We start from the raw sequence: 57671 nt of genomic DNA, 5'->3' as shown, positions 1-57671 counted from the left end.
ACTAAAAAATCTACCCCGAGGGCGGCTATTAATTTTTCCTTGCGAGCCTTTGTGGTTAAAAGTCCCGGCGGTTCTTCTTCGAGAATCTGCGCCGGATGGGGAAAAAAGGTAATAACAACTGCCGGACGTCCAGCCTCCCTGGCTCTGCTTACAACGCTGCCGATAAGTTGCCGGTGGCCGCGGTGGACGCCGTCGAAGTTTCCCAGGGCGAGGTAGCCGTCTCGGAGTCCATCCACTTCAGGGAATCCTTCGATTACCCGCATCCTTTTACTCCTTTTCTTTAAAGACCTTATCAGGTTTTAGGTATAGCCCTCCTTTTCCGGCCGTTACCCTGGCTACAGCTAAGAGATGGCCGTCTTCCCCTTCAAGACGGACCAATTGGCCTTGCTGAAGGGGAGTGTTGAGATTCCAGTCGTCGTCTTTTAGAGGGGTACCGTTTAACACCTGCTTTACGGCCCGTTCCTTAACGACGACTGCCGGGAGGTGGGTAAGGGCGGCAACCGGCGGCAGGAGGAAAGAAAAGTCCCCTGCCGCCGCCCGTTCCTGTATTTCTTCCAATGTCCACGCCTCGTCCAACTTAAAACCGCCAGCGCGGGTGCGGATAAGAAACGCCAGGGCCGCCCCGCACCCAAGGTAATCGCCCCAATCCGCTCCCAGGGTGCGGATATAGGTACCTTTGGAACAGGAGATGTCGGCCATTGCCCGGTAAAAAGCTCCGTCCGGCCAGGCTTTCAATATCCTAAAGGCATAGATTTTAACGAGGCGCTGGGGTCTTTTTACTTCTTGCCCTTCCCGGGCCAGTTCATAAAGACGCCTGCCCTTGTAATGGACGGCCGAAACCATGGGCGGCATCTGGGTGATGGTACCTGTAAAACGGAGGGCGGCTTTCTGAAGTTCCTCCAGGCTAAAACCCGAACAGCCGGGACGGGCCAGGATCTGGCCTGCGAGATCCTGGGTGTCGGTTTTTAGCCCCAGGATAAACTCCGCCCGGTAGGTCTTGCCGCCGGCCTGTATATATTCTAGCAGGCGGGTGGCCCGCCCTACGGCTATGGGAAGCACCCCAGCGGCCATGGGATCCAAGGTGCCGCCATGGCCGATTCGTTGCTCCTTTAGAATACTCCGCAAAGTCTGCACCACATCGTGGGAGGTAGGCCCGGGGGGTTTTAAGACGTTGATAAAACCGTTGATCATTTTATAACGCTTCCCCCGCCGCGGCAACAACCATGGCCGTTACGGTTTCAAGATCGCCTTTAACGGTGCATCCGGCGGCGCGGCGGTGACCCCCGCCGCCGAAGCGTGCCGCCACCGTGTTGACGTCTACAGTTTTTTTCGAGCGCAGGCTGACCTTGACCTGACCGTCAGGCAGTTCACGGAAGAGCAGACCTACCTCGACGCCGGCAATGCAGCGCGGGTAATTGACCAACCCCTCGGCATGTTCCGGTAAAGCGCCGGAGGCTTTAAGGGCGGCCGTGGACACTTTCATCCAGGCCACCCTGCCGCCGTAGCCTAAAGTAAGGGTGGGCAATACCTCCGCCAACAGGCGGATGGCGGCCAGGGGCTTCCTTTCCCACAGAAATTCTCTTATCAAAGGTAAGTCCGCCCCGAGCTCCATAAGATCTGCCGCCAGGCGCATAGTCGCGGCCGTACAGTTTTCGTACTGGAAAGAGCCGGTGTCGGTAGCCAGGGCGGTATAAAGGCAGGTGGCGATGGCCGGACTAATGGCAACCGGTATTTTTTTCAATACGGCGTAAATCAGTTCGGCCGTCGCCGCCGCCCCGCCGTCTACCAAATTCAGGTGTCCGAACCGGGTGTTGCTGACGTGATGATCGATGTTTATAATCATTTCGGCCTTTTCGCGCCAGCCGCTAAAAACCTCACCGCCCCGCTCCATGTCCGTGCTGTCAACCATTACCAAAAGGGAAGGTATTTCATCTACTTTTTCCGGCGAAACTATAGTTTCCCAGCCTGGTAAAAATCGGAAGGTTTCCGGGACCGGGTCGGCATTGATGGCTGTCACCTTTGCCCCGCGCTGGCGCAAAGCCAGGGCCAGCGCTAAAGTAGAACCCAAACAGTCGCCGTCCGGTATGACATGGGATACGACGGCGACATCGTTAGCCGTGGCCAGAACTGCCGCTATAGTTTCAATTTCCGTCATGTCCCTGCTCCTCTGCCTTAACACGCATAAGCAGCCTATTGATAAGGTCGCCGTGCTCAATGGAAGTGTCAAATTTAAAGGCGATCTCCGGTGTATAGCGCAGCTTCAAACGCTGCCCTATTTCCCGCCGCACGTAGCCCGTCGCCCTGGCCAACCCCTCCATCACTTCTTTTTTCTGGTTTTCATCGCCGTAAATGCTTACATAAACTTTGGCGTAACGGAGGTCGCTGGAAAGTTCCACTCCCGTAACCGTGACCAGACCGGCTTCCAGGCGCGGATCCTTTAATTCATCACGTAAAATCTGGGCGATTTCTTTTTTCATTTGTTCAGCAACCCGCTCAACCCGCAGCGCCACGGCCTTCGCCTCCCTACAGCTCCCGTTTTACTTCTTCTATTGCATAGGCTTCGATAATATCGCCGACCTTAATATCGTTAAATTTTTCCAGACCGACGCCGCACTCATATCCCTGGGCCACTTCCCTCACGTCGTCTTTAAAGCGTTTCAAGGATTCGATGCGTCCTTCAAAGACCACCACTCCATCCCGGATAACGCGGGCCAAGGCGCGGTTCTGAATCTTACCTTCGGTGACAAAGCAACCGGCTACCGTGCCCACCTTCGGCACCTTAAAGGTGGCTCGCACTTCTGCCCGGCCCAGGATTACTTCCCGTTTCTCCGGTTCTAGAAGACCAGTCATGGCGGCCTTTACTTCGTCGATTACTTCATAAATCACCCGGTAGAGACGGATCTCCACTCCGGCTTCTTCCGCCGCCCTGCGGGCGTTGGCATCGGGACGTACGTTAAATCCGATGATGATGGCCTTGGAAGCCGCAGCCAGCATGACATCGCTTTCGGTTATTGCCCCTACGCCACCGTGAATGATGCTTACCTTGACTTCATTGGTAGAGAGCTGCTCCAGGGCCGCCCGCAGGGCCTCCACCGAACCCTGGACGTCGCCTTTGACCACCAGGTTGAGCTCTTTAACCTCGCCGGCTTCCATCTGCTTGAAAAGGTCGTCGAGGGAAGTTTTAGCGGCCGCCTTAAATTCTTCCTGGCGGTGTTCTTCCTGGCGCAGGGCGGCTATCTGGCGGGCCAGTTTTTCATCTTCAACCACCTGGAAAATATCGCCGGCCTGGGGCAAATCGGAAAGACCCAGGACTTCCACGGGCATTGAAGGTTCGGCGCTCTTCACCCGCTCGCCCTTGTCGTCAAAGAGGGCCCGCACCCGTCCGTATACTGCACCGGCCACCAGGTTGTCACCCACTTTAAGGGTCCCCTTCTGGACCAGTACGGTGGCCACCGGCCCGCGGCCTTTATCCAGCTTGGCTTCGATGACTACCCCCCGTGCCGGGCGATCGGGGTTGGCTTTTAGCTCCATCATATCAGCCGTCAGCAGGGTCATTTCCAGCAGCTCATTGATACCTTCTTTTTTAACGGCGGAAACGGGGACCATAATGGTGTCGCCCCCCCATTCCTCCGGAATCAGGCCGTATTCGGAAAGCTGCTGCTTGACACGCTCGGGATTGGCATCGGGGCGATCTATTTTGTTGATGGCCACGACGATGGGTACGCCGGCAGCCTTGGCGTGGTTGATGGCTTCCACGGTCTGGGGCATGACGCCGTCGTCGGCCGCCACCACGAGTATCGCTATATCCGTTACCTGGGCTCCCCTGGCGCGCATGGCGGTAAAGGCCTCATGGCCCGGGGTGTCCAGGAAGGTTATCTTGCGGTCTTTAATTTTAACCTGATAGGCGCCGATATGCTGGGTGATACCGCCGGCTTCGGTAGCAGTTACATTGGTGCGCCTAATGGCGTCCAAGAGGGAGGTCTTACCATGGTCGACATGGCCCATGACGGTAACCACCGGCGGACGCTCCCGCAAGGTTTCCGGGTCATCGGGCTGATCTTCCAGAAGGGTGATGGGCTTTTCTTCTTTTACTTCAACAATCGCACCCATCTCCTGGGCCACAATGGCGGCCGTATCTATATCCAGCTCCTGGTTGATGGTGGCCATTATGCCCTGACCCATTAAAAATTTAATAACTTCGGCGGCCGTTTTGCCTAGCCTCTTGGCCAGCTCCTGGACGGTAATACTGCCAGTTAAGGTTAAGCGGCGGACGACCTTGGGTGCCTCCTGCTGAGCGGCCTTGGCCTTGCTCTTTTCTTTATCCCGGCGCAGCAGGCGCTCTTCCAGCTGCTGCTCGAGTTCCACCTTTTTACGGCTGCGGCCGTTTTCTTCCTGTCTGGCAGTCGGCTTGCCGGGACGTTCCCGACGTTTTTCCGGCGCTTCCTTTGTAACCGTCTCCGGGGGTTTCGGTATACGCAGTTGTTTACCCCGCGGCGGTCTACCGGCTCCTTTACCCGCCGGGCGCGGCGCGACCGTCTGGGGTGCCTGCTGATCAATCTTTTGAGGCCGCTCGGCCCTCTCCTGACTACGCCGTCCTTCCTGCTCTTGAACCTTGTTTTCCCGGCGGCGGTGCTGTTTTTGCTCGGGCCGCGCTTTGGTCTTGCCCGCCTGCTTTCCTGTTTGACGATCGTCCACCCGGTGCTGTTCCCCCTGAGCCGCGGCGGCCGGGGCGGTATCTTCTCCAGCCGGTTGCCGTCCTTTTTCCGTAAGAGCTTTGTTCGCAGCTTCGTTACCCTGAGGGGAACGCCCGGTATCGGTGGCGGTACTTGCGGGCGGGGTAACCATTGCTGCCGACCCTGCCGCCTCGCCGGCTACAGCCGCTGTTATCTCCTCGTGCCGTTCTGCAGGTTGTTCCTTCGCGGCTTCCGTTACGGCTCTTTCCTCCTTTGGTGCGGCCGCCTCCTGCTGCTTTAATTTGGCGGCCCGGGCCGCCCGCCATATCTGGCGGTAATGGTTGCGTATTTTTATAACTTCTCCGTTTTCCAGGACACTCATATGGGAACGGGTGTATATGCCCAGTTGGGCCATGGTGTCCATTAGATCTTTATTTGATACCTTTAATTCTTTGGCTAATTCGTAAACACGAGTTTTGGCCATTAAACCACCCCCATATTCTCATGCATCAACCTCCCGTACATGTTGCCGGATTAATCTCGCCAGTTCTAAATCAGTAATGCCGACGACGGCACATGGAGGTTTACCTAAAGCTGCTCCCATATTCTTTTTGTCACCTAAAACACAAACTTCGATGTCGGCCTCCCTGCAGGCCGCCAATATTTTACTGTGTAACCGCGGGCTGCCGTCCTCGGCCAATATTACCAGGGAAACCCTTCGTCTTGCCACATTCGACAGCACCGCCCGGTAACCCCACGCGACCTTTCCTGCCCGGTTGGCCAGACCAAGGAGGTTATAGACTTTGTTCATCGTCACCATCCCGGGCAAGGCTTGCTTCCAGGCCGGCCACGACTTCCGGAGTGAGGCTCACACCCAAGGCGCGTTCCAGGGCCCGGCTTTTAAGGGCCTTGCGCAGGCATTCCACCCTGGGACAGATATAGGCACCCCTCCCCGCCTTTTTGCCGGTAGGATCGAGGATCACCTCTTGCGCCGGTGTACGGACAACACGCAGCAAACTGCGCTTGTCGGCACGCGTCCGGCAGCCGACACACATGCGCATGGGCACTTTCCTGGGTTTAGGCAAGTTTATTCCTCCTCTACACCGCCTTCAAGTTCCAGATCGGTATCCCAGGCATCCCAATCTCCGGCTTCTGATTCGCTTTTTATGTCGATTTTCCAACCCGTTATCCTGGCCGCCAGGCGGGCGTTCTGACCCTCTTTGCCAATGGCCAAGGAAAGCTGATTGTCGGGAACAATTACCTGGCTGACCTTGTTTTCTTCATCCACAGTCACGTCCAGTACCCGGGCCGGACTTAATGAATTGGCCACAAATACTGCCGGATCGTCGCTCCATTTAATAATATCGATTTTTTCACCCCTGAGTTCCTGGACAACTGCCTGCACCCTGGAGCCTTTGGGCCCCACGCAGGCGCCGACCGGGTCCACCTTCTCGTCCCTGGAATGGACGGCGATTTTCGAACGGGCGCCGGCCTCCCGGGCTACCCCTTTAATTTCCACAATGCCGTCGTGAATCTCCGGCACTTCCAGTTCAAAGAGCCTTTTTAGCAGACCGGGATGGGTGCGGGATACTAGAATCTGGGGCCCTTTGTTGGTCTTACGCACTTCCAGTATATAAGCCTTAAAACGTTCCCCCTGGCGGTAAACCTCTCCAGGGCTCTGCTCGCTTGGAAGAAGTATAGCCTCAGCACGTCCTAAATCCAGGATAACGTTTTTGCCTTCGTGACGCTGGACAACTCCGGTGACGATGTCGTTCTCCCGGCCGATAAATTCGTCGTAGATCAAGTTTCGTTCGGCCTCACGTATCCTCTGAACGACGACCTGCTTGGCCGTCTGGGCGGCGATGCGTCCAAAATCCCGCGGCGTCACTTCCTTTTCTACAATATCCCCTATTTCATAATTGCTGTTAATGGCCCTGGCTTCGGCCAGGGAAATCTCCGTCCGCGGATCATTTACTTCTTCTACCACCTGCCGCTGGGCCAGGACCTTTATTTCCCCTGTATCGCGCTGGATTTCTACCCGGACATTATGTCCTGACCCGAAATTTTTCTTATAGGCCGATATTAAAGCCGCCTCGATGGCTTCCAAAAGGATGTCAACTTTAATTCCCTTCTCCTTTTCCAGATCATGCAGTGCCTGGATAAATTCAATATTCATCCTTAAGCCTCCTCATTTTCTGCCAGTTCAAACACCAGCCTGGCAGTCGCCACCTGTTCCATTGGGAGGGTCAGCCGACGGCCGTTTTCCAGCTGTAAGTGCACCTCTCCATCCAGGTAGCCTAGAAGCCGCCCCTGAAAATGCCGCTGGCCTTCTACGGGGGCAAAGGTCCGTAATTTGATTTTTCGACCGGCAAAACGCTGAAAATCGACTTCTTTCTTTAAAGGACGTTCCAGACCCGGCGACGAGACTTCCAGGTAGTAACTGTGGGGAATAGGATCTTCCCTGTCCAGGATGTCGCCGACGGCCCGGCTTACCCTTTCGCAGTCATCAAGGCCGATGCCTTCCGGCCGGTCGATAAACAGCCGCAGGATGTAACGCCCCCCTTCCCGGCCGTACTGTAAGTCGACCAACTCATAACCCAGTTCGATAAGCACCGGTTCCACCAGGCCCTGGATTGATTCCGTTAGTTTGCTCAAAATAGTAGCCTCCCAGGTTTTCAACATAAAAGAGTGGGCATTGACCCACTCTTTTCCAGCAAAACAACAATCGTAAATGGTTCTTGAAACAACCTGAAATAAGTATAGCACAGGTTGCTGGAAGCTGCAAGGATAAAACTTAAAATCCGCCGAAAAACGTTAATTGGTCGGAGGAAGGCAGGCCGGCTAAGGCGCCGTGCTTCACCAGGGCTTCGATGACCGTTTTGCTCACCCGGCTGCGGCGCTGGAGGTCCTCAATGGAAGTAAAGGGCCGTTCCCGGCGAGCGCGGACGATGGCCTCAGCCGCCGCCTGCCCTACTCCGGGCAGGGATGCCAGGGGCGGAAGCAGCCTCCCCTTGCCCACCTGAAAACGGCTGGCATCCGATCTCTTAAGATCGATACGCTCCATGGTAATGCCCCGGCAATACATTTCCCGGGCCACTTCGAGGATGGTGAGCATATTCTTCTCCCGGGCCGTAGCCTCATTCCCCTTTTTCTCTAATAAAGCGATTTCTTCCTGGATGCGGGGCAGCCCGGCGGCGACAATGTCGGCATCGAACTCATCGGCACGGATGCTGAAAAAGGAAGCGTAGAAGGCCTCCGGATAATAAACTTTGAAATAGGCGATGCGGAAGGCCATGGTTACGTAGGCCACGGCGTGGGCCTTGGGAAAGAGATAGCTGATTTTTTTGCAGGACTGGATGAACCATTCGGGTACCCCGGCGGCCCGTATGGCTTCTTCATACTCCTTTTTCACGCCTTTACCTTTACGCACGTCCTCCATGGTTTTAAAGGCGATGTCAGCGACCACGCCGTGCTGGATGAGGTAGTTCATGATGTCATCGCGAGTGGATATAGCTTCGCTTAGTTTCGCGGTGCCGCTTTTAATCAGGTCCTGGGCGTTGTTTAACCACACATCGGTCCCATGGGAGAAACCGCTGATGCGGACGAGCTCGGCAAAGGTCCGGGGCCGGGTTTCTTCCAGCATCTGGCGAACGAAACGGGTGCCGAATTCGGGAATCCCCAGGGTGCCCACCTGGGTGCCGATATCCTCCGGCCGCACCCCCAGGGCTTCGACGCCGGAAAAAAGGGACATGGTACGGGGTTCGTCCAGGGGAATTTCTCGGGCGTTGACCCCGGTGAGATCCTCCAGCATTTTGATCACCGTGGGATCGTCGTGGCCCAAAAGGTCCAGCTTCACCAGGCGGTGGCTGATGGCTTCATAGTCAAAATGGGTGGTGATGGTGTTGCTGCCGGTATCGTCGGCCGGCCGCTGGAGGGGCGTAAAGAGGTGGATGTCCACCCGCCGGGGAACGACCATCAGCCCCCCGGGGTGCTGGCCGGTGGTCCGCTTGACCCCTGTGATCCCCCTGACCAGGCGGTTGATCTCCGCCTGACGGGCTTTAAGGCCCCGCTCCTCCAGGTATTTATGGACAAAACCGAAGGCCGTCCGCTCGGCTAAGGTGGCGATGGTGCCGGCCCGGAATACATGATCTTTGCCGAAGATCTCTTCGGCGTACTGGTGGGCCCGGGGCTGGTATTCCCCGGAAAAGTTGAGGTCGATGTCCGGCACCTTGTCGCCTTTGAAGCCCAGGAAGACTTCAAAGGGAATGTCGTGGCCGTCTTTTAACAACCTGGTCCCACAGCGGGGGCAATCTTTCGCCGGCAGGTCGGCACCGCAGTTGACGCTGCCGTCGGTTATAAACTCGCTGTAGCGGCAGGACGGGCAGCGGTAGTGGGGCGGCAGGGGATTTACTTCCGTTATCCCGGCCAGGGTGGCCACCAGGGAAGAACCTACCGAGCCCCGGGAGCCTACCAGGTAGCCGTCTTCGTTAGATTTTAACACCAGCTTATGGGCAATAAGATACAGCACGGCAAAGCCGTGACCGATGATGGATTTCATTTCCTTGTCCAGGCGGGCCTGGACAATCTCCGGCAGGGGGTCGCCGTACCATTCATGGGCCCGGGAGATAACGATCTGGGTCAGCTCCTCTTCGGCGCCGGGAATTTCAGGTGGATAAAACTCGTCGGGGATGGGTTTTAACTCTTCCACCTGCTCGGCAATAAGCCGAGGATTGGTGACTACCACCCGGTGGGCCGTGGCGGCATCCAGATAACTGAACTCCGCCAGCATCTCTTCCGTCGTCCGGTAGTAGAGGGGGGCCTGGACCTCGTCGGCGTACCCCTGGCCGGCCTGGAGGATCTGGCGGTAGATGGCGTCCTCCGGGTTTAAAAAGTGCACATCGCCGGTGGCCACCACCGGTTTGTTAAGTTTCTGACCCAGGGCGACGATCTGCCGGTTCATGTCCATTAAGGCCTCACGATCAGCAAGTTTGCCTTCCCGAATCAAAAAATCGTTGTTGGCCAGGGGCTGGATCTCCAGAAAATCATAAAAAGAAGCGATTTCTTCAAGACGTTCGGCGCTTACCCCGGCCAGATAATTGCGGATTAATTCGCCGGCCTCGCAGGCTGTCCCTAAAAGCAGTCCTTCGCGATGTTCCTGGATTAAACGGCGCGGCAGCCGGGGTTTACGGTAAAAATAATCAAGATGGGCCCGGGAAACCAGACGATACAAATTCTCCAATCCCTGCTTGTTTTTTACCAGCAGGATGATGTGATAGGTCTGCTGACGTTCGGGGGGCTGGTCGTCTTCATCGAAGAGATAGCCTTCCAGGCCGTAGATGATTTTTACGCCGTATTTACTCCCGGCCTCGGCGGCGGCAGGGAAGGCCTGAAGGACGCCGTGGTCGGTGATGGCTATGGCGCCATGGCCCCACCGGGCAGCCTGTTTGACCGCCGCCGCAACATCGGTAACCCCGTCCATGGCGCTCATCTTGGTGTGGAGGTGGAGCTCCACCCTTTTTTCCGGCGCCGTATCCCGACGTTCTGGACGTATGCCACGGGCGATGCAATCGGCTATCAGTACTAGCTCCTGGCTGTAGCGATCGAGCTGAACCGGCCCCTGCACCTTAACCCATTCTCCGGCCGCCAGACCATTCTCCACTAGATAACCGTCATCGGCAAAGGCTTTGACGCTGATGGAATCCGTATAATCGGTAAGGTCAAAACTTAAGAGCCAGCGCCCGGATTTCAACTGTCGCGCCGTAACGTCTATAACTTCACCCTGAACGGCTACCTGTTTTTCCTCTTCTTGTATTTCTTTTAACGGGCGTAAGGGGACTGTAATTTTTTTCCCCAAAAGGATATCGCTTTCCCCGTTTTCCTTAAGACTTGCTTTTTTCCCTGTGTCTCCCCTCACGTCGTGGGTTTCCGCAACCGGGGTACATTCTTGCCGCACCTTGATTAAACGTTCTTCCTCAAGGCGGCGGGAAGAAGCCGCCAGCTCTTCCTGGTAATCCTTGTCGGCCACCAGTTCTACCCTTACTTGATAGCCGTACTCCCGCAGAACTTCGGAAAGAATCTTATCTCCCAGTCGTGTTTTTAAGGCTTCCACGGCCAAGGTCACCGGCAGAATGAGCTGTAAAGTTTCCCCGCAAGGTTCCAACCGCGCACCGGCCAGCCAGGCCGCCGCGCCGTTACCCAGACGGCGGGCCACCTCATCCAGGAGCGCCTCCTTCTGTTCCTGGCAAAAGGTGGCTAAGTCTACTGCTGCAGCCGGTTTAACGTCGATTATGAAATCGAAACCGGGAAACTGCTCCTTCAAGAACTGCCGGCAGGACTCTATATCCTCGGGCTCCAGATGAAAGGGCGGGCAGAGGAAAAGGTGGCACCTGGCCTTCTTACGCTCCACAGTAACTTTGCGGACGGCTCCCCGGCGCAGTATATCCTGCCACAACTGTTCCCTGCCTTCCAGGGTCATTAAACCTTACCCCATTCTGTTATCGATATTTTTCCATCTCCCGGCCCAGCATCTCTTTTACCCGGGAGACCAGGTTTTCGCGGGGCAGGGCAATTTCCCGCCCTTCATGACGCCATTTCACGTCTACTGTGCCCTGGGCCACGGTCTTTTTGCCCACGGTCAACCTTAAGGGGTAACCGATAAGGTCGGCCTCGACAAACTTCATGCCGGCCCTTTCATCGCGGTCGTCGTACACAACTTCTACCCCTGCCGCTATAAGCTCTTTATATAAGCTATCGGCAATTTCTCGTTGGGCTTCATCTTTTAAAGATGCGGGTACGATAACCACTTCATAAGGAGCGACGCTCAAGGGCCAGATTATGCCGTGCTCGTCGTGGTGCTGCTCGACGATGGCAGCCATGGTTCGGCTGACGCCGATGCCGTAACAGCCCATGACAATGGGATGCTCCCGGCCCTGCTCGTCGGTGTATGTAGCGCCCAAGGCCTGGCTGTATTTTGTTCCCAACTGGAAAATTTGACCCACTTCTATACCGCGGGCCTGGTTTAATGGGGAGCCGCACTGGGGACAGGGTTCTCCCGCCTCAACCTGGCGGAGATCGGCATAAGTATCAGCCCTAAAGTCACGGCCGGGATTGACGCCTGTAAGGTGATAACCGTCACGGTTGGCTCCGGCCACGGCGTTGACGAGATAAGGAATCTCTGCGTCGGCATAAATCGGCACGCCCTCCAGGCCTACGGGACCTACATATCCTACCGAAGCGCCGGTGGCGGCCGCCACCTTTTCCGGATCGGCGAGGGATAGCCGCCGGCATCCCAGGAAATTCTGGAGTTTTACTTCGTTCAGTTCCCGGTCGCCCCGTACCAAAACGGCGATCAGTTGCCCGTCGGCTTCATAAAAGACGGTTTTAATCAGCCTGTCGGGGGTAATGCCCAAAAAGGCGCTGACTTCGGCAACCGTCTTCTGTCCTGGAGTGGCCACTTCTTTAATGGACTGCGGCGTTTCGGCCACCGGCTTGGGCAGCGCCCTGGCAGCGGCTATTTCTACATTGGCGGCATAGTCGCATTCCCGGCAGTAAACCAGTACCGCCTCCCCCGTAGAGGCCAGGGCCATGAACTCATGGCTGTAGTTGCCACCAATGGCGCCGGTATCAGCCTGAACCGGACGGAAATTCAGGCCGCAACGGCGAAAAACGTTGGTGTAGGCCTGGTACATTTTAGCATAACTCTGGTTTAAACCTTCCTGGTCCCGGTCAAAGGAATAGAGATCCTTCATGATAAATTCCCGCCCCCTGAGGAGCCCGAAGCGGGGCCGCCGCTCGTCGCGGTATTTGTTTTGGATCTGGTAGAGGAGCAGGGGCAGCTGTTTATAAGAGTTGACTTCGCTCCGGACCAGGGCAGTAATAATTTCTTCATGGGTCGGGCCCAGGCAAAACTGGCGCTGATGCCGGTCCCGGAGGCGGAACATTTCTTCTCCGTAAACCTCCCAGCGGCCGCTCTCCTGCCAGAGTTCGGCCGGCTGGATAATGGGCAGGACCAATTCCTGGCCGCCGGCCCGGTCCATTTCTTCCCGGATGATACCTTCCAGTTTGGCCAGCACCCGTCTACCTAGGGGCAGATAGGTATAGATTCCGGCTGCGGCTTTGCGGATGAAGCCGGCCCGCAGCAAGAGCTGGTGGCTTACAATTTCCGCTTCAGCGGGGGTTTCCCTTAATGTCGGTGCCAGTAACTCACTTGTGCGCATCCTTGTCCTCCTCTTCCTCGGCTGCCAGGCGCCTGACTTCTTCTATGAGCACCCGGGCCATATCTCCTTCCTCTATTTTACGAACGGGTCGCCCGTGGCGAAAGAGCAGACCGAAACCGGGCCCGCCGGCAATGCCCACATCGGCCTGGCGGGCTTCACCAGGGCCGTTGACGGCACAGCCCATAACGGCAACTTTGAGGGGTTTTGGTATATCTTGGAGTTCCTGCTGGACTCGCGCGGCCACTCCTTCCACATCGATCTGGCAGCGGCCGCAGGTGGGGCAGGAAATGAGGTCGATGCCGCGGTGGCGCAGGCCCAGGCTGCTTAAAATGGCAAACCCGGCGACCACTTCCTGCACCGGATCGCCGGTCAAAGACACCCGTATGGTATCACCGATGCCTTCGCTAAGCAAAATGCCGATCCCCACGGCCGATTTTACGGCCCCTGCCAATCCCGGACCGGCTTCCGTTACTCCCAGGTGCAGAGGATAATCTACCACCTCGGCAATCCGGCGATAAGCTTCCAGCATCAGGGGTACCTCTGCCGCCTTCAAGGAGATTTTTATATCATAAAAACCCATATCCTCCAGAATGCGGACGTGCTTTAAGGCGCTGGCCACCATGGCCGCAGCCGTAACCCCGCCGTGGGCGGCCATGGCTTCCTTTTCCAGAGAACCAGCGTTGACGCCGATGCGGATGGGCACCTGGCGGGCGGCCGCTTCCTTTACTACAGCCCTGACTTTCTCCGGTCCGCCGATATTTCCCGGATTTAGGCGCAGGCCGTCCACCCCGGCTTCCAGGGCGGCCAAGGCCAGGCGATAGTCAAAGTGTATGTCGGCGACAATGGGTATTTCCACCTGCTTTTTAATAGCTGCCAGGGCCGCTGCCGCCGCCGTATCCGGTACGGCCAGACGGACAATTTCACACCCGGCCCGGGAGAGCCTTTGTATCTGGGCGACTGTGGCGGCGACGTCCCTGGTATCGGTATTGGTCATGGATTGGACGGATATGGGCGCTCCTCCGCCCACGGCCACATGGCCCACATAAACCTGACGCGTTGGCCGGCGCCGGACGGCCATGTTCATATCACCTCAACTAAAAATACGTATCAAATCTTGATAGGTTATTAGAATTAGCAGACCCATAAGGAGGGCAAAACCGATGAGGTGGATCAAATTTTCCTTTTCGGCGCTTATGGGCCGCCCCCGCAGGCCTTCGAGAACTAAAAACACCAGCCGGCTGCCGTCTAAAGCGGGAATGGGCAGCAGGTTGATGAGGCCTAAATCCAGGCTTAAAACCGCCATGAAATTCAATACGTTGGCCAATCCGTAGGCGGCCGCCTGGCCGACCATCTGGATGATGCCTACTGGCCCCACCACTTCAGGCGCCGCCCTGCCGGTGATGATTTCCAGCAGGCTCAAGATGATCAGCCGCGTTACTTCATAGGCCTGCCTGAGGCCCAGGTTTATGGAAGTCCACAGCCCCTGCCGCTGCCAGCTAGGGCCGATACCCACCATACCATAGCCGGTCTGGGGATCTTTTATCGTCGTCAAGGTGATCTGTTGCTGCCTGCCTTCCCTTTCGATGATCATAGTGATTTTTTCATCGGGATGCCGGTAGATAACCTGGACCATTTCCCGCCAGGTGCTGACCGGAGTACCGGCGACTTCCAGGACTTTGTCCCCCGGACGCAGGCCGGCCTGGGCGGCCGGCATCCCCGGTTCGACGCGGCCGATGACGTTAATATCCGCCGGTATGCCAATGACCATAAAGACGAAGACAAAAATAAGGATGGCGAGCAAAAAATTCATACCCGAACCGGCGGCGATCACCGTCATCCGTTTGAAAAGGGGCTGACGATTAAAACCGCGGGGATCGTCGAGGTCCGGGCCTTCCATACCGGCCATGCGGTTATACCCGCCCAGGGGGAAGGCGCGCAGGGAGTACACCGTCTCCCCCTTTTTCTTCTGCCAGATGGCCGGTCCCATGCCGACGGCGAATTCTTCCACCTTGATACCGGCTCTTTTGGCCGCCAGGAAATGTCCGCCTTCGTGAACGATGATTAAAATACTGAAAACGATCAGGGCCAGGATAATGGTCACCGGACCTCAGCTCCTTAAAGAATATGGTTCTGCCAGAAATGGTTCCTTCTGGTGGGGATATGTCCCTGCGCCGCTCAGGAGTTACGCGCCGACAGGACAACGGCTCGGTTCGTACCGCTGCTCGTCGCCTGTGGATTGCCCATGAACAGGCTTTCTGCTCGCCGGCTTAGATCCTTCTATGCGATAGCACTATATTCCTAGCCAGGGTACGCTCAGGCGTCCTCGGCTCCGGCAGCGGTTGCCTCACCTCGCCTGTCCTGTTACCGGCGCTTCACTATTCGCGGCTCCGGGACATATCCCCACCCTAACGACCCGGCAAATTTTTATCTTTCGTATGTGCGGGCGTCAGCCCTTATGAGGGCTTCCCTTGCAAAACCCTTCCGCCACTACTTCCGCCCGTCGCCGCGCCCAAGAATAGGCGGCAAGAATCGCCTCAAGGTCGTCTGCCGCCGCCGGTCTGTGTTCCTCCAGAACCCTGGCTACCACCTGGCTGATAGCCGTCAACGGTATTTTACCAGCCAGGAAAAATTCCACGGCAACCTCGTCGGCAGCGCTCAATACCGCCGGGCAAGTACCCCCGGCCCGTCCGGCGTGGTAGGCCAGCTCCAGACAGGGAAAACGCTTAACATCGGGGTGGCTGAAGTCCAGGTGTCCCAGGTCAGCCAGGTCCAATTTGCGGACATTCAGTTCCCAGCGTTCCGGCCAGGTCAGGGCATACTGAATGGGCAGGCGCATATCGGCAGGGCCCAGGTGGGCGAAAAGGGAGCCATCGCCGTAGCGCACCAAAGCATGAACGACGCTCTGGGGATGGATGAGTACGGTAATCCGGTCATAGTCCAGGTTGAAGAGGTGCTTGGCTTCTATAACTTCCAAGCCTTTATTCATCAAGGTGGCGGAATCGACGGTAACCTTGGGCCCCATGACCCACGTAGGGTGTTGCAACGCTTCTTCCGGAGTGACGGCAGCCATTTCTTCTAAGGTTTTATCACGAAAGGGTCCACCCGAAGCCGTAATTATAACTTCCTCCACCGGGCCGCCCCGGTTCAGGCATTGAAAAATGGCTGAGTGCTCGCTGTCTACCGGAAGCACCCGGCGTTTCAGGGTATGGGCACGTCCCATAATCACATCGCCGGCGGCCACCAGCAGTTCTTTATTGGCTATGGCGATATCTTTGCCGGACTCCAGGGCGGCCAGAACCGCCGGCAGGCTGCGGATACCCACCATGGCGGCCACGACCAGTTCTACGCCTTCCAAGGTGGCGGCGGCCAGGACGCCTTCATCTCCCGTTAAGACCCGCACCCCCGTTCCCCGTAACCGGGAAGCAAGCTCCTGGGCTCCGGCAGGATCCAGGAGAACGGCAAGACGGGGATGAAATCGTTTTGCCTGGGCGGTCATTAATTCGACATTCCGGGCGGCGGCGAGTGCGGCCACTTTAAAGCGGCCGGGGTGTGCGGCCACCACCTCCAAAGTCTGGCGGCCCATGGAACCCGTCGAACCCAGCACGGTTATTTCCCTGGCCATCTATTTAGTCACCCCCTGCCGCGAACGGTAAAATGCCTTCAATACAACGAGTGTCAGGGGGCCAACTACCAGTCCGGCAACTCCCAGGAGTTTTAAACCGGCGTACAGGGCTATTAAGGTCGTCAGGGGGTACAGTCCCAGGCTTACGGCCACCAGCTTTGGCTGCAGGACCTGACGCAGGATAATTATGAAGGCGTAGAGGATTAAAAGGGCAAGCCCCATACCATAATGCCCCAAAATGAATTCCACCACAATCCAGGGAATGAACACCGTCCCCGGGCCGACAATAGGTAATAAGTCGGCAAGGCCTATTAAAAAGGCCAGGGTAAGGGCATAATCTACATTTAAAATTAAAAGGCCGATAATGCTCTGAGTCATCTGCAGGCTGACCAGTAAAATCTCGGCCCGCAGGTAGCCAATAATGGCCTTGCCCAGAGAACTGAATACCGCCCCCATCCTTTCCCGCCAGGCCGGCTGCACCACTGACAACAGGGCATGGAGAATGAATTCTTTGTCTCTGCTGAAAAAATACGTGGCAACTAAAGTTATAATAAAAGAAATAAAGAGCTCGGGCAAAGAGCTAATAAAGGTCAGCAACCATTGGGCCGCAAGGCCCAGGAGGTTTTTCAACCAGTTTACGCCGTTGTCCAGCAGGGACTGGAGGGTGTTTAAAACCTCAACGGGGAGGTTGCCGGTAAAATAAAAGTTCTGCAGACGAAGTAAATAATCCCTTAGAATAAGGCTCAGCTCGCGCGCCTGTGCCGGAAGATTCATGGCCAGGCTTTCCAATTCAACGATCAGGTTGGCCGCCAGGTAAAAAATGGCCACACTGATTACGGCCAGGACGGACAATAGGGTAAAAATGACCGCCCAGCCCCGGCCTATTTTTAGCCGGGTTTCTATAAAATCAACTACTGGATCGATGATTGCTGCCAAAAGGGCCGCCAGGGCAAAAGGAAGTAAGACAGGTACCAGGGCCTTGACGATTGCCCCGGCAGCAGGCAGTATGTAATAAAAAAGCAAAAGGAAAAGTAGAGAGGCCATGAGGGCCAAAAGCAAAGTTTTGAATGTTTGTTTAAAACGATCATTTAGGTCGCTCAAAAGGTTTCACTCCATTTTTGTTAAAAAGAAGGCCAGATAATAGTATACCACCGGAGCCACAAGGAGCAAACTATCAAAACGGTCTAAAATACCGCCATGTCCCGGTAAAATGGTACCGCTGTCCTTAACCCCGGCCTGGCGTTTAAAACCGGACTCTATCAAATCCCCCGCCTGGGCGGCAATGGATGTCAACAGGGCCCACCCTGCCAGCACCCAACCGCTGAAAAAGGGTAAAAGATGTTGGCCGAAAGTCTCGGCTACGGCCAAGGTTGACATTAGCCCCCCTATTGCCCCCGCCCAGGTTTTACCCGGACTTAAACTGGGCCAGGGATGACGGCGGCCGAAAAGCCGGCCGCAGAAATAGGCGCCGGTATCATTGGCCCATGTCATGATTAACGTAAGGATAAGAATTTCGACGCCGCGGGGCAAAAGACGTAGTAGAGGCAAAAAGGCCAGCAACCCTCCAACGTACCAGCTACCCAGGATAGTTACGGCCACATCCGCCGGCGTCATACGGGGGAAAAGGGCGAGAAAAAATACAAGCATACCTACAGTCAGTACCAGTCCGGGCCAGGCCGCAGGCCCATTATTAAAATATGCTGCTATGATAAATAGTAAGCCCCCGACAAGGCCCACCGGTATTAAAGGCTTTACCTTGAGGCGTTCGGCCATACGGTAGAATTCCATTAACCCGATAAAGGCCACCGCCATAACCAACAGAAGGAACCACCAGCCGCCTTTAACGGCCGTTCCCAAAAGAAGTGGGACGCCCAACGCGGCGACTAAAACCCTGGGGCCCAGCACTAACAACACCACCGAGCTTAAATTTTCAAACCGCCGAAGCGCCGTTCCCTTTGTTGGTAATCCAGGAGGGCCTGGCGCAAATTTTCCCTGCGGAAGTCGGGCCAGTAGATATCGGTAAACCAGAGCTCGGTATAAGCAAGCTGCCATAGTAGAAAATTGCTGAGGCGCATTTCTCCTGAAGGACGAATTAGGAGATCAGGATCGGGTAAATCCCCGGTATACAGGGCTTTTTTTAATACGTCGTCGTTTATATCCTCAGGGCGAAGTTCGCCGGCCAGAACTTTGTGGGATATTTCCCGGCAGGCGTCCACCAGTTCCGCCCGGCCGCCGTAATTTAGGGCCAGATTGAGAATCAATCTGCGGTTACCGGCCGTTTCCCTCCAGGCCCTTTCCAGCTCCCGACGGGCCTCAGGCGGGAGGGCTTCCAGGCGGCCAATGGCTCGAACCTGTACCCCTTCTTGCTTTAATTCCGGAAGCTCGCGACGCATGTATTCGACCAAAAGGTTCATTAATCCCTTTACCTCTTCTTGTGGCCTCTTCCAGTTTTCCGTGGAAAAGGCATATACCGTCAAGATGGGTATGCCCCAATCGACACAGGCCCGGACTATATCACGCAGAGCCTCTACCCCCGCACGATGGCCCGCCGCCCGCGGCAGCCCCCTGCTCCTGGCCCAGCGTCCGTTGCCATCCATTATAATGGCGACATGGCGCGGCATTTTTCCTGGATCTAACTCCGCTTCTTTGCCTTTCCTATCCGGTGCAAAACGGAACCATTTTTTGAGAAAACCGGCCACCAGTTTCCCCCCTATAAGCCGGCAACCTATAAAACAAACCCCCTCATGGAGGGGGGTTGTCGCCATCTATTCTTCCACGATGGCTTCATTAGGACAGGCTTCACGACAGGTACCACAATCAGTGCAGAGTTCCGGATCAATAACGTAGGTGTCTTCTCCTTCGGAAATGGCTCCCTGGGGGCACTCATCAGCGCAGACGCCGCAGGACAGGCATTCTTCCGTTATCCGATGGGGCATGGCTTTTTTACACCTCCTTTCGCTGGTGGTGAGTATTAACATAAGCCACAACCAGGTCAACCTGGTCGGCTCCCACCAGGCGTAAACGAACGACACGGGCCGCCTCTTCTTCCCCCGGAAGGGGGCGGAGGGGACCGGTAAAGGAGTATCTCCATATCTGCCAGCCACCGGCCGCCAGTAACCTTTTAGCCTCGGCCAAAGGCAGGCCCAGGCACTCGTCGAGGGACAAGGTTAGACCTCCATAATTTCCGCTTCTTTGTTAGCCAGGATTTTATCAATGGTTTGGATATAGTTATCCGTCAGTTTTTGCACCTTTTCCTGGGCCCGTTTGACCTCATCTTCGGAGGCAGTTTTGTTTTTCTCCTGAGCCTTTAACTTATCATTGGCTTCCCGCCGGACGTTGCGTACGATGACCCGGAATTCTTCCGCTTTTTTGCGCACCATCTTTACCAGTTCGTTTCGCCGTTCTTCCGTCAACTGGGGTATGACAATACGAATGACGGTACCGTCACTGGCGGGTGTCAGGCCGAGGTCCGATTTTAAAATGGCCTTTTCCATTTCTGGCAGAACATTGCGATCCCATGGCTGAATTACTAAAAGCCGTGCTTCCGGGGCAGAAATGGTAGCCAGCTGGTTGATGGGCGTCGGCGTCCCATAATAGTTAACGGTGACCTTTTCTAGAAGTGCCGGGTTGGCCCGTCCCGCCCTGATGGTGGCCATTTCCCGCCGCAAGCCCTCGACTGCCTTTTGCATCCTGCCTTCAGCTTCTTTTAAAATCTCCTCAAGCATCACTCTAACCTCCCGACAAAGGTGCCTATAGGTTCACCCATAACGGCTTTCAGGATGTTGCCCCTTTCTTTTATGCCAAAGACTATTATGGGAATACGGTTGTCCATGCATAAGGAGGTGGCAGTCGCATCCATCACCCCGAGGCCGCCGTTCAAGACCTCAAGGTAGTCGAGATCCGTATATTTTTTGGCATCAGGGTTTTTCTCCGGATCAGAATCATATACCCCGTCGACCCGTTTGGCCATCAGAATGACGTCGGCTTCAATTTCGGCCGCCCGTAAAGCCGCGGTAGTATCCGTGGAAAAATAGGGATTGCCCGTACCAGCGGCGAAAATCACCACCCGTCCTTTTTCTAGATGGCGGATGGCACGCCGGCGGATATATGGCTCGGCGATCTGGCGCATTTCAATGGCCGTCTGCACCCTGGTGTCCACTCCCTGGCTTTCCAGGGCATCCTGCAGGGCCAGGGCGTTGATAACCGTTGCCAGCATCCCCATATAATCAGCCGTGGCTCGGTCCATTCCCCTGGCACTCCCCTTTACTCCGCGCCAGATATTACCGCCACCGACGACTATGGCCACATCCACCCCCAGTTCCCGTACTTCCTTTATCTGTGCAGCAATGGTAGCCAGCACCTCTTGGTCGATACCGAAACCCAGGTTTCCAGCCAGGGCCTCACCGCTGACTTTTAGTACCACCCGTTTAAACTTGGGTTGCCCCATACCCGGAACATACCTCCGTAACTCCTGAATAGTTTCTACACGCTCGCGAAAATTCCTCTTTCCTTCTGGAAAAAAAGAGCACCGCTGTGCTCTTTTTAAATAATTTACTCTTCCGTCTTGAGACCCTCGCCCACTTCGTAGCGGACAAAGCGCCGAACAACGATCTTTTCGCCTAATTTAGCCACTGCTTCATTGATGAGATCCTGAACCTTACGGTCCATATCTTTAATAAAAGGCTGCTCCAGCAGGCAGTTGTCCTGATAAAATTTTTCCAGGCGGCCGGAGACGATTTTGTCGATAACTTTTTCCGGCTTCCCTTCGTTTAGAGCCTGCTCCCTTAAGATCTCTTTTTCTTTGTTCAGGACTTCTTCCGGTACGTCTTCCCGGCCTATATATTCCGGGCGGGAAGCCGCTACCTGCATGGCCAGGTCATGGACCAGTTCTTTAAAGGCGTCGGTCTTGGCAACAAAATCGGTTTCACAGTTGACTTCTATCAAAACGCCTATCCGTCCGCCGCCATGGATGTAGGCATGCACCAGCCCCTCGCTGGCTATTTTGCCGGCCCTTTTAGCAGCGGTGGCCAGACCCTTTTTGCGTAAATACTCGATGGCCTTTTCCATATCGCCGCCGGACTCTTCCAGGGCCTTTTTGCAGTCCATCATACCTGCACCGGTACGATTCCGCAGTTCCTTGACGTCAGCAGCCGATATCATAACCTCTCTCCTCCATCCATTGCTTTAACCGTTAGTTCCCGTGACGAACGCAGACAAACACTATGTAAGCGTAGGTGGCAAACCTACGCTTATAATCCTCCATGGGATAAGACTATTCTCCTACCGCCTCTTCCGGCTGATCCTGACCTTGGAGGCCTTCTAAAACGGCATCGGCGATTTTGCTGGTCAGCAGCCGTACCGCCCGAATGGCGTCGTCGTTACCGGGAATAACATAATCTATTTCATCGGGATCGCAGTTGGTATCAACGATGGCTACAATGGGAATACCCAACCGCCGCCCTTCGGCCACGGCTATACGCTCTTTTCGCGGGTCAATGATAAAAAGGGCGTCGGGCAAATTCCTCATTTCTTTAATGCCGCCCAGGTAGCGTTCCAGCTTTTCCTTTTCATGACGCAGCCGGGCAACTTCTTTTTTGGGCAGGACCTCGAAGGTACCTTCTTCCTCCATGCGTTCCAGTTCTTTTAAACGTTCAATGCGCCGACGAATGGTCTGGAAATTGGTCAGCGTACCTCCCAACCAGCGGACATTGACATAGAACATACCGCAGCGCTCGGCTTCTTCCTTGACGGCTTCCTGAGCCTGCTTCTTGGTGCCTACAAAGAGGATCTTGCCTCCGTTGCGGGCCAGATCCCGGACGAAGTTGTAGGCTTCTTCAATCATTTTAACGGTGCGCTGGAGGTCAATAATGTAAATCCCGTTGCGCTCCGTAAAAATATACGGGGCCATCTTGGGATTCCAGCGCCGCGTCTGGTGGCCGAAATGAACGCCGGCCTCCAGCAGCTGTTTCATTGAAATTATCACAAAACGCACCTCCTTAGTTTTTACCCGCCGCTACCTTCATCAAACGGAAGGACCGCCAGCGCGGCACTTCTCCCGCCTTCCGGTGCGTGTGTAATCAAGGGCCAGAGGTAAGTATAACATAATCCCCCGGCTTTGAGCAAGACATCTTTGGTCTACCGGCGTAGTTTTTCCAGCTCCTCAAGGAGATGGTCGTTCAAGATGCGGATATAGGTCCCCTTCATACCCAGGGACTTGGATTCAATAACCCCGGCGCTTTCGAACTTGCGCAGGGCATTGACGATCACGGAACGGGTAATGCCCGCCCGGTCGGCAATCTTACTGGCTACCAGAATGCCTTCATCGCCGTCCAGTTCGGCAAAAATGTGTTCTACCGCTTCTAGTTCGGAGTAGGAAAGGGTGGCCAGGGCCACATGGACAGCGGCCCGCTTGCGGGCTTCTTCTTCTATCTTATCGGCTTTGGAACGCAGGATCTCCATGCCCACGACTGTGGCCCCGTATTCGGCAAGTACCAGGTCTTCGTCGTCAAAGCGCACGTCGAACTTAGAGAGTATCAGCGTGCCCAGGCGCTGTCCGCCACCGACAATGGGGACAACGGTAGTCAATTTGTTATTGAAAACACATTTTTTGTCCAGGTCGAAAACGCAGGCGTTACCTACCTGGCAAAAATTGGCCTGGGTTTCGTCGATGCGCAGGAGCTGTTCGTTATACTGCTCAGGGAAACGCTCGGACTGGAAAACTATGTCTTCCATTATGTCGCAGGTGAAGCCTTCAATAAAGGCGTAGCCCAAAACACGGGCATGCCGACCTACGATATAAGTGTTGGCTCCCAACACGTCGCGCATGACATTGGCCATTTCTTGAAAGTCTACCGGATTTCCGGCAGCCCGCTGTAGCAGGCGGTTGATTTTTCTAGATCTTTCTAGCAAAGATTCCATTTCCATCTTCCTTTCCTGTTATAAAATGTAACTTTGTAAATCTTTTTGTTGCAGGATGTCTCCCAATTGTTGCCGGACATAAGCGGCGTCGACCATCACTTTACCTCCGGCAACGTCCGGCGCCTGGAATAGCAGTTCCTGCAGTACCTTTTCCAGGATGGTATGGAGTCGGCGGGCGCCGATGTCTTCGCCCTGATTATTTACAGTATAAGCAATATCGGCAATTTCCGCAATAGCATCGTCTGTAAATTGCACCTCGACTCCATCCACCGCCAGCAAGGCTTTATACTGGCGTAAAAGGGAGTTGCGCGGCTCAGTCAAAATGCGTCTAAAGTCTTCCTTCGTCAAACTTTTGAGTTCTACCCTGATGGGAAACCGCCCCTGGAGTTCCGGAATTAAGTCCGAGGGTTTGGCCACGTGAAAGGCTCCGGCGGCAATGAACAGGATATGATCCGTCTTTACCGGGCCGTATTTGGTCTGAACCGTAGTGCCTTCGACAATGGGCAGGATATCGCGCTGCACCCCTTCCCGGGATACGTCGGGGCCCGTCCCTTTTTCCCTTCCGGCTATTTTGTCTATTTCATCCAGGAATATGATGCCGTCCTGTTCCACCCGCTGGACGGCTATGGCCGTAACCTCGTCCATATCGATTAACTTATCGGCTTCCTGCTGGATGAGGATGCGCCGGGCCTCGGCCACGGTTACCAGACGTTTGCGCTTGCGTTTAGGGAGGAAGCTGCCCAGCATATCCTGGAGATTCATTCCGAGTTCTTCCAGGCCAAGGCCGCCCACCACAAAACCCGGAGAGGCGGTGTCCTCTACTTCCACCTCCACCATCATGTCTTCCAGTTCCTGGCGCCGCAACTTTTCCCGGAGGATGGCCCGCTGCTCTGCGGTATTTCCTTCGTCGACCGCCGTGTCCGCCGCGGTCCCCGAGGCCCCGCCAAAAATAACCTCCCATGGGGAACGACCTCCCCTGTCTTTTCCGGAGCGGGGAACCAACAGATCAAGCAAACGTTTTTCCGCCAGTTTAGACGCCTGGGTTTCTACTTCCGCCCGCTTTTCTATTTTAACCATTCTTACGGCATTTTCTACCAATTCTCTAATCATTGATTCTACGTCGCGTCCTACGTAGCCGACCTCTGTGAACCGGGTGGCTTCCACCTTTAGGAAGGGGGCTCCCACCAGGCGAGCCAGTCTCCTGGCGATTTCCGTTTTGCCCACGCCCGTGGGTCCGATCATAATGATGTTTTTGGGCAGGACTTCATCGCGCAGATCTTTATCGAGCTTCTGCCGGCGGTAGCGGTTTCTTAAGGCGATGGCCACGCACTTTTTCGCTTCTTCCTGGCCGACGATGTAGCGATCCAGTTCGGCGACTATCTGGCGGGGTGTAAGGTTCATTATATACCCTCCCCACGGTGTTAAAGTTCTTCTACTATAATATTGCCGTTGGTGTAAATGCATATGGAAGCGGCGATTGCGAGGGCTTCCCTGGCGATGGCGCCGGCCTCGAGATCAGTATGCTTTAATAGCGCCCGGGCGGCCGCCAAGGCATAAGGTCCTCCCGAGCCGATGGCGGCTACGCCGTCATCGGGTTCCACAATCTCACCATTCCCAGATATTACCAAAAGATGCTCGCGATCGGCCACGACCAGGAGGGCTTCGAGGCGCCGCAGGAATCTATCCATCCGCCATTCTTTACCCAGCTCCACGGCGGCCCGCTGGAGATTGCCCCTATATTCTTCCAGCTTGGCCTCAAACTTTTCAAAGAGGGTGAAGGCATCGGCCACACTGCCGGCGAAACCTGCCAGGACTTTATTCTGGTATAAGCGGCGCACTTTGCGGGCCTTATGTTTCATAATGGTATGGCCAAAGGTCACCTGACCATCGCCGGCCATGGCTACCCTGCCTTTATGGCGTACGGCAATCACCGTTGTCCCTTGCACAAGTACTACCCCTCACTTCTTCTAGCCCTGGGATGGGCCTCCTGATATATTTCTCGCAATCTGGCCTGGCTGATATGGGTATAAATCTGGGTGGTGGAAAGGTTAACGTGGCCTAAAAGCTCCTGAACCACCCGGAGATCTGCACCCCTTTCCAGCATATGGGTGGCAAAACAATGGCGCAAGGTATGGGGTGAAATACCGCCGTTCAGGGCAGCCCGGGCGACATAATGTTCCATGCGTTCCCGTACCCCCCGCGCCGTTAAGCGCCCCCCATGATGGTTCAGATACAGGGCCTGAGTTTCCGGCGGTCGGCGGCGGGCGGCAAGGCTCGGCCTTCCCCGAGCCAGATAGTCTTCGAGGGCTTTAACGGCATGGCTTCCCAAGGGAACAATCCTTTCCCTGCGACCCTTGCCCAGGACGCGGGCGTAACCGGCAGTTAAATCAAGGTTTTCTATGTTCAGGCTTACTAGTTCGCTAACCCTGATACCGGAGGCGTAGAGGGTTTCCAGTATGGCCCGATCTCGTAAGCCAAGGGGGGTGTCAACCGGAATAGCCAGCAGTTTTTCTATTTCGGCATAGCTTAAGAACCTGGGCAAGAGCTTCTCCCGGCGCGGCCCTGTCACCAGGGCCGCCGGGCTCTTATCTACCTTCCCTTCTCGTAGTAAAAAACGGTAGAAGGAACGCAGGGCCGCCAATTTGCGGTTCATGCTGCTCTTTGCCTGTCCCTTTTGATTCAGCCAGCCTAAAAAACGGCGTACCCACCAGGTGTCCACGTCGCCGGGTTCGGCTTCCGGGCCGCAACGTTCATATATAAAGGCCGCAAATTGTTCGATATCCTTTCGGTAGGCGGCTACCGTACAGGGCGAGGCGTTTTTTTCGCCTTCAAGGTACAGGACGTATCCCTTCAGACCTTCCTGAAAGGCCCTCCCGATCATACCCTCACCCCCGAACCCTATATATGCTAACACATCCATTTATTCAGTGCAAGTCAATTGCCGGAAAATTCACCGAGACTCGACCAGATAGCTAATGCCCGTTCGGCTAAGGCGCGGTTACGGGCTTCCCGATTTTTCACCCGGCGCTCGAGGGGCGGCAGCAGGCCGAAATTAATATGCATCGGCTGTAAAGGATCATGGGTGGGATCGGTGATGTAATGAAGAAGGGCGCCGTGGGCCGTTTCTGGCGGCAGGACTATTGGGTCTTTACCTTTAATTAAACGGGCGGCGTTGATTCCGGCCACCAACCCGCCGGCTGCAGATTCAACATAACCCTCCACCCCGGTAAGCTGGCCGGCCAGGAAAATTTGCGGATGTTCCTTCAACTGTAAAGTCGGTTTGAGGATCCGGGGCGAGTTTATATAAGTATTGCGGTGCATGACACCAAAACGTACGAATTCTGCTTCTTCCAGCCCGGGTATCAGTCGAAAGACCCTCTCCTGTTCTCCCCATTTCAAACTGGTCTGAAAACCCACCAGGTTATACAGGGTACCGGCTAGGTTGTCCCGGCGCAGTTGCACCACCGCATAAGGTTCTCTACCGGTGGACGGGTCGATAAGCCCGACCGGCCGCATGGGACCGTAGCGCAAAGTGTCTGGTCCCCTGGCGGCCATGACCTCCACCGGCATGCACCCTTCAAAAACTATTTCGGGTTCAAATTCATGGCGGGGATGGCGCTCTGCCGTAATTAAAGCTTTATAAAAGCGCATGTATTCCTCTTCGTTTAATGGACAGTTAAGGTAATCTTCTTCTCCCCGTCCGTAGCGGGAACCCTTAAATATTCGGCTGTAATTCAGGGAATCGGCGGTGACGATCGGCGCCGCCGCATCGTAAAAATACAGGTAATTGGTACCGGTCAAACTTTTTAAGCTCTCCGCCAGGGCCGGAGAAGTTAAAGGACCGGTAGCGATTATCACCGGCGTATGCTCCGGTATGACACGGGATTCCTCCCGGATAATAGTGATGTTAGCTTCAGCCTCAAGGGCGGCCGTAACCCTGGCGGCAAATTCCTCCCTGTCAACGGCTAGGGCCTTGCCGGCGGGCACGCGGCATTCTTCGGCCACATTAATAATAAGGGAACGGGCCAGGCGCATTTCCGCCTTTAACAGACCGGCGGCGTTCTCCACGGTGTCGGCCCGCAGCGAGTTGGAGCAGACCAGCTCGGCGAGGTACCCGGTACGGTGGGCCGGGGTCATTTTGCCCGGCCGCATCTCCCACAACTCCACCTTGATTCCTCGCCTGGCCGCCTGCCAGGCCGCTTCGCTCCCCGCCAGCCCCCCACCGATAACAATCAGTTTTTCCGCCAACTTATTATTCCCTCCGTTAGCAGCAAATTACCTGGCCTCCTGGACCATTTCCTCGTACGCACACTCTTTATTGGGACATATTAGACGTACGCCATGACGGGAGGATTTTTCCACCATACGGGTACCACAATGGGGACAGTCGCGGCCGGCAGGTTTCTCCCACGATACGTAGTCGCACTCCGGGTAGTTTTGACAGCCGTAAAATCTGCGCCCTTTTTTCGTTCTCCTGGCGACTATTTCTCCCCCGCATTTGGGACAGGTAACGCCTATGGTTTCCAGCAGGGGTTTGGTGAAGCGACACTCCGGAAAGCCGGGACAGGCCAAAAACTTACCGAAGCGTCCCGTTTTGACAACCAGGTTACGGCCGCAGAGCTCACATTTTTCTTCGCTGACTTCTTCCGGCAGCTCTATGGCGGCGATTTCCTTTTCAGCCCGTTCCAGAACGCGGCTGAAGGGGCCGTAGAATTCGGCCACCACCTGACGCCATGGGAGTTTACCGGCTTCAATTTCATCAAGCTGCTGCTCCATGTGGGCCGTAAATTCGACGTCAATGATATCGGGAAAATGTTCTTTTAAAAGATCCACCACCACACGCCCCAGTTCTGTGGGAATAAATTGTTTCTGTTCCCTAATTACGTAGCCCCGTTCCAAGATGGTTTCAATGGTGGGAGCATAGGTGCTGGGGCGACCGATCCCCAGTTCTTCCATTGTTTTTACCAGAGTGGCCTCAGTATAGCGCGGCGGCGGCTGGGTAAAGTGCTGTTTCGGCTCAAGAGACTGGAGACGCAAAACTTCTCCTTCGCTCAGTTCGGGAAGCCTTTGTTCCTGTTCCCTGCCCTCCCCATCGCTACCTTCCTGGTAAACCCGCAGGTAGCCAGGGAACTTTATCACCGAACCGCTGGCCCGGAACAGGCAGGGGCCGGCGCTAATATCCACAGTCGTAGTATCCATGACGGCGGCCTGCATCTGGCTGGCCACAAAGCGCTCCCAGATGAGGTTATAGAGGCGAAATTGGTCCCGGGTCAGGACGTTTTTCAAGGATTCGGGTTCCCGCCAAATGGAAGTAGGACGAATGGCTTCATGGGCGTCCTGAATGTCCGAACGTGCTTTAAACTGTCTCAAACCTTCAGGGACATATTCGGGACCGAAACGTTCCATTAAAAAATCCCTGGCCTCCAGCTGGGCCACGGCGGCAATACGGGTAGAATCGGTGCGGATATAGGTTATCAAACCCACTGGACCTTCGCTGCCGCCCAGGTCGATGCCTTCATAGAGCTGCTGGGCGACCTGCATAGTACGCCTGGCGGTGAAGTTAAGCTTGCGCGAAGCCTCTTGCTGCAGCGTGCTGGTGGTAAAGGGAGGTGCCGGATTTTTGCGCCGCTCCCGCCGCTTGATTTGGGTGACGGTATAGGCGGCTCCCTCCAAAGACGCCAAGACGGCCCGCATCTGGTCTTCGTTTTTTATTTCCGGCTCCTCGCCAGCATATTTATAAAGCTTGGCCGGGAAGGCCTCACCGTCGTCACCACTCAAAAGCCATGCCGTCAGGCTCCAGTATTCTTCCGGCTCAAAGGCCTCAATTTCGCGTTCTCTATCGACGATTAAGCGCACTGCCACCGACTGCACCCGGCCGGCGCTTAAACCTTTACGCACTTTACGCCAAAGGAGGGGACTCAGCCGATACCCTACCAATCGATCGAGGACCCTACGGGCCTGCTGGGCATCGACCCGGTTTTGGTCTATCTCCCTGGGTTTTTTTATGGCTTCCTGGACGGCGTTACGGGTAATTTCGTTGAATTCGATCCGTACCGGTCCCTGGGGCAGTTCTAAAAGATGGCTCAGATGCCAGGCGATCGCTTCGCCTTCCCGGTCCGGGTCCGTGGCCAACAGAATCCGCTGGCATTTCTGGGCGGCTTCCCGGAGGTCTTTGACAATGGCTCCTTTACCACGAATGGTGATATAGCGGGGTTCAAAACCGTGCTCTACATCGACGCCGAATTGACTCTTGGGAAGATCGCGGACGTGTCCCATGGAAGATTTGATTAAAAAGTTTCGCCCCAGAAATTTCCCAATGGTCTTGGCCTTGGCGGGTGATTCCACAATAACTAGCGTATGGGCCAAAAAGTCTCCCCCCTAACAGCGCAGGTAGAAACCTCCCGGCAAGCGCCGGATAAGCTTGCGCATTTCCAGCTGAAGCAGGGCGGTATTCACTTCTCCCGGAGGCAAACCGGTTGTAGCCAGAATGGCATCCAGATGAACAGGAACGACGCTGAGACCAGCCATTATTTTTTCCTCTGCGGCCGTTAAGCCGGCCTCCGCCCGGTATTCCTGAGGAGTTAACTGCCACAAACTATCTCTTTCATATTCGGACACATATTCGGCCAGAATATCCCCCGCTCCCGTAACTACCCTGGCCCCCTGTTTTATTAATTCATTGGTGCCCTGGCTGTAACGGCTGGTAACGGGCCCCGGGACGGCAAAAACGTCGCGGTTTTGTTCCAGGGCCAGGTCGGCTGTGATTAATGCCCCGCTTTTGGCCGCGGCCTCGACGACCACCGTACCCTTTGTCAGGCCGCTGATGATGCGATTGCGCGCAGGAAAATGACCGGCCTCCGGGCGCGTTCCCGGTGGATACTCGGAAATAATGGCGCCATGATCCATTACCTTGTGGTAAAGTTCCCGGTGTTCCGGAGGATAAACAACGTCTACCCCGCAGCCGAGAATGCCCCAGGTGGGGCCGTTGCCCTTGATGGCCCCCCGATGGGCAGCCGCATCTATCCCCCGGGCCAGGCCGCTGACAACGCCAACGCCGGCGGCCGCGAGTTCTTCCGCCAGCTGTTCAGCCACTTTAAGGCCGTAGGCCGTAGCCCTGCGGGTACCGACGATGGCGATTCTTAGCTCTTGTCCCGGCAGACGGCTCCCCCGCCAGTAGAGGACCGGGGGTGGGTCGTAAATACGCTTTAATTCCAGGGGATAAGCCTCATCCGCCAGGGTTAGAACTTTTATTCCGGCTGAATCTAGTTTAGCCATAAGTCTCTTCGGCGTTACCTGGCGGCGCCATTGCAGCAAGTTGCTTATAGCTTTACCGAGGCCTTCTATTGTCAAAAGCTCATTATCTGGCGCTTCCCAAACGGCCCGGGGACTGCCGAATATTTGAACCAGCCGTAAAAACCGGCGCGCCCCCAGGCCCGGTACCTGTTGCAGGGCCACCCAGAAAGACCTCTCGTCCATAGTTTCTCCCCTGCTGTAATTCCATTCTGTCGCCTGTCAGTGAAATACTACCGGTTTTTTTAAAGCATATCTATTATTTACCGTACCGTCAAGGGTGAAGGCAAATAGTTTATTGTCCTAAACTTTTTGCCAGAATGCCATATAAGTCGTCTAAAGTTGCGCGGCGGGCCGTAAAGGTCAGGCTCTCGGCATTGACTACCAGGGAGGCCATTCTTTCCAGCTCTGCCTTCGAAAATTGGGTCGCAGGTGGCAATAAATGGCGAATCAACTCCTGGATTTCTGCTACAGAATTCATTCCAAGGGCTTTAAGGAGAGTGTCCACTTTAACTGGTTCCGCAGGTTGAATGAACTCAAGGTATGCCGCCAGTAAATACCCGTTGGCCCGGCCGTGGGGTATGTCGTGGCTGTAGGTTAAAGGATAACCCAGGGTATGAAGAAGAGTAGTTCTGGTATGGGCGATGACCATACCCGCCAACGTTGAAGCGTACATCAATTCGTTTCTGGTAACCGGTGTTAATTCGTCCTCTAGCAATCCGTGTTTATGTCGGGAAAAAATTTTTATTGCCTCCATGGCCAGGGTATCGGTTAAAGGGGTTGAGCGCTTTGATAAATAGCCTTCGACAGCATGGCTCAGGGCGTCGAGGGCGGTATCTATGGTAACGTCCCGGGGCAAGGTATAGGTATAGCGGGGGTCCACCAGGGCCACTCGAGGAAAGCAACGGTCGTCGCTGAAACCTTTTTTAGTTTGCTTATCAGGAAGGGTAAAAACGGCGTTCTGGGTGACCTCGCTGCCGGTGCCGGCGGTTGTTGGGATGGCCACCATAGGCAAGGGCTCCACAGGGAGTTTGGCCTCGTACAATTCGGCCGCCTCCGCCCGGTTTGGTGCCAGAAGGGCTACGGCTTTGGCCGTATCCAGGGGCGAGCCGCCGCCAATGCCGATTACCAGGTCGACCTTCTCGCCACGCGCCAGGTCAATAGCTTTAGCCACCGTCTCCAGAGTCGGGTTGGCCGCTACCTCGTCGTAAATTATCCAACTTAATCCCAGACTTTTCGCCAATTCTTCAAAATCGGCCATGGCACCGCTGACAATGGCGCTTTTACGTCCGGTAACTACAAGGGCTCGTCTTCCTAGCCTACCTAAAAAATCACCATGTTCTTTTAATACCCCTTCACCAAAAAACACCCGGGTAGGCAGGTAAAAACGGAAGGTCAATTTTATCGCCTCACCAAAGTTTTTATAATAAATGGGCGCCCAGGGAAGGCCCTGGGCGTCAGGGGTCTAATAAACAGCTTAACGATCGAAATAAATATTTTTTCCTGTTGCTGCAATGGGAATGCCGGCGATAACGTCGGCATCCATAAGGCCCATCTTCCTGGCCACGACCCCGATACGATACATAATGCGGTTGTCGGCATTAAGCATCCCCGCCATTTTCGCGGCCGAACCCAGGGCTATCCCCAGGTCCATCAACCGCCAGGCGCAGATGGGGCCGGCAAACTCGGGACCATCATGGATCTGTTCCAGGTCGGCACAGCGGGGAACACCGCAGGCACCACAGTCCAGGCCAGTTTTAGCAGCATTTTTCAGCCCTACCAGGAGAACAGCATCAGAACGGCGGACATTATCGCCATCGCGATCAAAATTTTTCTTCCCACTCTCCTGGCCATAGCGGGCCATTGCCGCGGCCAGCTCCTCCAGGGTTTCCCCCTGGAGGATTTTTAACTCAATAAAGTCTTTCCCGCCGGCTTTGGGCGCGGTCCGGGCGGCAATGGCCATTAGCTCGGCGATTAAACCCATGGCTTGGAATTCAGGCATAATGGTTTGCCTCCTTTTTATGTTTGGGGTGGGCAGGTAAATTCTGGCTTTACGCCAAATAACATGCCCTGCCTTAAATAACTTTATAACTAACCACCTTGTTCCGGCTACTCAATAATAGCCGACAGCTTTTTTGTATAAGTCCGGTAGCCAAACCTTATTTACTAAATTACCGTATTGCCTGTTTCTCTTCGCCCCAGTCCAGGCTGCGGTACTGGATAGCTTCAGCCAGGTGGGCGGCAGTTATCAACTCCGATCCTTCCAGGTCGGCGATGGTGCGGGCCACCTTGAGCAGGCGGTCATGGGCCCGCATGGAGAGGCCCAACTTGTTGAAGGCATCGCGTAAAAGGGCGCGCGCCTGGTGTTCCAGGCGGCAAAATTGATGTACCTGGCGCGGGGTCATGGCGGCATTGCAGGCCACCCCCGTCCCCTTAAACCTCTCCCGCTGCTTCAGGCGGGCGGCCGTAACCCGCTCCCTTACAGCAGCCGAGTTTTCCGGCGTGGTCCCGGTTTCGACTTCATGGTAGGTCAGCCGGGGAACTTCCAGGTGCAGGTCTATCCGGTCCAGTAAAGGCCCGGATAACCTTTTCCGGTACTGGGCGACCTGGTGGGTGGTGCACAGGCATTCCTTGACCGGATCGCCATAGTAGCCGCAGGGGCAGGGATTCATGCTGCCGATCAATAGAAAATCGGCAGGATAGGTAACGGCGGCCGCCACCCGCGAGACTGTGACCACCCTGTCTTCCAGGGGCTGACGCAGGGCTTCCAGAACGTCGCGGCGGTATTCGGCCATTTCATCCAGGAAAAGGACGCCGTGGGTGGCCAGGCTCACTTCCCCGGGTTTAGGGATACGGCCGCCGCCGATAATGCTGGCCGTTGAAGCTGTGTGGTGGGGTGTTCGGAAGGGGCGCTCCGTTACCAGCCCCTGGCCGGGGGCCAGCAGCCCGGCGACGCTGTAAATCTTGGTTACGGTAAGGGCCTCTTCATAGGTGAGGGGCGGCAGGATTGAAGGCAGGCTCCGGGCCAGCATGGTTTTCCCCGAGCCGGGACTGCCGATGAGGAGGATATTATGGCCACCGGCGGCCGCTATTTCCAATCCCCTCTTGGCGGCAATCTGACCCTTGATGTCGGCTAGGTCGACACCGTTAAAAACCGGAGGCGGTATTTCTCCTGCCGCCGGTTTAACCTCGGGCAGTTCCCCATCCCCCCGCAAGAATGCTACCACCTGGGCCAGACTATCTGCCGCCAGCACCTTGATCCTGGAGGCCAGGGCGGCTTCGTTGGCATTGGCCGCCGGGACGATGAAGGTAGCTCCCGGCCGGAGTTCTTGTAGGGCCAGGGCCATGGGCAGAACCCCGGGTATAGGCCGCAGGCTACCTTCCAGGGAGAGCTCGCCCACCGCGTAGACAGGCACCGCCGGTCCGCCGCCCAGCTCTTCCGCCGCTATCAAAATGCCCAGGGCGATGGGCAGATCATAGATGGGCCCTTCTTTTTTAATATCTCCGGGGGCCAGGTTAACAATTATCCGACGTAAAGGGAAATCAAAGCCGGAATTTTTAATGGCCGCCCGCACCCGCTCCCGGGCTTCTTTTACGGAGGGATCCGGTAGGCCTACTATGTCACAAACAGGCAAACCGTTACTAATATCCACCTCTACCCGTACACTTTGGCCCTCCAGGCCCACGAGAACGACGGAATTGACAATGGCCAGCATTTTGAACCCCCAGGTGGTTTTATGTCCAATATTTGCTATTCGCCACCAGAACGGGAGTTCCTGCTAAGGTGGTGAAAAAAGAAAAGGCCTCGTGTGGAGGTCTATCTCTCTGCAGGCAGCTCAGGGGATGACTTTAATGTTCTGAAATATATTTTCCAGTTTATCGGGATACAACTATCTCCTACTATAATATCCTTCAAATCCGGCTACCCATCGGAAGAGGCTGGCTTATGCTGGTCTCGGAGTTGAACATCCCCTTCAGTCCCACCGGCGGGCTAATCCTTTCGGTCACGTACCGTTGGCGATATGATATACTGCCGAAGTCCATCCAGTCTAACTGGAAGAATTATTTCCAGTTTGAACCTGGACAAATGTGGGTTTATACTATAAATAATCTTTTAATGTTTTCGCCAAAATAACTATTATTAACCCACTTTTATGTCTACTAGCATTCAAGTCAATCTGCTTATATGGAGCCATGGTACAGCTATTTTTATTCTAGAGTAATTATTTCAGTTAGCCCAGGTATCTTTTCATAATGCTTTTTGTTATTAGTCAATAACGTTAGGTTGAAAAATATCGCTGTACAACCTATTAATAAGTCAAAATCGCTGATTGTTAACCCCTGTTTATGCAATTCCGCTCTTCGTTGACCGAAAAGGTGTGCTATAGGCGGGGAAACATTTATTATGGAAATGCCCTTCAGAAAATCGCGCAATGATCTTTCTTTTTCCTCTGGCTTTGCACTTCTAAAAACCCCTTCATACAATTCAGCGATGGTAACTACACTTATGGCCAGTCCTTTTTGCCTGTACTCTTTTAAAGTCGTTACGAATGGTTCCTTGCCCCGGAGATAAAAAACCGCCCAATCTGTATCGACCAGGTATTTTGCCATCACCATTCGGAACCTGTCCTGCCAGCGCTATTACGGCGATGGTAAATTTCTTCTATGAATCCGTCAGCATCGAAGTCGGTCCAGGAACCTGCTGCTCTTTCAAATGCTTTCGTGTTTTCATTGCCAGTATCCTCATTATCTAGCAGATGACGTAATTTTTCCCGCTCCGCGGAAGGGAGCCTTTTAATCGCGTTATAGATTTTTTCTACAGCCATAACCTCCCACCCTCTTCTTGATCTATCATGCTTTAAGTCAAAGGCGTTTGGGTTCTAGATAATCCAGCAACGCTTAATATGCAATGAGTTGATTCTATTATAACGGGAAAAAACGGTTTTGCCTATACATAATGGTTTGCTGGCGGCAATAAGCTTATACATTTCGTGTATATAATTTAACCAACACTCTCACAAACAGGCAAACCGTTACTAATATCCACTTCTACCCGTACACTTTGGCCCTCCAGGCCTACCAGGACGACGGAATTGACAATGGCTAACATGTTCAACCCCCTGGTGGTTTTTTGACCCACATTTGCTATTCGCCACCAGAACGGGAGTTCCTGCTAAGGTAGTGAAAAAGACTAATCATTAATACTGGGCGGTCTTATATGGCCATGAACCCGGTGGACCTCCTTCTCTGACTCGCCGAAGGGTGCATACCAATCAGTACCATATTTCCCGCCCAACCTGAGGCCCGGTATCTATTTCACTATGAATATTTTCAGGTTTAACCTGGGCTAACATTTGTTCCAAGCTGTAATGTTTGCGGCGGATAATTATCGCGTCGTCATCTACCTGTAAATCAACCGGTGTGCCTTCTCTAAGGCCTATTTTTGGGGCCAACAACAGAGGGATACGTATCCCTAAACTATTGCCCCACTTTTGCACATGAGGTTGCATAACGATTTTCACTCCTTAGCGGTAAGGAGAATCTTCGGTACCCCTTCCCCTATGTGACAGGCATATATTGACCTGATGCACGTTTTTAGACCGGGGCAGCTCCCGACGCATAAACGTCTTGTGGTAACCAATCCACGCATATCAGGTTGAGCAACCGTCGTATTCGCCCAACCCACCTATTGCCCCCTGCACCCTGGATAAGAGGTGATAACAAAACAGGGAAAAAAAGCGAGATCCGCTCGGCAGCTCCGGGATTATAGGGCGGGTCGCTACGCAGTGAAGGGTAAAGCCTGCGGCCCGCTACGCAGCCCTTGACAGGCTTGCTCCCCGCCAATGATTGGCTGTCAGAGCCGGGCGGAAGCAGCTAAAAACCAGTAAAAGCCCAACTTTGAATTACTGCCTTAAAGTAGTAGGAGGATACTTCTGTCCCAAAAACGGGTTTCGAAAAAATTTTTCGGAGGGGCCTGACATTGTCCTTCCATATCAGGGGGGTAGCCCCCCCTGGTCGTTTAGATACCAAAAAGTTCCTCAGCGTTGTACCTCGCGATCCGCGCAATGATTTCCGGGGGAGCTCCGTTCAGTTCCAGGTACCGCACGGCCCTGGGGACGCCCAGGGGATCATTGGGTTTGAGATTACTGTAATCGCTGTTCAGAACACCTCGTGGGAAACGTTCCAGGTGATTAAGCAATAAATGGGGAGTAAGCCCCTCCGGGCGGATGGTAAGCCCGGGAATGGCCCCAAAGTCTTCGATTAAGTTAATGATGTCTAAATTAGCGTGATCGATGATCATTTTTCCGGGTTCTATCCCAACGGTGGCGGCAATTTCAATCGTTTTTTCGGTAATTTCTACCCTGTGCTGGGGCGGAGTATGAATGATCACCGGAACCCCGTATTCCTTGGCTATCTTTAATTGCTCCCGGAGGACGTCCTGTTCCCGCTTATTCCCCTCATGCAGGCCGATTTCGCCCAAACCGACAACATCGCTCATATTAAGATAGGATGGAAGGGCGTCGATTACCCTGGGCCAGTTTTCCGGCGTTCCCATGGGGTGAATACCAACTGTAACGAAAAGCTTGATTCCATTTTTGGCGGCATTGCTCGTGGAAAGGGTTAACATCTGGTGGAAGTGATCAAAGAGTGTTTCCGCATATGTGGCCCCGAAAAACATGGAACAGCCAATAATCTTCCTTACTCCGGCCAGAGCCATACTTTCCAACCCTTCAAACGGAAGTAATGAAACATGTGTATGAGAATCTACAATTCCTTCCATACGATTTTACTACCCCCTTATTGTGCTGGATCGGGCCTTTTTTTATTGCCGTATGTTCAAATTACATTAAAGGGGAAGTTTCTCACTTCCCCTCCATGCGGACACATAATCAGGGCTTGATGTAGGCATACCCTTCAGCCTGTTTCGTGGCGATTTCTGTTATGCCGGCCGGTACAACTGTCAGAAAGTTGGGGAGGCTGTCCTCGTCGATAGACTGACCTTTGAGAGCGTTCCGACACGCTACAAAGTTTACTCCCATCTCCGATAACTTCTTCATCTGCTCTACCAGCGATCCATTAGCTGTCGTCCCGCAGCTTGCCCCCTGACCCTCACTTCCGGCCAGGAGGCACCTGTTCCCGAAAATAGAAACCGCCTCACCGTTGGCCACTACTTCGATGTCAGCATTTCCTTGCCCAACATCATTCAAAAAATTAGCGATGTTCACGAGTACTATTTGCCATCTGCCAGATTCGTTAACATGGAAAAGAACTTTCAATCTATTCATCCCAACACCCCTTCTCTGCTAAACTCAAATTGAAGTTATTTTAAAATACCCTTCCTTTTAAGATACTCAGGCAACTGATCCGTATTAGCAACATCCATATCGCCATTTTTATATACCCATAACCTGTCTTTCAAAATAACAATATTATAATCCGCTTCCTTGTCCACAGCACATGCGTTACCGCAGCCACTGATAGTGATATTTCCTTGTAAATTGCCGGAGGAGACTAGGCGCTCCGCCATAGTATGGACATCACCAACACCGTTTTTACAATACCGCGCGCCTATGCACGTCTTGATTCCTTCACTACTCCATGCCAGTGCTACCTTTAGGAAGGGCAGAAGGCCCATCCGGTTAATAACTTCAGCCAGTCGCTCGTTCTGGGCAACCTGAAGATAGCCCTTAACTATCCGTTCGACAGTTTCGACTAGATGCTCTTCCTTGATAACCATGTCCAGCCGAGTACCCAATTGGGGTTGACGTCCTCCTTTGCCTCCAAGGTAAAGCCAGTACCCGTCCTGGACAGCAATGATACCCAGGTCGTTTAGTTGCGCCTCCACGCATGAATTGGGGCAGCCATTCAGGGCCATCTTAAATTTTTTCGGCGTCGCCATTCCTGCGAGGCGCTGATTGATTTGCGCTGCCAGAGGAGTAACATCGCGGATAACGTGCTTGCAATACTGACTGGAACATACTTTGACATTTCGCACCACCGGACCGATATCAGCCAAAGGTAGGCGCACCTTTTCTAACTCTGCGGCCACCTGGTCAAGGTCCTCGGGTTTTATGCCGTAAATCATGATAGCCTCGGTAACCGTGAGCTTTGCCTTTCCGTATTGTTGGGTTAGCTTACGTATGGCCTCTAGCTGTTCGGGTTCCAGGTATCCATTGAGAGGATGAATTAAGACAGCGTAAGTACCATCCAGTTGTTGTATAAAGCCCTTGTTGGCGTACTTTTTAATCATAATTGCTCTTCTCCTTACTTTACTTCATTAAGGGTGTAACCTATAAAAAGAATGTAACATAGAAAAGATTGTACGTCCAATCAGTTTAACTTATACACGATATAAAGTTTTGCTGTGGCGAAAACTGGTTCAGGACACGACCTACTAGTGTTTTAGGCGAGCTTTAACAGTAGGGAAAAGGTCAAGGTCGGTGTGGGGGAAAAACAGGCCTGCGGTAAAATGGGCCATAAATTGCTGGCTATTGTTCATCTCCAGATACGTAACGCGCCGGGATATTTCTTCTAACTCCTGTGCCTTATTAATGTCAGTAAGGACCAGGCTGGCACCTGTACCAGAACTATTTCCTAAGCGTATGATATTTTCCCGCGGCAGGTCGGGATATAGCCCAATGGTAATAGCTGATTCAATATCTAGGTGATCGCCAAATGCACCAGCAGCATAAAAGTACTTAAGATCGGCAAAAGTACAGCCAACACTCTCTAGCAGCGTAGCCATAATGGCATTGGCTGCAGCTTTGGTGCGCAACAGCCGCTGGATGTCTACGGCAGTGAGCTCGATGGGATGGCCAGTAGCGCTTTCCTCTGCCGGCACAACCACTAGAGAAGTAAGCGGTTCACGTAATTCTCCTCGCTGATTAATGATCCCTGCTTGCAGCGCTTGAGCTATTGCATCCACAATGCCTGAACCACAAATACCGCGCGCGGGTACATCTTCAATAGTGCGGTAAGTCACCTTGCCTGTATCCGGATCTATACGAACCTGACAAACTGCACCAGGTTCAGCCCGCATGCCACAAGCTACTACCCCACCTTCCAAGGCTGGTCCGGCTGCTCCAGCAGCTACCACCAACCATTCTCGATTGCCTAAGACCATTTCTCCGTTGGTACCAATGTCCGCCAAAAGGCTGACCTCTTTTTGCCGGTGCATACCACTCGCTAAAATACCCGCCAGGATGTCTCCTCCTACATAACTACCTACGCTGGGTAAAAGGTAAACGAGAGCTCGTGGGTGGAGGTCCAGACCTATCATTGCTGCCGGGAAAAACCCCGGAGCGTTAACTACAGGCACATAAGGATTCCGGCAGATATTTGCTGTTGGTAGACCCAGTAATAGATGCACCATAGTTGTATTACCACTAATTACCCCTGCGGTAATATCCTGCGGTACTATGTTAGCCTGCTTGGTCACCAAATCAATTATCCTGTTTATACTCATGATTGCTAACTGCTGCAGTTCTGCTAGTCCCTGAGGAGTAGCTGCGTAATGAATACGAGTCAGGATATCTTCTCCAAGCCTCGTCTGTGCATTAGTCACACCATCAGCAGCGAGAAGTTTACCTGAACCTAGATCCCACAAATATCCTCCCACAGTGGTACTGCCCAAGTCCACCGCCAGGCCAAAAGGTCCTAACCGGTCAGAACCCGGCCCTACTTCCACTAACTCGGCGACCAGTCGTTCTAACCCCCACCCCGGAGGCCAGTAGTATCCTATAGTTACTGTTACCTTCCAATCATTCTGGCGTAACTTTTCCGGGATTTCCCTTAGTAACTCAAGAGGAATACTCACGGGACAGCCAATTTGGGTTTCCAGTGCTTGGCGTAAACGGTCTGCATCAGCAATATTATCGCCGTTTCCCGGAAACTTAAGCTCTAGTAAGTATTTTTCACTCAAGGGACTAGCTTTTAACTTGTAGCTCTGCTGCATTGTACTGGCCTGGTTCAAAAAACCTAACAATTCTTGATACATCATGTCAATCCTTATTAGGCGGCCTCCCCATGACCAGGCTTTTCGCTCCTTTCGGATTTGATTTGCCTGCCCTGGGAGCAAGCTTCGCGACAGGGAGACCTCGGCCCCGGGAGTCTCACCCGGACGGGAGAACGGCACTTCACGGGCGCAAGGCGCGGCCTTAAGGAGAACCATAAAAGTTCTCGCCTTGCGTTGACCGTCAAGTGGTCCAGCACTTTATTCTTTCAGGTGCCGGACGCCTCCGCGCGATCTGTTAGATGCGGCCTACCGGTTTGTCCGATACCGGCTAACGGGGTCACCTACTTGATAAAGCGAGCTGCTTCAAGTCATGCCAGACTGAATAAAAGGATTCCTGTTTATAGCGGTCTAAGCCGTTATGAACGGAAACCTTTTCGCCCAGCCGCATGATTTGCTGCTTCACCTTTCGGGTCATCCCTTTTCCTTCCCCAGGCAAGGAATTCGCCTTTTGGTTCAGCTTTTCTTTAATGGCTTGGATTTTTTGTTTTAACTCTTTGGTGATGTGTTCTTTAAAACCTATTGCCCGGCGGGCGATTGCCAATGCGGCGGCATGGTGGATTGTTACCCCATACCGCTCCATGTATTTCCAATAGCCGATGGTGGAAGTGTGAGCTGGCCGGACCGGCTTTACGCCGACGCCTTCTTTGTAGGCTTTACGGATAATAGCTTCGGTTATCTTCCGGTAAGGAAAATTGGCCGCCATGCGGTTGAACTTTTTATCGGTGTCCAGCCGGTCTTTGCCGAAGCCCAGGTCTTCTATAGCGATAGATTTGCCTAAAACTCTGGCGATGTTCACCACTACCTGGGCCAGAACGCCGATGAGGTAAGTACGTCTAAAACTGCGGCTGTAAGCCAGTTCCGGTATCTTGAGGTAAAGGAAACCGTTCGGGTGTACTATCGTCTGAAACTCTCCGGCAAACTTGTGCAAGGCTTTGGGATAAGGAACAGTGAAGCCTTCCGGCCAGGGCTCGGGCTGGCCAAAATAATTAACGTTAGCCAGAGCTACCCCATCTGGGTTGGTGTCTATCCCAAGGTAGCCGCGGTTGGGGTCGGTCACCAATTCAGGCGCCGTCACGGTGAAGGCGATATGGACCCTGTACCGGTTGTCACGGCCTCTAATCAATTCAACGTTATAGGGTGCGCCGGAAAGAAGCAACTCCCACACCTTGAGCCGGTGTTTTTCCGGCAGCCAGAGCTCTCCTTCCACCCGCGGTGCCCTGGTCATTATGGGCCTTCCTTTGCTGTCAGTACCTTTCTGCTCGGATAAATGGGAAATAGTGACTGCCAGGGTAAATCTCCCCTCCTGGTAAGCCACCTTCATGTTGGGGTTGCCGCCTTTAGTTTCGTCGCCCCGGGCGTATAACCGGTTTTGCCGGGTGTGGCGCCATTCTTCCCGGCTGGCCTTGCCCCGGCAGACCTGCCGCCATAAGGCCCGTCCCCCGAATACTACCTTGGGGATAGTGCCGTCAGCTTCATGCTTCTGGAGTTCGGCCAGTTTGGCGGCAAGCTTTTTGACCCGGGCTTTGCGGCCGTGGAGAATACGTTTGGTTTTCTCGATTTTTGCCGGGTCTTTGGCCTTGATCGCTTTGTCCAGGACCTTTGCAGCCCAGTGGAATTTCTTTTTGGCCCGGCTCAGCTTGGTTTCTGTTTCCTCGATTTCTAACGCTAGGAGTTCCTTTTGCGATTCTATGATAGCCCTCGCTTTCAGTATGGCGTCGTCACAATAGCGGGAGTTTAAGCCGAATACCCGCTGGCCTTCTTGTTTGAGTTCTTCCCGGGAACGGCCTTCCATAAGCCGGTTGAAGGCCCAGCGCTCGCAGGCGCAGAAAAGCCGCATCTCAGTATCCAGCGGGTCTTCATCCCCCCGGCCCCATTTCTTGGACCGGTAAGCGGGGTAAGCTTCCGGAAACCACTCGCCGCAGATGGTATACTTAAGACCGCCGTTAAGTTCACTCATTCTCTTTTTGTTCTTTCGCTGTTTCTTCATCCAGCTCCACTCCCGCGATTAGTTCCCGAAACCCCTGCCTCACTTTTTTGCCGCCCCTGGCCCCGTATAACCGGGCAGAAAATGACGTGACTATGGCCAGCAAATCTTTCACCAATTCGCTTTGAGCGTCTTCCGGCTCTTTTTCCGCTATGGCGATTATTTCTACGCCGCAATATTTTAAATGACGCTCAATGTACGAATATCCGAAACGGGCCAGTCGGTCGGGGTACTCGATAATAAGTTTCTTATACTCACCCTGCTCGGCTAACTTGAGTACGTTGGCCAGGCCACGGCGCTTCTGGTTCAAGCCGCTAGCCACGTCCGCAAATTCCGCCCTGATGGTAAACCCGTGTTCTCCAGCATACTGGCGCAGCCGTTCCATCTGCCGCTCCAGGTTGCCGGCGTCGGCCTGCTTTTTGGTGGACACCCGGGCGTACAGCACGACTGCCTCGCGTTCGCCAGTCAATTGGCCGGACTGTAGAAGCTTATTGAGTTCATCCATGGAGTACCGGCGCTGGCCTCCAGGCAAACGGACAGGCTTGATTAAGCCCCGCTTTTCCCAGTTGCGCAGGCTGTTAGGATGGACGCCCAGTTTCTTTGCCGCTTTGCTGATGGTTAATAGTTCCATAACTTTATGGTAAGCTTTTTGTTATGTTTTGTTATTATTTATTAATCTGTTGGTAGCTGCTACTAACCTCCAATAATTTGGACTTAAACGACCAAAACACACCTTGGTTCGCATTATTTCGCCGCTATTCTTTATAAAACCTTCATCTAGTCATCGGGCTAACCCTCTAATTTTAGACTGCCCCTAAAAATCATGGAAAGTATAACCAGGGATGTGGAATATAGGAACGTTAAGAGGTAGCAAAGCGTCGAGCAGATACTTCGCTGGATGGCAGCTTCTTATCCATCTTGGACCACTCCCGTCCGGAATTCTTTAAAAACTCGATGTTAGAAACAGATCCTGATTGAATCCTCATTTCAGCGGTTAATTGCATTCTAAGTATTTCTTTTTCCAGGGCTTCCTTAGTTATTGGTTGACTATTTACAAGGGCTACTACCTCCTCGATTACTTTTGGCGATTGAGAAGATCGGGCGCACGCTCTAAAGGCGAGGATTGCTAGCTCAACAGTAGCCTTCTTTCGCCGGTGTTCACCTTATCCCTTTCTTTCATGGCGTGAGGATATGAGTAAATCTTCCAGGGCCCCTGCTAACTCGGGATAGCGAAACTGGTAACCCTCCTGTAAAGCCCGGGCAGGGAGCACCCGCTGGCCGGTAAGCAGAAGAGCGGCCATTTCCCCTAATGCCATTTTCAGCACCCATGCCGGTACTCGCAAACTGGAAGGCCGCTTCAGCACTCTTCCCAGAACCGAGGCAAATTCCTCCATGCGTACCGGCCGGGGTGCGGTAAGATTTAGCGGTCCAGCCACGGTTGTATGCTCGAGGGCCAGTTTGATGATCCCTATAGCATCAGCAATGTGAATCCAGGAAACCCACTGCCGGCCGCTACCTAACGGGCCGCCAATAAACAAACGAAAAGGGGTAACCATACGCGGCAGGGTTCCTCCTTCCCTGCTCAGGACAATACCGGTGCGTATAGTTACTACCCTCACCCCCAATTCCCCGGCCCGGTTGGCTTCTTGCTCCCAAGCCCGGCAGACTTTAGCTAAAAAATCGTTTCCAGGTGACGATGCTTCGGTCAGTTCTTCGTCACCGCAAGGGCCGTAATAACCGATTGCCGACCCGCTAATGAATACCCGGGGAGGCTTACTCAACCCTTGAAAGCCCTCTACCAATGCCCGAGTTATACCCACACGGCTTTGCATAATAAGCTGTTTTCGCGAAGCAGTCCAGCGCCCGACGCCGATATTCTCCCCGGCCAGGTTGATAACCGCTTCTACACCTTCCAGGGCCGCCAAGGGTACCCTTTCAGCGCCGGGCTGCCACTGGATAAGCTGAACCCCGGAGGGTAGCCTGCCCCTTGCTGCCGCAGCGTCACGTGAAAGAACGATTGGATCATGACCTGCCTGTAGGAGTTTTGTACAAAGGGAACGTCCTAAAAGGCCTGTACCGCCGGTGATTAATATTTTCAAAGCCGACCCACCTTTATTAATTTATGGCGCTTCTGTAATGCTAAAAGGTTCTCGATCACGGTCGGGTATAATCTTTACACCAGAAGCACCCTCAGGCTCCCCGGTTATCATAACGGCAACCCCAGACATCTCGATAGCTGCCGGACTATGCTCCACCATCGGGCTCCGCCGGAGTAACGGCCAGGAGGTACATCCCCAGGAATCCCTGTCCGGCACTTCCACCGTTATATGATTTCAACTTACCAGCATCTACTATTTTCGTTAATATGGTAGTCATGACGCTTTTTGATGATTACGCCACGAAAACAGAAAATCCCGCGTAAACCGGGATTGATTTATTGGCTACCTCTGTCAATATTATAGCCGGGCACTCCAATCCAGGTTGAGTTATTGCTCCTGCTAAAGAATAAATTTTTGGTCGCCACACCACCGTCTGCTAAATTAATTTCTGCTTCTCTACTCTGTATCGTTCTGTAATCTATTTACCTGCCAGGCTACAGCCTTGACGATGTCATAACGGCGGACCAGTCCTACTAAAAAGTTTCCCCGTACTACAGGTATTTGTTTGATTTTATGTTCGGCCATCAGCCGGGCGATTTCAAGTATCTCCGTATCCTCTCCTACCGTTATAACCTGTTTGGTCATGAGGTCTTTTACCTTCATTGTCGACAGGGCCTCCGCTTTGACGGCCAGATCGACTTCGTCCCCGGCCGCCCATATAAAATTAAAAAAGTCTACCACCAACGGACGACGGCGCCTTACGGCGGCCATAATGTCGCCGTCGGTAATAATGCCTTTGACGGTATTTTTCTCGTCGACTACCACCGCGCTGGTGACGTTCCTTTCAACGAAGAGGCCCACCACGTCGGTCACCACATCGTCCGGGTGCACGACCGCCACGTCTTTAACCATTATTTCCTCAGCCCTGACCATAACGTAGACCTCCAATTTTCTTTTAATCGGCAGCATAAACCCCTGTCCGTGCAGCTATTACGGCGATGTGTCAAAGAAAGCGTATGTACTCCCCTCCAGGCGAGCCAGTAACCGTCCGAACGGACAGTACCGATTTTAATGTATATATACCGGAGTTCCTTGCGGGATATTATCATAAATCCATTTGGCATTTTCGGTAGCCAGCCTTACACACCCATGGGAGGCGGGCGTTCCCAGGCGGGCCGCTTCCTCAACAATTACCCTCTTTTCCCTGTCCATGGGCACGCTGTGGAAAAGGTAAACGCCCCAATCTTTAAAGGATACCCACCATCGTCCTCCTTGCTGATACTTTTCGCTAAAAAACCACTCACCGCGGTTTTGTATTTTAAAAACGCCGATAGGAGTGGGCTTGTCCTCCGTTCCGGTAGATACATCCCATTCTTTTATTAAATTTCCATCGTAATATATCCTTGTTTTTTGCTCATCTGTACTAACCTCGATCCAGTAGCCGCGCGCTGGCGGTACAAAAACCTTGGAATTGGTATTATTGGTTTTATTACTTGCGTTGTTATTACCTACCGTTGCTACAGGCGGTACATTGTTTGTGGTGTCTTCTTTCCGTTGTTCTTCTTTTTCTTGGGGTGCAGGAGGTATGTTTTCGTCATTTTGGCTCGTTTTCACCCTGGTTCCCGCATCAGTTTTTTCTCCTCCAACACCGGTAATGAAAAACATGCCTAAAATTATCAAGATCGTCAACCATAAACCCGCTTTCAACTTTCCCACCGGTACTCCTCCAATTTTAACATTTTTCAAGCTTTTATTTTCATTATTCGCCTACTTTCCCTTTTATCCTGCCTATCTGTTAATAATAATTTAAAGCTCCTCGAGTAATAATAAAAACAAGAAGGAGGAATACAATGTTTAAACACGACAAAAAGCTCCTGGAAATGGTACGTGTAGAACGCCCTAATCCGAACTATGCGGCTCTTTTGCAGGAGCAAATCGGAGGTCCCCACGGCGAATTGAAGGCAGGGCTGCAATACCTGGCCCAAAGCTTTCGTATTCACGACCCGGCTATCAGGGATATTTTCCTCGATATAGCCGCCGAAGAGCTCAGTCACCTGGAAATGGTTTGTACGGCGGTCAACCTCTTGAATGGCCATGAACCCCAGGCCATGAACGCCACCATCGGCAACGTACAGGCGCATGTAATGACGGGACTAAACCCTTTTTACAGCAACGCCTCCGGCCAAGTGTGGACCGCGTCATACATCGAAGCTACCGGCGACCTGCCCGCCGACCTGCTTTCCAACATCGCCGCCGAACAGCGGGCCAAGGTTGTGTATGAATACCTGCACCGGCAAATCGCCGACCGCTATGTACGTCAGATGATTGATTTCCTGTTAAACAGGGAAGAGGCCCACAACACCATGTTCCGGGATTGTTTCCAAAAAATTAGGGGCACAGGCTCTACCCGGGACTGGGGGGTGGACAAGGATGCCCGCCTCGCCTTCAACCTGTCCACACCCGGCGATTTTGTGGGTTCCTCCCTCCACAACCCGCAGCCGCCGTCCTTTGAACAGCCGCAAATTCCCCACCAATAAAAGAGTTTCTATATTTTAATAAATGCTCCCCAGTATTACCGCGGGAGCATTTTACATTAATGCAATAAATCCCAGACCTGCTTACCTACTAAAAGCAAGGTTATGGCGATAAACATCAAACGGACAAAGGCCGTCCCTTTAGTGATTGCCAACCGGGAACCGAGCAACGCTCCAATAACCATGGTAATCCCCATGGTTATACCATAACTATAATTTACAGCGCCCATTAGTATAAAAGTGGCCAGGGAAGCTATGTTGCTGGCAAAATTTAAGACTTTGGCATTACCTGCGGCAACCACAAAATCAAAACCGAACTGAAGAAAAGCAAAGATTAAAAATGACCCGGTTCCGGGGCCAAAAAAACCATCATAAAAACCTAGCCCAGCCGCCACAGCAGCACCCAGCCAAATATTTTTTTTGTTTCTGCCGGCATAGGTGGAAATAGAACCCCAATCTTTCTTGCGTAAGGTATAAATGCTTACACAAATGAGCAGCACAATTATTAGCGGTTTTAAAATCTGGGAGGGAATATATTTAACCATATGGGCGCCCAAGGTCGCTCCCAGCAGAGAAAAGGGGAAAAGATATTTAATCAGCGAGAAGTTTACCTTATCGGAAGCGGCAAAGGAAATGGTACTGGTTAAGGTAGCCATGGTCCCGGCGAGTTTGTTCGTTCCTAAAACCACACTGGGTGACACACCGCAAAGCAAAAGGGCCGGAACGGAAATCAACCCCCCACCGCCAACGACCGAATCGACAAATCCCGCTAGGAATCCGGCTGCCGATAAAAAAAAGAACACTAAAATTTCTACCACCGGCGTAACCATCACCCTTATTTCACATTTCAACAGTATTTTCTACCGCAATACTTTATCCTTGTCTAACCGTGCCACTATAGGTTCTACAACCATATAACATTTTCCTCCTTCTCCGACCAGCATCCCTAATCTTTTCGTAACTTGTCTTTACGCGCACCTCCCGCTTTAAGGGATCTTCAAGGAATTCAGATAGGGGGCGATTACACTTGAAAATTATTTTTGCATCAAATAAGACCACTTAAAGTGGTCTTGGTAGTTTAGGGTTGCTGATTAAACTTAATTGATTACAGGGCAGGAAAATAAGGCTATATACCGAAGAAAAAATATTGATTTTTTTGTTATAGATAAACCAATAATGCCTTTGTTAATCTTGGAGAGGATGTACCAATGACTAATATTCATTTATTTTCCCCAGTGAAAGTCAAAGACCTTATCTTACCCAACCGTATAGTCATGCCCCCCATGGCCCTCGGCATCGCTGCTTCCGAGGGCGAGATAACCCCGGAAATGCTTGAACACTACACCCTCCGGGCCAGGGCTTATCATGGTGGCAGCACCTATGACGCTGGACAAAAGTTTGCCGGGGCGAACACCCGCGCCGGTGTAGGCCTCATCATTGTAGAACATGCTTATATTAGCGAGGAAGGCCAGGCCCATCCCAAACAACTAGGTATTTACCATGACCGTCTCTTACCCGGCCTTACTAAGCTGGCAGCTAAGATCCGCTCCGAAGGTGCGATTGCCGGTATTCAAATCAACCATGCGGGTGCGAGAGTCCTGGAAAATGCCGTGGCCCCTTCAGGCATACCTCTCCCATTTCTACCACGCCGTTCCCGGCAATTGTCCCAGAATCAAGAAGATGGGCCTGGAAAAGCTGAAGAATTATATATCCCCTTTGAAGAACGCCCCCATGAACTAACAGTTAAGGAGATTAAAGAGTTAACAGAAAAATTTGCCCTGGCTGCCGCCAGGGCCAAGAAAGCCGGCTTTGACCTGGTAGAAATCCACGGCGCCCATGGCTATCTTTTGAACCAGTTTCTTTCACCCCTCACCAACCGCCGCCGTGATGCTTACGGTGGTTCCCTGGAAAACCGCCTGCGTTTCCCCCTGGAGGTCGTCCATGCCGTGCGGGAAGCCGTCGGTCCCGCCTATCCCGTTTTTTACCGCCTGGGTGCCGACGATCGCATGGAAGGTGGCCTAAATCTTGAAGAAAGTTGCCGGATTATCCCCCTGCTGGAAGATGCTGGGGTAGACGTTATTGACCTTTCTGGGGGACTGGGTGGCTATATGAAACAGGGACCGGAAGGTTTCTTCCTCTATATGGCCGCTGCCATCAAACCTGTAGCCAGGGTGCCGGTTATAGTGACGGGTGGCATTAAAACGCCCCAGTTTGCCGATATGGTTATCCGGCAGGGGCGGGCCGATCTGGTTGGCATCGGCCGGGCCCTGCTGGCCAACCCGGCCTGGGCGCAAAAGGCGTGGTTGGCCTTAAATGGACTACAGTTCTAGCTCCAGGCCGTCAAAAGCCAGGGAAACCCCGGGATAAGAAGCTATTTCTTGCTCCAGTTGACGCACGGTGACCGCCTGGCTGTAATGCATGGCAAGGTGGCTGAGAATCGTTTTCCCCGCCCCTGTTGCGCGGCCCAGGGCAATGGCCTGTTCTACCGACATGTGGCTATGGGGATACCAGTTTTCACCATGAAAAGTGGCGTCACAGATCAGGATGTCTACACCCTGTACCCGCTGCAAAGTTTCCGCCGGCAGGCCACAGGTGTCAGTAAAGTAGGCAAGGCTCTTTTTCCCCACCACGAGTATGCCTGCTGTTTCGATACTGTGGTTGGCCGGTAAGGGGGTAAGAGTCGCCCTGCCAAAGTCATAGCAACGTCCAAACTGCCATGGTTCAGGTACCAGGACATCCTGAAGGTGCGGAAAGGCGGCCTGATATTCCTCTACGGCGCTGGGCGGCAGGTAGAGGGTTAAAGGTTCATGACGTACCAGCCGAACATAGAATTCCACTTCACCCAAACCGCCAAAATGGTCGTAATGCCAGTGAGTGAGAAAAATACATGATAGCTCATCAATCTTTTCTCGCAAAAGCTGGTGACGTAAGTCCGGCGACGCGTCGATAAGAATTTTCTTCTCTCCCAAATCCAGGATAGCCCCGCTCCGTGTCCGGCTAAAGCGTGGATTTTCCCTGGCCTCCTGACAGGCAATGCAGTTGCAATAAAAGGACGGTACTCCCGGACCGGCGCCGGTACCGAGGAGTTTAAAGGTCGCCGCCATTCTTTCTCCCTCCCCTTTAACCGGCAGGATAGGCAGAAGGGGTGGCGCCCTGCCGCAGATCGTATCCGGCTTCAAAAAGTATTTCCTGACATTTCCTTACGCTCTGGCCCCGCCCGGCAGCGGTATCAGGCAGGACATCCCTGGGATTCGGCCCGGCTTCGGCCCAGATAAGGTTGGCACCCGCCATCAGGGCCGGCAGGTTGGGCTCATGGGTGCAGTGGGCAGTGGCCCGGTCGCCCATCACCAGGCGCGTAACGGCAATCAGGCGTGCCAACTCCCGGAAAGATATCTCCCCGAGGCCTGCCAGGCGTGTCCCCGGGACTGCCGTCCTTTTCATGGCACCGTTAAAGGTGGCGCCAATCTCTCTGGCCCAGAACATCTGCTCAACCATTTCTTCGGGAGTATGCTCCGGTCCTACGGGTTCAAGGCACACCTGGACAGCCAGGCCGACGGCTCTGGCGTTGGCAATTGTCTCCTCGCGCTTCGTTCTGGGAATACCGGTATCTGTCCCTTCCCTTAACCTGAGGGCATGATAAACGGCGGAAAAACCAACCTCCTTTAATTTTTGCGCCTGCTCATAATTAAAATCACCTATATTAGCTATTAACGGAATATCGTCCTCCACGGCTTCGCGTACTGCGGCAGCAATGGCGATAAATTTCTTGAATGGGTAATCAGCCGTCGTCATGAGGTAGATGCCGTTAGCCCCTGCTTCTACCATGGCCAGGGCTGCTTTTACAACTGTATCCGTATCCCATTCCAGGCGTTCCTTGACTACTCCTGCATCACGACCGAAAGAACAAAAACCGCAATTGCGGGAGCAAGGAGCATAATCAAGCCCGATCTGGGCAACGACATCGCCTTTATTGCCGAAGTGCTCCCGGCTAAGTTTATTAGCCACATAGCAAAGGGAATAAAATTCTTCGCTGTCCAGCTCAACCTGCACTAAGGCTATTGCCTCTTCCCTGGTAGGTATCCCACCGTCCAGGCATTTGTTGAGAATATCTCTGATTATAATTCTTTTTTCCAAAATTGCTGTCCCCTCCGTAGATAAAATTAACGTCTTCTTTTTACCTATGGACCGGTACCCCCCGGGATATACTATTGCTGCAAAACCTGGATAACCCCTGCCGGACACTGGCCTACGCAGGTGTAGCAGGCAGTACAACGCTCCGGGTTCTTGACAATTGGTACCGGGCGGCCGTCTTGTTCTTCCATAACGAACACGCCGTAGGGGCAAAAGTCGGCACACAGGCCTTCTCCTAAACAGTTGGCAGCATCGATGTTGATCTGAATCGCCGGGACATCCAAGGTATTCTTCTTTTGGACGCCTACTTTTTCCATAACGGGCGGCATATAGATTTTATGGCGCGCTTCAGGTATGCTTTTCTGTGCCAGTTTTTGCAGCGAACGAGCCACAATCTCCAGCTGGGCAGCCGGGAGAGAGAGATAAAGCTCAAAATCGCTTATGTCACTGGCAGCGCGGCTGCCGTAACAACCGAAGGAAATATTCATTTTCCCTGTCTGCATGGGCTGGACGGTAAGGTCGGCACAGGTGGAGTTATAACCCGAGGTGTTAAAGCCCTGCCGTTCACCGCTGTTATACGATTGGGCGCAGCAAAGCCACATGGCCTGCTCCGGCCACAGGGTGAAGATTACCACGTCGGCTTCAAAGTTGGCTTTACTCAAAGGTGCTACCAGGGTGGCCTCGTAGCTGCCGGCCGGAAAACAAGGCCGGACGGCGATCATCTTCCGGGCACATTCCAGGGTAGGCAGCTTTTTAAACAGGAGGTATAATTCACCCGACTGCAGTTTGGGCGGCATGGGTATGAGGCCCATAATGGCCGCCCCGTCGGGGCAGGCGTGCCGGCGCGGTGGCATATACAAACTCCACCCCCGCCTGGCAGCAATAATGGCCTGGCAGTGACGCAAGGTTGCCGTGGGTTCTGTAACCCCTGCGGGTATGGCCTCGCTGGGACGCAGTAACCGCACTGCTACCGGCTCCCAACGCAGGGCTAATATGTCTTTATAAATGCTAGCGAGTTGCTGGTTATCCACCGGTTTCTCTCCCTTTACTGCAATAGTTATTCCGCCATTACCCGCCGCCAGTTTTCTTCACCTTCGGGCCCGGTATAAAGAGCCTTTGCCCTTTTTTTAATTTCACTGTAATCCTTTTCCTGACCGAGCAACAAATCGAGGACATGGCGCACCTTGAGCCCGTTGGCATCGCGAGCGAAATTAAGAACGCAGCTCAAGCAGTATCCAGCCAGGATCCCGGCTCCGGTATTACCTGCCTCTTCCAGGCGGCGGTCGGTCAGGGCCATGGCCAGGTCAGGACGAAAGTGGCTTACCTGGCCGCCGCTGCCACAACAGAAGGTGTTCGCCCCGTAGTATTCCATCTCAACCAAGCGGTAGCCGCTATTCCTCAAGGCCTCACGTACCTGCCGGGCAAAGATGCCCTCATGGCGGTCAGGACAGGAATCATGAATGGTAATTAATCCTTTACCGGCCACCCCGAATCCCCAGTTCTCGTAGATGGTCCTGACCTCAATGCCGTCTGGTGCCAGCTGGTTACGCAGCTCGTAAAAACAGTTGGGGCAGGCGGTGATTAATACCTTTACAGCCAGTTTTTTTAGTTTATTTTTAAGGAAGGCAGTATAGTTTTCCCCGCGTTCCTTTAAACCCATCTGGTAAAGGGGTTTACCACAGCAGTCGGTTAAAAGGGTCATGCGAGGCCAGAGCCTCGCCAGGTGATGAAAGGCAGCCCTGGTTAAATCCGATCCATAAGTCAACATAGTGCACCCCGGGAAAAAGGCTGCCTCGCCTTCTTGATCAACGGGCAGCTCCTGGTAATGAATGTTGTACTTTTCGCGGTATAGTTTGCAAGTATTAAGCTCCCGGTCCGGGTAAAGGTAGCGATAATCGTATATAGGAAATTCTCCGTTTGCTACTGCTTCGGTGCGTTTAGCGGCAAACATGCCCGCCGGGGACAGGCCTGCCGGGCATACAGCGGTGCATAGTTCGCATAGGGTGCAGGAAAAAGCTTCCTCTACTGTTGCTCCCCGACCGGCAATCTCAAGGGGGGCTTCGCCAATCTCCTCCAATAGCAGGCATGAAGCAATACATTGACCACAGGCAGTACATTTTTCTGCTATTTCCCGGCGCGGCCCATCACCGCTGCCGGCGACCTCTCTGGCAACGTTCAAGTCATCCATCCTTTCCTTGATTTGTTAACTTGGTCATAATTTGTCTTTTTAATTAATGCGATCAATCACCAGACAATCCGCTAACGCTCCGGCGGCAGGGCGGTGGCTTCAAGACCCAGCTCCCTCAGGACTGCCATGGTGCGGCGGGGCACCATCACGTCAGCATCAGTCGCAGCGGCAAGTTCCAGGGAACGCAGTACGGGAATGATGCTTGCTAAATCGATGGGGATATCTATATCGGGAACCATCTCCAGGGCGGCAAAAGGTATCTTTTTTGCCACCGCTTTATTAACCAGCATATCGAGGGCCGTTATGCCATCGCTGTTGTAAAATACGCCGTAAAAATCAAAGGGTGTAGTCCTGGTATAGCCTACCAGGGAAAATCCCCCCTCCTGGCATGGCGCCTCGACAAGGGCCGCCCCCATGTCCGGTGTGGAATGGCTACCAGCCTGCCACACTGCTTCCCGTCCGGCCTCGCTTTGACTGAACCTGGCTAACGCGGTAAAAGCTTTTTTCAGGGTAACCGGCTGCAGCGTCGGTAAATCCCCGCCGATGATAATAACACTATCGGCCTTTCTTGTTTCCTCTTGCGGTTTGAGAATATAATCGGCAGCAAACTGCATGCAGTCATCGAAGGAACCACCCCTGTCGGCAAAGACACCCTTTACCTTTTCCGGATGGGCCAGGCTTTTAAGGAGGGATTGGAGGTAGGCGCCGTCGCCGGCGGCATCATGACAGATCCAGAGTTCGGCACCCTCGTCCTCGCAGGCCGCCATGGCAACTTCGATAACATCAAGGAGACAGGCCTCATAGAGAATTTTCGCTTCTTCGGGTGTTAAAATCCCGCCTTTTTCCTTTGTCAGACGGGTCTTAATATCACCTTTCCTGGGGACTTTAGTGAAGACAATTAATGCTTGGCGCAACTAACTAACCTCCTGTATATAAATCATGGGCACCGGCCGGCAAGCTTCCCTCTCCGGGCAACCGTCGCACTGCTCCTGGTAAGCTTTTGCTAGGTCGGAAAAAAGACAGTGGCGAAAGCCGTACTGGCGGTAAAACCCTGCCGCTTCCCCCCTGGCAATATTCGTAACGCGATAAGTACTAAACTTCCCGTTCAGCAAACTGCCACAGTAGGCCCAGGGCTTTTTTATTAACTCCAAAAGCAACATTCCTCCTAATCCCTGGCCCCTGGCTTCTCTCTTCACCGCCAGCAATTCCAGGTGAAAAGAATTTTCCCCCAGCCAGGTTATTTTACCTCCCGCAAAAATTCTCCCGTCCACCTTGATCACAGCGTGTTCTTCCGGTTCCCCGGCCAGGTCCATCCCCCAGTCCTGCAATAATGCCTGTAACTCCGGGCCGTCTTCAGGCCTGGCCAGGGTCACTTCCGCCCGTGCCCGCAAATTATTTGCCATTAAGCCAGGCCGCCCTTTCCTGCCATGTCTGCTCCAGACGTGCGGCCAGGACGGCTATTTCCTCTTCCTGGTACCACTCGTTATCTTCACCGGGAAGGCTTACCCGGACGCCGGCCTGGAGAAATGCAACTCGCAGGCAGACTTCCCCTGCCAGAACAAACAATGATTTTACCGCCAGGATACCAGCGCCGCTGCCACCGAAGTAAAGGAGGCAAGGGATGAGGTGACCACAAATAACAATCCCCCACCAGAAAATATTTTTCAACTTGCCGGTGAGGAGCATTGCCGTCGACCGGCGGGCTTCCTCCGGCGCCGACTGGCGCATCCCCAGGATATAAGTCGCGATTAAGATTATCTGGGTGATGATCAAGGCCAGGAGGACTTTATCCAGAATAGCAATAGTTGGTGCTGGCGACGTCCCGGTTACCGCCGCCACCAGGATTACGCCGGCCAAACCGGAAGTAAGGGCTGCCGCCAGCCACAGGGGCACCAGGGCGCTGCCGTTCCAGAAGGAGCGGCCCCGGGCTTCGCCCAGCTCTAAACCCGGGTAAATTACCAGGGCCACGGCAAAAATTATGCCCAGGAACCCGATAATCCGCCGCCCGGCATTTTCCCCGGCCCAGGGAAAGATATCAAACCAAAAGCTGGTATATATTGCCGCCAGTACTATGAAGCAGCTTAAAAACAGGGCGCCTTTAGTCATAATTGACTGCATACGGCTGAAAACTAAAAGAAATCGCTTTTTATTGCCCAGCTCGGCAAGTAATAACAGGCCGCCCAGGCCGGCAGCTACCAGGCCCAGGAAACTACCGGTACCACTTACCTCACCGGCAAGGGGCGAGGTTATAATATCCAGAAAAGCGATGACGGCAAAAACCATGGCCCCGAAGGCGGCGCAAAAGAAGTAACCGGCAGCCAGCCCGCCCCAAATTGCCTGTTTATCCTCCATAACAGCTACCTCCTAGGGAAAAATATAATACACCGAGGGTTTCGTACCCAGATATGGGTACAACGGCCGGGCATTAGCCTGTTTAATAAGTGCCGTCACTTCGCTGCCGGGGTCGTCTAAATCACCGGCATGGCGGGCTTTCAGCTGGCAGGTTTCGACACAGCGGGGCATTTCTCCCCGCTCCAGCCGTTCATAACACAGGTGGCACTTCTGCACGATGCCCTTCTCTGCCGCGAACTGGCGCACCCCGTAGGGGCATACCAGCATGCAGAACTTGCAGCCAATGCAACGCTCGCCGTGGACAATGATAATCCCGTCGGGCCGTCTCTGGCTGGCCCCGGTAGGACAGCCATCGACACAAGGGGCATCCTGGCAGTGCATACACGGCCGCGGCAAAAAGTGTGAGGTCACCAGAGGGAATTCCCCTTCAGGCCCTACGGTAAACACTTTATTCCAGCGTTCATTTAATGGCAGTTTATTCTCAACCTGGCAGGCAACGGTGCAAGCATGGCAGCCGATGCACCTGCGCAAGTCGATAACCATTCCCCAGTGCATTGCTTTCACCCTTCCACTTTAGCAATCCGGCATAAAATCGTTCTGGTGCACCAGCTGCCGCAGGCTGGATCGCAGGTATCCGGGTCGTCATCCAGGCAAACATTGATATTGGACTCCCAGATGCCAAACAGGTCTTTTACCCCTTTTTCCGGATACCACCATCCCCGTTCCGCCTGGACTACCCCGGGCGGTACGGCTGTAGTGATTTTAGCCCTTTGCTTGACTTTACCCTTCGGGGTTTCAATCCACACCCAATCGCCTTCTTTAATAGCAAGCTTTTGAGCCAGTTCAGGGTTAATGGCCACCCGGGGTTCCGGGTGCAGCAGACGCAGGCGCGTTATCTGGCGGTGTTCGGAATGGAAAAAGGGCATAAAGCCTCCGCCTGCGATGAGTATCAGAGGATAATCCCGGGCCAGCTCCGGGGTAGCTTCCGGACTGAACGGCGGCTCAACGTAATGGGGTAACGGGTCATAGCCCAGCGTTTCCAGTATTGAACTTTTCAGCTCCACCTTCCCGGAGGGCGTGGCAAAACCTTTTTCCAGGTACTTGTAGTACTCGCGCGGGGCAAAGTCGAAACGTACCCCCCTGACAAAATCTTCATAGGTTTCGAGGCCGTACCCCAGCGATTCCAGGCGGTACTGGAACACCTCTTCGTTGGTCTGCCACGGCCAGTATTCACCCTGGCCCATCTTGATACCCAGGGCGCGCCAGAAATCGTAGTCGGTTTTACGTTCGTATAAAGGCTGGATGGCCCTTTCCGAAGCGATGAGCCAGTCGGATACCCCATAGGTTGTCGTCAAGACCGGCCGTTCCAGCCAGGAGGCAGCCGGCAAGACATAGTCGGCCAGCGCGGCCGTGGGCGTAAGCCAGTAGTCCATGACCACCAGCAGGTCCAGCTTGTTGAGGGCTTCATATACCAGCCTGGAGTTGGCATAAGAGCTAAGGGGGTTATCAGCAAGGACGATCAGCGCTTTTACCGGATAGGGTTTACCGGTTAAGATGGCGCGCCACAGTACAGGTGGACTGGCCTCGCACATCCACTCGGCCGGCAGACCCTTTCCCCAGACACGCTGTAGCTGCTCATTTAGAAGCTT

At 53.7% G+C, this 57671-nt stretch carries 57 protein-coding genes (2 of these 57 cut by a window edge); 2 read left to right on the top strand and 55 right to left on the bottom strand.

Annotated features, from left to right (window positions below; translation table 11 throughout):
• From MHFGQ_RS05570 to MHFGQ_RS05350, 45 genes are all read right to left on the bottom strand, one after another.
• Nucleotides 1-263: the beginning of a bifunctional riboflavin kinase/FAD synthetase gene (locus tag MHFGQ_RS05570; RefSeq protein WP_106005823.1), read on the bottom strand. It extends 667 nt beyond the left edge of the window; only the first 263 of its 930 coding nucleotides appear in the window; it begins with the start codon at nucleotides 261-263; its stop codon lies off the left edge, out of view.
• Nucleotides 264-267: 4 nt separating this feature from the next.
• Nucleotides 268-1191, bottom strand: coding sequence for a tRNA pseudouridine(55) synthase TruB (gene truB, locus MHFGQ_RS05565; protein ID WP_106005824.1), 924 nt, complete (start codon nucleotides 1189-1191; stop codon nucleotides 268-270).
• A gap of 1 nt (nucleotide 1192) precedes the next feature.
• On the bottom strand, nucleotides 1193-2155 hold the full coding sequence (locus MHFGQ_RS05560) for a DHH family phosphoesterase (protein ID WP_106005825.1): 963 nt from the start codon (nucleotides 2153-2155) through the stop codon (nucleotides 1193-1195).
• Nucleotides 2142-2477 (bottom strand): 30S ribosome-binding factor RbfA, encoded by a 336-nt coding sequence (gene rbfA, locus MHFGQ_RS05555; RefSeq protein ID WP_422393226.1) that lies wholly within the window; start codon nucleotides 2475-2477, stop codon nucleotides 2142-2144. Before rbfA ends, MHFGQ_RS05560 begins: the two co-directional genes overlap by 14 nt.
• 46 nt (nucleotides 2478-2523) lie before the next feature.
• Nucleotides 2524-5157 (bottom strand): translation initiation factor IF-2, encoded by a 2634-nt coding sequence (gene infB / locus MHFGQ_RS05550; RefSeq protein WP_106005827.1) that lies wholly within the window; start codon nucleotides 5155-5157, stop codon nucleotides 2524-2526.
• Nucleotides 5158-5175: 18 nt separating this feature from the next.
• Complete coding sequence (locus MHFGQ_RS05545; RefSeq protein ID WP_106005828.1) at nucleotides 5176-5484, bottom strand: L7Ae/L30e/S12e/Gadd45 family ribosomal protein; 309 nt, start codon at nucleotides 5482-5484, stop codon at nucleotides 5176-5178.
• Complete coding sequence (gene rnpM / locus MHFGQ_RS05540; RefSeq protein ID WP_106005829.1) at nucleotides 5468-5758, bottom strand: RNase P modulator RnpM; 291 nt, start codon at nucleotides 5756-5758, stop codon at nucleotides 5468-5470. The genes MHFGQ_RS05545 and rnpM overlap by 17 nt, the downstream gene beginning before the upstream one ends.
• A 2-nt stretch (nucleotides 5759-5760) precedes the next feature.
• Nucleotides 5761-6849 carry a transcription termination factor NusA gene (nusA, locus tag MHFGQ_RS05535; RefSeq protein WP_106005830.1) on the bottom strand — a complete coding sequence of 363 codons (1089 nt, stop codon included), beginning with the start codon at nucleotides 6847-6849 and terminating at the stop codon, nucleotides 5761-5763.
• Between the two features lie 2 nt (nucleotides 6850-6851).
• On the bottom strand, nucleotides 6852-7328 hold the full coding sequence (gene rimP / locus MHFGQ_RS05530; protein WP_106005831.1) for a ribosome maturation factor RimP: 477 nt from the start codon (nucleotides 7326-7328) through the stop codon (nucleotides 6852-6854).
• A 139-nt stretch (nucleotides 7329-7467) separates the two neighbouring features.
• Nucleotides 7468-11148, bottom strand: coding sequence for a PolC-type DNA polymerase III (locus MHFGQ_RS05525; protein WP_245907871.1), 3681 nt, complete (start codon nucleotides 11146-11148; stop codon nucleotides 7468-7470).
• 19 nt (nucleotides 11149-11167) lie between these two features.
• Nucleotides 11168-12889 (bottom strand): proline--tRNA ligase, encoded by a 1722-nt coding sequence (locus MHFGQ_RS05520; protein ID WP_106005832.1) that lies wholly within the window; start codon nucleotides 12887-12889, stop codon nucleotides 11168-11170.
• Nucleotides 12876-13967 (bottom strand): flavodoxin-dependent (E)-4-hydroxy-3-methylbut-2-enyl-diphosphate synthase, encoded by a 1092-nt coding sequence (gene ispG / locus MHFGQ_RS05515; RefSeq protein ID WP_106005833.1) that lies wholly within the window; start codon nucleotides 13965-13967, stop codon nucleotides 12876-12878. The genes MHFGQ_RS05520 and ispG overlap by 14 nt, the downstream gene beginning before the upstream one ends.
• A gap of 12 nt (nucleotides 13968-13979) precedes the next feature.
• Entirely contained in the window at nucleotides 13980-14990 is a 1011-nt protein-coding gene (rseP, locus tag MHFGQ_RS05510) for an RIP metalloprotease RseP (protein ID WP_106005834.1), read from the bottom strand.
• 345 nt (nucleotides 14991-15335) lie between these two features.
• A complete protein-coding gene (locus MHFGQ_RS05505) occupies nucleotides 15336-16511 on the bottom strand; it encodes a 1-deoxy-D-xylulose-5-phosphate reductoisomerase (RefSeq protein WP_106005835.1) in 1176 nt (391 codons plus the stop codon).
• A complete protein-coding gene (gene ytvI, locus MHFGQ_RS05500; protein ID WP_106005836.1) occupies nucleotides 16512-17612 on the bottom strand; it encodes a sporulation integral membrane protein YtvI in 1101 nt (366 codons plus the stop codon).
• A 6-nt stretch (nucleotides 17613-17618) separates the two neighbouring features.
• Nucleotides 17619-18416: a phosphatidate cytidylyltransferase gene (locus MHFGQ_RS05495; protein WP_106005837.1), complete on the bottom strand. Its 798-nt coding sequence runs from the start codon at nucleotides 18414-18416 to the stop codon at nucleotides 17619-17621.
• A gap of 17 nt (nucleotides 18417-18433) precedes the next feature.
• Nucleotides 18434-19132, bottom strand: coding sequence for an isoprenyl transferase (locus MHFGQ_RS05490; protein ID WP_245907874.1), 699 nt, complete (start codon nucleotides 19130-19132; stop codon nucleotides 18434-18436).
• A 144-nt stretch (nucleotides 19133-19276) separates the two neighbouring features.
• Nucleotides 19277-19447 (bottom strand): DUF362 domain-containing protein, encoded by a 171-nt coding sequence (locus tag MHFGQ_RS05485; RefSeq protein WP_054937938.1) that lies wholly within the window; start codon nucleotides 19445-19447, stop codon nucleotides 19277-19279.
• 7 nt (nucleotides 19448-19454) lie between these two features.
• On the bottom strand, nucleotides 19455-19676 hold the full coding sequence (locus tag MHFGQ_RS05480; RefSeq protein WP_106005839.1) for a hypothetical protein: 222 nt from the start codon (nucleotides 19674-19676) through the stop codon (nucleotides 19455-19457).
• A gap of 2 nt (nucleotides 19677-19678) precedes the next feature.
• Nucleotides 19679-20236 carry a ribosome recycling factor gene (gene frr / locus MHFGQ_RS05475; protein ID WP_106005840.1) on the bottom strand — a complete coding sequence of 186 codons (558 nt, stop codon included), beginning with the start codon at nucleotides 20234-20236 and terminating at the stop codon, nucleotides 19679-19681.
• The gene (gene pyrH / locus MHFGQ_RS05470; protein ID WP_106005841.1) at nucleotides 20236-20958 is read right to left on the bottom strand and encodes a UMP kinase; all 723 of its coding nucleotides are present in this window, start codon (nucleotides 20956-20958) and stop codon (nucleotides 20236-20238) included. The genes frr and pyrH overlap by 1 nt, the downstream gene beginning before the upstream one ends.
• Nucleotides 20959-21062: 104 nt before the next feature.
• Nucleotides 21063-21671, bottom strand: coding sequence for a translation elongation factor Ts (gene tsf, locus MHFGQ_RS05465; RefSeq protein ID WP_106005842.1), 609 nt, complete (start codon nucleotides 21669-21671; stop codon nucleotides 21063-21065).
• 112 nt (nucleotides 21672-21783) lie between these two features.
• A complete protein-coding gene (gene rpsB / locus MHFGQ_RS05460) occupies nucleotides 21784-22482 on the bottom strand; it encodes a 30S ribosomal protein S2 (RefSeq protein WP_106005864.1) in 699 nt (232 codons plus the stop codon).
• Between the two features lie 164 nt (nucleotides 22483-22646).
• Nucleotides 22647-23429: a GTP-sensing pleiotropic transcriptional regulator CodY gene (codY, locus tag MHFGQ_RS05455; protein WP_170066336.1), complete on the bottom strand. Its 783-nt coding sequence runs from the start codon at nucleotides 23427-23429 to the stop codon at nucleotides 22647-22649.
• Between the two features lie 18 nt (nucleotides 23430-23447).
• The gene (gene hslU / locus MHFGQ_RS05450; protein ID WP_170066339.1) at nucleotides 23448-24833 is read right to left on the bottom strand and encodes an ATP-dependent protease ATPase subunit HslU; all 1386 of its coding nucleotides are present in this window, start codon (nucleotides 24831-24833) and stop codon (nucleotides 23448-23450) included.
• Nucleotides 24834-24850: 17 nt separating this feature from the next.
• Nucleotides 24851-25327: an ATP-dependent protease subunit HslV gene (hslV, locus tag MHFGQ_RS05445; protein WP_245907875.1), complete on the bottom strand. Its 477-nt coding sequence runs from the start codon at nucleotides 25325-25327 to the stop codon at nucleotides 24851-24853.
• 53 nt (nucleotides 25328-25380) lie between these two features.
• Nucleotides 25381-26310, bottom strand: coding sequence for a tyrosine recombinase XerC (xerC, locus tag MHFGQ_RS05440; protein WP_106005846.1), 930 nt, complete (start codon nucleotides 26308-26310; stop codon nucleotides 25381-25383).
• 53 nt (nucleotides 26311-26363) lie between these two features.
• A complete protein-coding gene (gene trmFO, locus MHFGQ_RS05435; RefSeq protein ID WP_106005847.1) occupies nucleotides 26364-27677 on the bottom strand; it encodes a methylenetetrahydrofolate--tRNA-(uracil(54)-C(5))-methyltransferase (FADH(2)-oxidizing) TrmFO in 1314 nt (437 codons plus the stop codon).
• 27 nt (nucleotides 27678-27704) lie between these two features.
• On the bottom strand, nucleotides 27705-29795 hold the full coding sequence (gene topA / locus MHFGQ_RS05430) for a type I DNA topoisomerase (protein ID WP_106005848.1): 2091 nt from the start codon (nucleotides 29793-29795) through the stop codon (nucleotides 27705-27707).
• A 12-nt stretch (nucleotides 29796-29807) separates the two neighbouring features.
• A complete protein-coding gene (gene dprA / locus MHFGQ_RS05425) occupies nucleotides 29808-30905 on the bottom strand; it encodes a DNA-processing protein DprA (protein ID WP_106005849.1) in 1098 nt (365 codons plus the stop codon).
• A gap of 109 nt (nucleotides 30906-31014) precedes the next feature.
• Nucleotides 31015-32118, bottom strand: coding sequence for an iron-containing alcohol dehydrogenase family protein (locus MHFGQ_RS05420; RefSeq protein WP_106005850.1), 1104 nt, complete (start codon nucleotides 32116-32118; stop codon nucleotides 31015-31017).
• Between the two features lie 78 nt (nucleotides 32119-32196).
• Nucleotides 32197-32721: a ferredoxin domain-containing protein gene (locus MHFGQ_RS05415; protein WP_106005851.1), complete on the bottom strand. Its 525-nt coding sequence runs from the start codon at nucleotides 32719-32721 to the stop codon at nucleotides 32197-32199.
• A gap of 169 nt (nucleotides 32722-32890) precedes the next feature.
• A complete protein-coding gene (locus MHFGQ_RS05410) occupies nucleotides 32891-34435 on the bottom strand; it encodes a YifB family Mg chelatase-like AAA ATPase (RefSeq protein ID WP_106005852.1) in 1545 nt (514 codons plus the stop codon).
• 493 nt (nucleotides 34436-34928) lie between these two features.
• Nucleotides 34929-35336, bottom strand: coding sequence for a type II toxin-antitoxin system VapC family toxin (locus tag MHFGQ_RS05405; RefSeq protein ID WP_211292922.1), 408 nt, complete (start codon nucleotides 35334-35336; stop codon nucleotides 34929-34931).
• Nucleotides 35330-35545, bottom strand: a complete 216-nt coding sequence (locus tag MHFGQ_RS05400) for a hypothetical protein (RefSeq protein ID WP_106005853.1) — start codon at nucleotides 35543-35545, stop codon at nucleotides 35330-35332. The genes MHFGQ_RS05405 and MHFGQ_RS05400 overlap by 7 nt, the downstream gene beginning before the upstream one ends.
• Nucleotides 35546-35992: 447 nt before the next feature.
• Nucleotides 35993-36229, bottom strand: coding sequence for an AbrB/MazE/SpoVT family DNA-binding domain-containing protein (locus MHFGQ_RS05395; RefSeq protein ID WP_170066338.1), 237 nt, complete (start codon nucleotides 36227-36229; stop codon nucleotides 35993-35995).
• Nucleotides 36230-36738: 509 nt separating this feature from the next.
• Complete coding sequence (locus MHFGQ_RS05390) at nucleotides 36739-37500, bottom strand: TatD family hydrolase (RefSeq protein WP_106005855.1); 762 nt, start codon at nucleotides 37498-37500, stop codon at nucleotides 36739-36741.
• 109 nt (nucleotides 37501-37609) lie between these two features.
• Nucleotides 37610-38005: a DsrE family protein gene (locus MHFGQ_RS05385; protein ID WP_106005856.1), complete on the bottom strand. Its 396-nt coding sequence runs from the start codon at nucleotides 38003-38005 to the stop codon at nucleotides 37610-37612.
• Between the two features lie 35 nt (nucleotides 38006-38040).
• Entirely contained in the window at nucleotides 38041-38970 is a 930-nt protein-coding gene (locus MHFGQ_RS05380) for a nitrite reductase (protein WP_106005857.1), read from the bottom strand.
• A 144-nt stretch (nucleotides 38971-39114) separates the two neighbouring features.
• Nucleotides 39115-40719 (bottom strand): ASKHA domain-containing protein, encoded by a 1605-nt coding sequence (locus MHFGQ_RS05375; RefSeq protein ID WP_106005866.1) that lies wholly within the window; start codon nucleotides 40717-40719, stop codon nucleotides 39115-39117.
• Nucleotides 40720-41011: 292 nt separating this feature from the next.
• Complete coding sequence (locus tag MHFGQ_RS05370) at nucleotides 41012-42721, bottom strand: IS200/IS605 family accessory protein TnpB-related protein (protein ID WP_343105534.1); 1710 nt, start codon at nucleotides 42719-42721, stop codon at nucleotides 41012-41014.
• Nucleotides 42684-43349 carry an IS607 family transposase gene (locus MHFGQ_RS05365; RefSeq protein ID WP_343105533.1) on the bottom strand — a complete coding sequence of 222 codons (666 nt, stop codon included), beginning with the start codon at nucleotides 43347-43349 and terminating at the stop codon, nucleotides 42684-42686. The genes MHFGQ_RS05370 and MHFGQ_RS05365 overlap by 38 nt, the downstream gene beginning before the upstream one ends.
• 532 nt (nucleotides 43350-43881) lie before the next feature.
• Nucleotides 43882-44817 carry a TIGR01777 family oxidoreductase gene (locus MHFGQ_RS05360; RefSeq protein WP_106004934.1) on the bottom strand — a complete coding sequence of 312 codons (936 nt, stop codon included), beginning with the start codon at nucleotides 44815-44817 and terminating at the stop codon, nucleotides 43882-43884.
• A gap of 456 nt (nucleotides 44818-45273) precedes the next feature.
• Entirely contained in the window at nucleotides 45274-45750 is a 477-nt protein-coding gene (locus tag MHFGQ_RS05355; RefSeq protein WP_106004933.1) for a CBS domain-containing protein, read from the bottom strand.
• Between the two features lie 135 nt (nucleotides 45751-45885).
• Complete coding sequence (locus tag MHFGQ_RS05350; protein ID WP_211292864.1) at nucleotides 45886-46533, bottom strand: L,D-transpeptidase; 648 nt, start codon at nucleotides 46531-46533, stop codon at nucleotides 45886-45888.
• Nucleotides 46534-46667: 134 nt separating this feature from the next.
• Between MHFGQ_RS05350 and MHFGQ_RS05345 the strand changes: the two genes are divergently transcribed.
• Nucleotides 46668-47354, top strand: a complete 687-nt coding sequence (locus tag MHFGQ_RS05345) for a manganese catalase family protein (RefSeq protein ID WP_106004932.1) — start codon at nucleotides 46668-46670, stop codon at nucleotides 47352-47354.
• A 56-nt stretch (nucleotides 47355-47410) separates the two neighbouring features.
• On the opposite strand, the gene MHFGQ_RS05340 is transcribed toward MHFGQ_RS05345, so the two are convergent.
• Entirely contained in the window at nucleotides 47411-48181 is a 771-nt protein-coding gene (locus MHFGQ_RS05340; RefSeq protein WP_106004941.1) for a TSUP family transporter, read from the bottom strand.
• 378 nt (nucleotides 48182-48559) lie between these two features.
• Here MHFGQ_RS05340 and MHFGQ_RS05335 point away from each other — a divergent pair, with 378 nt between their 5' ends.
• Nucleotides 48560-49681 (top strand): tRNA-dihydrouridine synthase, encoded by a 1122-nt coding sequence (locus MHFGQ_RS05335; protein WP_146127128.1) that lies wholly within the window; start codon nucleotides 48560-48562, stop codon nucleotides 49679-49681.
• Here MHFGQ_RS05335 and MHFGQ_RS05330 read toward each other — a convergent pair.
• The 9 genes from MHFGQ_RS05330 to MHFGQ_RS05290 form a co-directional block, all read right to left on the bottom strand.
• Complete coding sequence (locus tag MHFGQ_RS05330) at nucleotides 49670-50455, bottom strand: MBL fold metallo-hydrolase (protein ID WP_106004931.1); 786 nt, start codon at nucleotides 50453-50455, stop codon at nucleotides 49670-49672. The two genes, MHFGQ_RS05335 and MHFGQ_RS05330, sit on opposite strands and share 12 nt — an antisense overlap.
• Nucleotides 50456-50471: 16 nt before the next feature.
• Nucleotides 50472-51485, bottom strand: a complete 1014-nt coding sequence (locus MHFGQ_RS05325; protein ID WP_106004930.1) for a radical SAM protein — start codon at nucleotides 51483-51485, stop codon at nucleotides 50472-50474.
• A gap of 71 nt (nucleotides 51486-51556) precedes the next feature.
• Nucleotides 51557-52513, bottom strand: a complete 957-nt coding sequence (locus tag MHFGQ_RS05320; protein ID WP_106004929.1) for a DUF169 domain-containing protein — start codon at nucleotides 52511-52513, stop codon at nucleotides 51557-51559.
• A 26-nt stretch (nucleotides 52514-52539) separates the two neighbouring features.
• Complete coding sequence (locus MHFGQ_RS05315; protein WP_211292862.1) at nucleotides 52540-53661, bottom strand: (Fe-S)-binding protein; 1122 nt, start codon at nucleotides 53659-53661, stop codon at nucleotides 52540-52542.
• Nucleotides 53662-53741: 80 nt separating this feature from the next.
• Nucleotides 53742-54584, bottom strand: a complete 843-nt coding sequence (locus MHFGQ_RS05310) for a TIGR04282 family arsenosugar biosynthesis glycosyltransferase (protein WP_106004927.1) — start codon at nucleotides 54582-54584, stop codon at nucleotides 53742-53744.
• A complete protein-coding gene (locus MHFGQ_RS05305) occupies nucleotides 54585-55073 on the bottom strand; it encodes a GNAT family N-acetyltransferase (RefSeq protein WP_106004926.1) in 489 nt (162 codons plus the stop codon).
• Complete coding sequence (nrfD, locus tag MHFGQ_RS05300) at nucleotides 55063-56022, bottom strand: NrfD/PsrC family molybdoenzyme membrane anchor subunit (RefSeq protein WP_106004925.1); 960 nt, start codon at nucleotides 56020-56022, stop codon at nucleotides 55063-55065. The genes MHFGQ_RS05305 and nrfD overlap by 11 nt, the downstream gene beginning before the upstream one ends.
• A 12-nt stretch (nucleotides 56023-56034) precedes the next feature.
• Nucleotides 56035-56577, bottom strand: a complete 543-nt coding sequence (locus tag MHFGQ_RS05295; protein ID WP_106004924.1) for a 4Fe-4S dicluster domain-containing protein — start codon at nucleotides 56575-56577, stop codon at nucleotides 56035-56037.
• A gap of 5 nt (nucleotides 56578-56582) precedes the next feature.
• Nucleotides 56583-57671: the 3' portion of a molybdopterin-containing oxidoreductase family protein gene (locus MHFGQ_RS05290; RefSeq protein WP_106004923.1), read on the bottom strand. The gene runs 1107 nt beyond the window's last position; 1089 of the gene's 2196 nt are visible here — the last part of the coding sequence; the start codon falls outside the window, past its right edge — the gene reads right to left on this strand; it ends in the stop codon at nucleotides 56583-56585.

This window comes from Moorella humiferrea (assembly GCF_039233145.1).
GTDB lineage: Bacteria > Bacillota > DSM-521 > Neomoorellales > Neomoorellaceae > Neomoorella > Neomoorella humiferrea.
Note: the sequence above shows the minus strand (reverse complement) of the source record. Positions and strands in the feature narration are given on the sequence as shown.

Coding starts and splice junctions, on each gene's coding strand:
- truB (WP_106005824.1), bottom strand. CDS start 1,191: ATGATCAACGGTTTTATCAACGTCTTAAAACCCCCCGGGCCTACCTCC.
- MHFGQ_RS05560 (WP_106005825.1), bottom strand. CDS start 2,155: ATGACGGAAATTGAAACTATAGCGGCAGTTCTGGCCACGGCTAACGAT.
- rbfA (WP_422393226.1), bottom strand. CDS start 2,477: ATGAAAAAAGAAATCGCCCAGATTTTACGTGATGAATTAAAGGATCCG.
- infB (WP_106005827.1), bottom strand. CDS start 5,157: ATGGCCAAAACTCGTGTTTACGAATTAGCCAAAGAATTAAAGGTATCA.
- MHFGQ_RS05545 (WP_106005828.1), bottom strand. CDS start 5,484: ATGAACAAAGTCTATAACCTCCTTGGTCTGGCCAACCGGGCAGGAAAG.
- nusA (WP_106005830.1), bottom strand. CDS start 6,849: ATGAATATTGAATTTATCCAGGCACTGCATGATCTGGAAAAGGAGAAG.
- MHFGQ_RS05525 (WP_245907871.1), bottom strand. CDS start 11,148: ATGACCCTGGAAGGCAGGGAACAGTTGTGGCAGGATATACTGCGCCGG.
- MHFGQ_RS05520 (WP_106005832.1), bottom strand. CDS start 12,889: ATGCGCACAAGTGAGTTACTGGCACCGACATTAAGGGAAACCCCCGCT.
- ispG (WP_106005833.1), bottom strand. CDS start 13,967: ATGGCCGTCCGGCGCCGGCCAACGCGTCAGGTTTATGTGGGCCATGTG.
- MHFGQ_RS05505 (WP_106005835.1), bottom strand. CDS start 16,511: ATGGCCAGGGAAATAACCGTGCTGGGTTCGACGGGTTCCATGGGCCGC.
- MHFGQ_RS05490 (WP_245907874.1), bottom strand. CDS start 19,132: ATGCCGCGCCATGTCGCCATTATAATGGATGGCAACGGACGCTGGGCC.
- MHFGQ_RS05485 (WP_054937938.1), bottom strand. CDS start 19,447: ATGCCCCATCGGATAACGGAAGAATGCCTGTCCTGCGGCGTCTGCGCT.
- frr (WP_106005840.1), bottom strand. CDS start 20,236: ATGCTTGAGGAGATTTTAAAAGAAGCTGAAGGCAGGATGCAAAAGGCA.
- pyrH (WP_106005841.1), bottom strand. CDS start 20,958: ATGGGGCAACCCAAGTTTAAACGGGTGGTACTAAAAGTCAGCGGTGAG.
- tsf (WP_106005842.1), bottom strand. CDS start 21,671: ATGATATCGGCTGCTGACGTCAAGGAACTGCGGAATCGTACCGGTGCA.
- rpsB (WP_106005864.1), bottom strand. CDS start 22,482: ATGAAACAGCTGCTGGAGGCCGGCGTTCATTTCGGCCACCAGACGCGG.
- codY (WP_170066336.1), bottom strand. CDS start 23,429: ATGGAATCTTTGCTAGAAAGATCTAGAAAAATCAACCGCCTGCTACAG.
- hslV (WP_245907875.1), bottom strand. CDS start 25,327: ATGGCCGGCGATGGTCAGGTGACCTTTGGCCATACCATTATGAAACAT.
- xerC (WP_106005846.1), bottom strand. CDS start 26,310: ATGATCGGGAGGGCCTTTCAGGAAGGTCTGAAGGGATACGTCCTGTAC.
- dprA (WP_106005849.1), bottom strand. CDS start 30,905: ATGGACGAGAGGTCTTTCTGGGTGGCCCTGCAACAGGTACCGGGCCTG.
- MHFGQ_RS05415 (WP_106005851.1), bottom strand. CDS start 32,721: ATGCCTGAATTCCAAGCCATGGGTTTAATCGCCGAGCTAATGGCCATT.
- MHFGQ_RS05410 (WP_106005852.1), bottom strand. CDS start 34,435: ATGCTGGCCATTGTCAATTCCGTCGTTCTCGTGGGCCTGGAGGGCCAA.
- MHFGQ_RS05405 (WP_211292922.1), bottom strand. CDS start 35,336: ATGGTGATGGCAAAATACCTGGTCGATACAGATTGGGCGGTTTTTTAT.
- MHFGQ_RS05400 (WP_106005853.1), bottom strand. CDS start 35,545: ATGGCTGTAGAAAAAATCTATAACGCGATTAAAAGGCTCCCTTCCGCG.
- MHFGQ_RS05395 (WP_170066338.1), bottom strand. CDS start 36,229: ATGCAACCTCATGTGCAAAAGTGGGGCAATAGTTTAGGGATACGTATC.
- MHFGQ_RS05390 (WP_106005855.1), bottom strand. CDS start 37,500: ATGGAAGGAATTGTAGATTCTCATACACATGTTTCATTACTTCCGTTT.
- MHFGQ_RS05385 (WP_106005856.1), bottom strand. CDS start 38,005: ATGAATAGATTGAAAGTTCTTTTCCATGTTAACGAATCTGGCAGATGG.
- MHFGQ_RS05380 (WP_106005857.1), bottom strand. CDS start 38,970: ATGATTAAAAAGTACGCCAACAAGGGCTTTATACAACAACTGGATGGT.
- MHFGQ_RS05375 (WP_106005866.1), bottom strand. CDS start 40,719: ATGATGTATCAAGAATTGTTAGGTTTTTTGAACCAGGCCAGTACAATG.
- MHFGQ_RS05370 (WP_343105534.1), bottom strand. CDS start 42,721: ATGAAGAAACAGCGAAAGAACAAAAAGAGAATGAGTGAACTTAACGGC.
- MHFGQ_RS05365 (WP_343105533.1), bottom strand. CDS start 43,349: ATGGAACTATTAACCATCAGCAAAGCGGCAAAGAAACTGGGCGTCCAT.
- MHFGQ_RS05355 (WP_106004933.1), bottom strand. CDS start 45,750: ATGGTCAGGGCTGAGGAAATAATGGTTAAAGACGTGGCGGTCGTGCAC.
- MHFGQ_RS05345 (WP_106004932.1), top strand. CDS start 46,668: ATGTTTAAACACGACAAAAAGCTCCTGGAAATGGTACGTGTAGAACGC.
- MHFGQ_RS05340 (WP_106004941.1), bottom strand. CDS start 48,181: ATGGTTACGCCGGTGGTAGAAATTTTAGTGTTCTTTTTTTTATCGGCA.
- MHFGQ_RS05335 (WP_146127128.1), top strand. CDS start 48,560: ATGACTAATATTCATTTATTTTCCCCAGTGAAAGTCAAAGACCTTATC.
- MHFGQ_RS05330 (WP_106004931.1), bottom strand. CDS start 50,455: ATGGCGGCGACCTTTAAACTCCTCGGTACCGGCGCCGGTCCGGGAGTA.
- MHFGQ_RS05305 (WP_106004926.1), bottom strand. CDS start 55,073: ATGGCAAATAATTTGCGGGCACGGGCGGAAGTGACCCTGGCCAGGCCT.
- nrfD (WP_106004925.1), bottom strand. CDS start 56,022: ATGGAGGATAAACAGGCAATTTGGGGCGGGCTGGCTGCCGGTTACTTC.
- MHFGQ_RS05295 (WP_106004924.1), bottom strand. CDS start 56,577: ATGCACTGGGGAATGGTTATCGACTTGCGCAGGTGCATCGGCTGCCAT.